Here is a 57,671-nt window from a genome sequence, read left to right on the forward strand (position 1 = left end):
ATACAGAATCTCTTATTGAATTAGCACTTTCTTTTGCTTTCTCAATTATTTGATTAGCTTTAATCTCTGCTTCTTTAATCATCAGTGCAGTTTGTTTTTTAGCAGAATCGATCGCTTTAGTTGTAGATTCAGTTGCACTTAAAAGAGCATTCTGTAAATTTTTTTCAATCCTTTTAAATTCTTTTAATTGTTCTTCTTTTTCTTCAATCTCTTTTAATAATTTTTCATTCTCTTGTTGCAAGCGTTCAAATTCATCTGCAAGTCTTTCAAGAAAAGCTTTAACCTCGTCGCGATCGTAACCACGGACGGATTTATTAAATTCTTGATTTTTTATTCCAAACGGGGTGAATTTCATTTTAAACCCCTAATTATTTTTTCTTTGACCAAATATTGCTGTTCCAATTCTAAGCATTGTCGAGCCTTCTTCAATTGCAATTTCAAAATCATTTGTCATGCCCATTGAAAGCTCGGTAAGATTAAAGCCAGAATTGTTCATTTTCTCTTTCAGTTTTCTTAACTGAACAAAAGACTTTCTTATTAATTCAGCATCATCTGTAAATGGAGCCATGGTCATTAATCCAATTAAATTAAGATTAGATGAATCTTTACAGTATTCTGCTAATTTAAAAATTTCTTCTTCATCAGATAAGCCATGTTTAGTTGCTTCGTTTGAAGTCTTAATTTCAAGTAAGATATCCTGTTTTTTCCCTATTTGTAATGCTTTTTTATTTATTTCTTCTGCTAATTTTATTGAGTCAACAGAGTGAATAACTTTTGCTGATTTTATAACATATTTTACTTTATTTGTTTGCAAATGTCCAATAAAATGCCAGTTTACATTATCATGCAAAATCTCTGCTTTATCTCGCAATTCCTGAGCTTTATTTTCTCCTAAATCTTTTAATCCAGTATCGATCACCTGTTTAATAATTTCAATGGGCTGGGTTTTTGTAACTGCAATTAAAGTTATTTCAGTTCTTCTTCTCCCAGCCAGTTCACATTTCTTTGATATTTGTTCTTCGAGTCTTTTAAGGTTATCAACTATCATTTAAAATTATCAAAAATCAATTACAAATTTAAGAATAAAAAAGTATTTGTTTTGATAGTAAATGTCAATGGATATATTTTGGTTATAAAATAAAAAAGGGGCATAAAGCCCCTTTTGGTATCTGAACAAATTTTAATTAACTACAACCTGTTGTAGCTCCACAAGTCATACATTTCAGGCATGTTCCATTTCTAACCATAGTCATGCTCTGGCATTCTGGACAAATATCGCCAGTGTAACCTCTTTCTCTTGCTTTCAGTACAAGATCGTTTGAAGTAATCATTTTAAATCGTTGATTCACAATTTTGTTTTCATCGGGCTTATCAAGTTCAATCATTCTTTCACTTACAATTTCTTCACCTTCAACATCACCTTCAATAAGAGAACGATATTCACCACTACTTGAATTACTTTTACTTGTTACTTCTTCTTCGTCAACATGAGCAAGATCATTTCTACCGAGATAAGTTACTGCAAGCTCTCTAAAGATATAATCAATAACAGAGGTTGCCATTTTAATTCTCTTGTGACCTGTTACAATTCCACTTGGTTCAAATCGAGTAAATACAAATGCATCAACGAATTCTTCGAGAGGAACGCCATGTTGTAAACCCAGAGAAATTGCAATTGCAAAACAGTTTAATAAACTTCTAAAAGCAGCTCCTTCTTTGTGCATATCAATAAAAATTTCGCCAAGCTGGCCATTTTCATATTCACCAGTTCTAAGATAAACTGATTGACCATTTATTTTAACTTTTTGAGTATAACCTGTTCTTCTATCAGGTAATCTTCTTCTTTTTGCTATATAACGGTGAATAATTCTTTCTGCTACTTTTACAATATCATTTTCTTCTTTCTTTTCAAGAATTTCTTCTACTTCTTCTTCGGTTAATGTATTAAGAGGTTGAGATAATTTTGAACCATCACGATAAAGTGCATTAGCTTTACAACCAAGTTTCCATGAAAGCATATATGCATTTTTTATATCATCAATATCAGCAGAATTTGGTAAGTTAATAGTTTTAGAAATTGCACCAGAAATAAAAGGTTGAGCAGCAGCCATCATATAAATATGTGCTTCATAACTAATAAACCGTGTTCCTTTTTTACCGCATTTATTAGCGCAATCAAAAACAGGATAGTGTTCATGTTTTAAGAAAGGTGCGCCTTCAATAGTCATTGTTCCACATACATAATCATTAGCAACAGCAATTTCTTCTTTTGTAAAGCCCAGTTCAGTTAGAAGGTCAAAGCCAAAGTCATTTATCTGTTCGTCTGTAAATCCTAATTTTTCTTTTAAGAACTTCTCACCAATGACATATTTATTAAAAGCAAAACTAAGATCGAATACTGTAGGAAGTGTAGATTCAATTTTTGCTAAGATTTCATCTGTAAATCCTTTTGCTTTAAGTGATTCATGATTTATGTAAGGACATCCTACAAGAGTACCAGCTCCTTTAGCATATTTTACAATTTCACGGATTTGATCTTCGTTATATCCTAATTTTTTAAGTGCAGGTGGAATTGATTGATTAATTATTTTAAAATAACCACCACCAGCTAATTTTTTGAATTTAACTAAAGCATAATCTGGTTCAATTCCAGTTGTATCACAATCCATAACAAGACCAATTGTGCCTGTAGGTGCAATAGCTGTAACCTGAGCATTTCTAAATCCATATTTTTCACCAAGTTCTAAAGCCAAATCTGCATCTTCTCTTGCTGCTTGAAGTAAATCCGAAGGACAATATTCAGGATTAATTCCCATTGGATAAATAGATAAGCCTTCATATTCTTTATTAGGAACATTATAAGCAGCGCGTCGATGATTTCTAATAACACGAAGCATTGGTTCTTTGTTTTCTTCATAGCGTGGGAATGGTCCTAATTCTTTTGCCATTTCTGCTGAAGTTGCATATGCATGCATATGCATAATTGCAGTTAATGCACCACAGATTGCAAATGCTTCTTTACTATCATATGGAATTCCCTGACGCATCAGTAACGATCCTAAATTTGAATATCCTAAACCAAGGGTTCTATAATCATAACTATTCTTCGCGATTTCTTTGCTTGGATATTGAGCCATAAGAACACTTATTTCAAGAACTATAGTCCATAATCTTACTGCATGTCGATATGCTTTTATATCAAAGATACCTTTTTCATCATCATAAAACTTAACTAGATTTAAAGATGCTAAATTACAAGCAGTATCATCTAAAAACATATATTCGCTGCATGGATTAGAAGCACGAATCCTACCACTATTGGGACATGTATGCCATTCATTGATTGTAGTATCAAACTGAAGTCCAGGATCTGCACATGACCAGGCAGCATATGCAATTTGATCCCATAAATCTTTTGCTTTTAGTACTTTTGATGGTTTTGGTTCTCTCCCTTCTTCTAATGCTTTTTTCTTTTCAGTTCTCCAATATAGTTTCCATTCACCATCATTTAAGACAGCATTCATAAATTCATTACTTACTCGAACAGAATTATTTGAATTTTGTCCGGATACTGTTGCATATGCTTCTGAATTCCAATCTGTATCATAAATTGGAAATTCAATAGATCTAAAACCAAGTTTTGCAAGTTTTATAACTCTATCAATATAATTCTCCGGTACATGAGCTTTACGTGCTTCAATTACTGCTTTTCTTAATTTCAGATTAGTCTTTTTATTAAATCTATCATTTTCAGGATGTTCTTCATAACAGGCTTTCATTATATTATTAAGATGATAGTTGCATATTTTAGAACCGGCGACCAATGCTGCAACTTTTTGTTCTTCAATTACTTTCCAGTTAATAAATTCTTCAATATCAGGATGATCAATATCAAGTGTAACCATTTTAGCAGCACGACGCGTAGTTCCACCAGATTTAATTGCACCAGCAGATCTATCACCAATTTTTAAGAATGACATTAAACCAGAAGACTTACCACCACCACTTAGTGGTTCATTTGCACCTCTAATATCGGAGAAGTTTGTACCTGTCCCCGAACCATATTTAAATAATCTTGCTTCACGAACCCATAAATCCATTATTCCACCTTCGTTCACAAGATCATCTTTAATAGATTGTATAAAGCAAGCATGTGGTTGTGGATGTGTATAAGCATCTTCAGATTTTTTTAATTCACCAGTTTGAAAATCAACATAATAATGACCTTGAGCTGGACCATTAATACCATATGCCCAGTTCAATCCTGTGTTAAACCATTGAGGAGAGTTTGGGGCTGCATATTGTTTGGCAAGCATATACATTAATTCATCATAGAAAGCTTTAGCATCTTCTTCGGTATCAAAATATTTTGCTTTCCATCCCCAGTAAGTCCATGTTCCAGCCATACGATGAAATACCTGGCGTGCATCTGTTTCAGATGTATATCTATCTTTTTCAGGAAGTTCTTCTAATTTACTATCTGCAACTGAAGGTTGCAGCCATTTAGGAACCCCTTCTTCTTTTACCTTTTTGAGTAATTTAGGCACGCCAGCTTTTCTAAAATATTTTTGCGCTATTATGTCTGTCGCAACCTGCGACCACTCTTTAGGGACGACTACTTCGTCCATCCTAAAAACTATAGATCCATCAGGATTCTTTATTTCTGATGTTCTTTTTACAAATTCAATTGATTCTAATGGATCTTTACCGGCTGTTGTAAAGAGACGATTAATTTTCATCTACAACTCCAATCTTTTATTTATTGTCTGCTTTATGCAGATATGAAAAAGAATTTTCCCATTAATGAAGTGTGGTACAACTTAAAAAAATTTTATCATTGAAGCAATTGCTTATAAATTTTTTCTTATAATTATTCAATTGTTTTATTAAATAAAATATAATAAAAAGAAGTTTTATAAAAAGATTGATTTTTAAAAATTATTTTTTACTAACAATATTTTTTGAATTAAGTTTTACTTTTTATAAAGTAATAATAATTTTAGATAAAATTAATTCATAATTTTAATTTTTTTATCAAAAGTAATTCTTGCTTTATTATTCTTTACTATTGATAAACATACTTAAAAAATAAAATAAGATAAATAATAAATTAGCCCACTAATAATTGAGCCTGCAAGTGTAAAACTCACATATAAAAAGAATACTTTTTTATTAGCAAGATTCCATACAGCAGCCATAGCGGGTATTGTTGTTGTAGGACCAGAAACAAGAAAAGCCAGAGCAGCTGCTGGACTCATACCTTGAATTAATAGACCTCCTACCAAACCTAAAGCAGCCATATTATTTGTGTAAATTGGGACACCCAATAATGCTGCATTTATAATTGATAAAAATTGATTTTCCTTCAACAACAATTTTATCAACTCAGATGGTACATACAATACTATTAATGCTTCAAGCAAATAAGCTAATACCATAAATTTTAAAACCATAATTGTAGCACTGTAAGCTTCTATACCCAATTTATTTAAGAATTTTTTTATGTCTAAATTTTTTTTACTACTACCCGAAAAGTATGTTACACAATCATTTTTTAAATCTCCGCAGCAATTCGATTCATATTTTGTACTTAATGCATTACTATCTTTTTCTGATTTATTGCAGCAGGTTACTTCCAAACTATTATAATTTGCTATAATTCTTACTTCAGATGAGTCATCAGAACATTTACAATCGTTATTGCCTATATTCGACAATAAATTATTTGCTTCAAATTTTGTATTGAAGTTACTCATGTTACCTTTAAATGATAAAGGCTTTGTTATCAAATTTTTACCATAAGAATAAATTTCTTTAATTATTTCTTTTATCGTTGTAAGATTACTTCTACTATTATAAAATCGAGCTTTTAAAGTATCTTCATTTTTAAGAAAGTTTTTCTTTATTAAATAATGGGTGATAAAACCCGCTAAAAGGCTCATCATAAATGTTGATGCCAATCTCCATATTGCTAAATTCCAGCCAAGTGTTGAAACACTTAAAAAAAATATTTCTGGATCCATTGAGGGTGAAGCAAGCCAGAAAGACATAACAGGAGCCAGAGGAACTCCGCTAATCAACAAAGATGCTATTATCGGTATTACCGAACACGAACAAAATGGACTGAATGCACCAACTAATGTTGCCAAAATGATTGAGATCGACGACCGTTTCTCAAATACTTTATTTATATATTTTGATGTACCTGTCATTCGTATTGAAACAGCTAATGGAATTGTAATAAGTAAATAAGGCCAAATTCTAACTATGTGTTCAATTATAAAATTGATAATTTTAAAAAATTCATTAATCATTGTAGAATCTCCTAATAATTTAGAATTCACAATCTATAGACGGAGATTTACTTTGAGGGATGCAAATTTTTTTGTTAGAATTTAGGACGGAGATGACAACAACAACACTTAATTTCGTGATAGTCTATAATCGTTCCATACTTATCAAAATTAAAATGGCAGCATTGCATTAAAAGTTCTTTTAAAATTTTTCTGCCTCTTTGAACACGAGATTTAGCATTAGCTAAAGAGATCCCAAGTTTTTCTGCTATTTGTTTTTGAGTTAATCCTTTATATTCTTTTAAAATAATTGCTTGTTTATAAATATCCGGTAATTGCTCAATAAACTCTTTCAAACCTTTTGCTATCTTCGTGTGAGGATTTTCTTCAATATATTTTAATATTGAATCTTCATTAACTTTATTATCATCCTCTTTTAAACTTATAGCTTCTACTTTTTTAGATCTATAAACATCAATTATAGTATTTCTAGCTATCTGATATACCCAACTTTCTAATCTTTCTGAATCTCTGAGTGTTCCAATATTATTATGAATTTTGATAAATACTTCATGAAGTATATCATCAATATCAAACCCATTACCAACTCTTTTACTAATAAACAATCTAAGCTTTTTGCTAAATCTTTTGTAAAGTTCTTCTGTAGACATTTCAATCAATTATATTAATCTATAATTGAGAAATAAACTTACCACAATTTTCTTGAAACCTGAGTATCCAATTATATAAATATTTAGGTTTATTTAAAAGTTTTATAATTCTATCTTGCTTTTCAAAAATTTTCTGAATACTTCAATTTTATTTATTGAGTAACTTTTCTATTTCATTTGTTAATTCTTTGCTTTCCGGATCAACTTTACTTCTGAACCTCGATATGATATTCCCTTCTTTATCGATCAAAAACTTTTCAAAATTCCATTTAACTTCTCCCTTTTCAACATTATCGCTGTTAGTAAGTCTTTTATATAACTCTGATTTATCGTTACCAAGTATTTTAATTTTATCAAATAATTTGAATGTTACATTATAATTTGTTGAACAAAATTCTTTTATTTCTTCATTAGTTCCCGGTTCTTGATTACCAAAATCATTACATGGAAATGCAAGTATTTCAAAACCTTTATCCCTATATTTTTCATAAATTTTTTGTAACCCTTCATATTGAGGAGTAAAACCACATTTACTTGCAACATTTACAATTAAAAGTACTTTGCCTTTAAATTCAGAAAGACTTACTTCTTTACCATCAATATCTTTAACAACAATATCATAAATAGAATTTTTCATTTTTTTATCCTCAGCAGAAATTTTTTCTGTTAATTGAATTATAAACAAAAAGTAAATTAAATAGCAAAAAAATCTTTTCATATTACTCCACTTTTACACTAAAACCTGATTTCATTCAGGAAAGTTCATTAAAAATTTCTATTGCTTCGGAAAATAAAAAGTAATTTTCACCTTATATTTTTCATTTTATTCTTAAATATATTATGCGATTCAATTATAAGATAAAAGACAGAAATAAGTGTGAGCAATACAGATGATGATATTAATAAATATAGATTATTATTCTTATATCTATCTATCAACCACAATATTTTATTAGCAAATTCTTTTGATAATAACTCGGTACTAAATGTTGATAATTCTTTCCCTGCAATACCAATCATTATTAAACACAAAGTAATTAATAAAATAATCAGTAAAGATATTGCAGATATCATAAAATTCTTTGTACTCTGTTTTATCTTATGAGTTTTAAGATTGATTAAGTACATTATTTTTTCTGTAATGTTCTCTGGAGCATTATATACTTCCATCTTTCTTAATACATCATCAACAAAACGAAGTGCTTCCAATTTTTTACGAATAAGCTCATCTGTTTTTAATCTTTCATTTAGTTCATTTATTTGCTCTGAGTTTAAGGTATTATCAATATATTCATTTAATAATTCATCTATTTTATCATTCATAAAATTTCCTCCTGATAATTATGCTTAAGTAATAAATCCCTAAGTGCATTTCTTGCTCTATGAAGTAACACTTTTGTATTTACAATTGAAGTATCTAAAACCTTACTAATTTCGCTAATCGATAGTTCATCTACATAAAATAATATAAGAACCAGAGCACTACGAACTGGTAATTTATCAATCATCTTAAGAATATATTCACGTGGATTTTCAGTAACAGAATAAATTTCGTTATCATAAATAGCAAGATCAACCGATTCATCAATGGATGTCATTTCCTGTTCAATTTTTCTTTTCTTTGAACTCAATTTTGTAATTGCTGTGTTGTATACAATTTTATATAGCCATGTTGAAAACTGGGATTCATATCTAAATGTATGAAGTGAGTTATAAACTTTTAAAAAGCTATCCTGAAGTGCCTCTTCAGCATCCATTTCATTTTTTAATAACCTTTTAAGAAGGTTAAATGCTTTATCTTTATATCTGTTAATAAGTATAGAAAAATCAGCAACATTTCCCTTCTTAATTGATTCTATAATTTCTATGTCACTTAACTTTATCATCACAAACTTTAGACTTATAATCTAACTTAATGGTTACATACACATATTATAAATATTATCTCCAAATAATTTTATATTACATTATAAGTTATAATTAAACCTAAGAAATTACTAATAAATGTTCTACAATTATTGTAACCATAAAAGGTAATAATAAGTCAAAAAGGATAGAGAAAATAATTTTAAGGAGAATAACATGGGAGAAGGACTTATTGCTTTATTTATACCAATCGTTGCCATAACAGTAACAGGCATTGTATTGGTTAGCTACTTTTACTTCCATTCTAAAGAAAAGCAATTAATGATAGAAAAAGGACTTTCATTCGAACAAATGATAGAAATACTAAGATCACGAAAAGATCCTTATGGACTTTTAAAGGTAGGTATTATTATCCTTTTCTTTGGAATTGGTTTAGGTACAGGAATTCTTATTCGAAGATTTACAGGGATTGACGAATTTGTCCCGCTTTTTATTTTTGCTATGTTTGGATTAGGATTTATAGTCGCTCATTTCGCATCGCAAAAGTTAGCTAATAAAGAAAAAAGGGAATAAAAAAAATAGAACACAGATAACACAGATTAGACTTGGTTACCACAAGATCTAAGGCGGTGATAATCTTGTCTAATCAGTGTTATCGGTATGCAAAAATTTATTATGCTAATTCATGTTCTTCGAGCCAGTGTTGTGCATCTAAAGCAGCCATGCAACCAGTACCAGCAGCAGTAATTGCCTGTCTATATTTTTTATCGGCAACATCACCTGCAGCAAATACTCCTTCCACACTTGTCCTGGTTGTTCCTGGTTGAACTATTATATAACCAGTCTCATCCATCTCAAGTTGTCCCTTAAATAAAGAAGTATTTGGTTGGTGACCAATAGCCAGAAAAATACCATCTGCCTGAACTTCCCAAGTTGAATTATCTTTAGTACTCTGGAGTATTGCACCTGTAACAAATTTTCTTCCATTTTCTTCTTTACCAAGAATTTCTTTGATAACAGCATTTGTAATAAATTTGATTTTGGGATTTTTCTTAGCTCTTTCAAGCATAATTTTAGAAGCTCTAAATTCATCTCTTCTATGAACAATAGTTACTTCTGAAGCAAACTTGGTAAGATAAGTTGCTTCTTCCATTGCAGTATCGCCGCCACCAACAACAAGAACTTTTAAGTTTTTAAAGAAAAAGCCATCACAAGTTGCACATGCAGATACTCCATAACCCATATATTTTTTCTCGCTTTCAAGACCCAAGAATTTTGCAGAAGCACCGGTAGCTATTATGACAGCATTTGCAGTATGAATTTCGTTATCCGCTTTTAATGTGAATGGTCGTTTAGAAAAATCTACTTCAGTTACACTTTTAAAGTAGCATTTAGCTCCAAACTTACAAGCCTGTTTTCTCATAATCTCCATTAATTCGGGTCCCTGAATTCCATTTTCAAAACCGGGATAATTTTCTACTTCTGTTGTAATTGTTAATTGTCCACCAGGTTGTAAACCTTCAAATACAACAGGATTCAAATTTGCGCGGGCTGTATAAATAGCTGCAGTTAATCCTGCTGGACCTGATCCAATTATAACTACTTTATGATGATTTTCATTCATAATATTAACTCCGCAATTTACATTAAAGATGAAATTAATTTACGGTTAGATGATTATTCAATCAAATCGATTCGTTTTAGGAAATTAAAAATTTTGCATTTCTTTTTAATCCATTAAGTTTGGCTCTACTTATTGGACTTGACTGAAATTTTACCTTAAACTCTTCTTCAGTCATTTCTAATATCTCATCAATTTTTAATTCTTTATTTTCAACTGAATTAAATTCGTGATTTTTATTTGGCTTAGAAAATTTTTTATTCCAGGGACATACTTCCTGACAAATATCGCAACCAAAAATCCAGTTATCGAATTTACCTTTAAAATTCTCTGGGATTTCGTTTTTGTTTTCTATAGTTAAAAATGAAATACATTTATTTGCATCAACAACATATTCTTCAACAATTGCATCAGTAGGACAAGCATCAATACATGCTCTACATGTACCGCAATAATCTGTTATAGGTTCATTATAATCAAATTCGTAATTAGTTATCATTTCTGCTAGAAATATCCAGCTACCAATTTCTCTTGTTATAACATTTGTATGTTTCCCCATCCAGCCAATACCTGCTTTTACTGCCCACACTTTATCCATAACTGGACCAGTATCGACATACGATTTAGAAATAAATTCTGGGTCAATATCTTTCAATTCATCTTCAAGCAGTTCTAATTTTTCCCAGATAATTAAATGATAATCTTTTCCCCATGCATAACGAGATATTTTTCCAAAACCATTTTTATTAATATGCTGATCTTTTTTATAATAGTTTATTGCCAGCGATATTACACTCTTTGCTTCGGGTAAAATATTTCTAACATCAAATCTTTTCTCAATATTTTTTTTCATGTAATCCATACTTGCATGATATCCATTCTCGAGCCATTGTTTTAATCTTTCTGTTTCTTTATTTAATTGTTCAACTTTTGCAAAACCAATCATATCAAAACCAAGTTCCTTTGCTTTTGCTATAACTATTTCATTTGTTAATCTTGCCATGTTTTAAATAAATTAATTGTTTACCTAACCATTAAAATAATATGATAAAGAGCTAAACTCTAATCATCAGATTTCAGATATAAGTGATCATCAAAAACAAATTTAATTGTATCGTTCTGTTAATATTAATTACCATATGAAATTTTTTTCTCTTACTTTCACATAAACATAATCATCATCAATTTTAACATCATAAACTTCTAAACCTTTCCTGCCCTTTGCAAGATTACCAGTTTGCAAATCAAATTCCCAACCATGAACTGGACATATAACCTTACCATCTTCAATAATTCCTTCGTGCATTAAGTGAGTTTTTTGATGTGGACATATATTACTCAGAGCATAAACTTTTCCATCAACTTTAAATAAGGCAATCTCAATATCTTTAACAAAAAATTGCTTACCTGTTTTTTCTTTTAAATCAGAATACTTACAAACTTTTATAAACTCGTTTTCCATAAAATTTAATTATAGTTCGGATAAACTCAAAAATTTTTCTTTTACCGAAAAACCTTTTTCGTTTTTTGTTATGGTTGCAGCAACAGTGAATGGATCATGCTCAAAAAATATTAACCATTCTTCATCGCAGGCTTTTTTTAAAATTTCTTTTTTTTCTTTTATGGTGACTAATGGCTGTAAATCATAACCTGTTATATATGGAATTGGTATATGAGAAGTGAAAGGGAACAAATCACCAGCAAATAAGAGTGTTTTTGAAGAATCAGAAATTTTTATTAATTGTTGAGAAAAGGTATGTCCATCAGAAATTAAGATTTGTATTTCATCATCAAAATTGTTTTCACCATCAATAAAATTAATCATTCCGTTTTCATATAAAGGAAGAAATCTATTAGTTACAAAACTTGCTTTGTCTTTTTCAGAAGGATTTAATGCCCAATCAAAATGTTTTTTCTGTACATAATATTTAGCATTGGGAAATGCAGGCATCCATTTTTCATTTTCAAGTATTGTTGAACCACCAGTATGATCAAAATGAAGATGTGTAAAAATTACATCTGTTATTTCTTCTGTTTTTATACCATTTGTTTGCAAAGATTTTATTAAATCAAATTCAGAATAATCTACATTATAAATTCTCATGAATTTTTCGTCCCAATTATTGCCAAGTCCAGTATCTATCAAAATTTTTTTGTTATTGCTTTTCAATAAAAGACACCTGGCATGGAGTGTAACCCTATTAAATTCATCTGGTTGATTAGAATTCTGCCATAACATTTTAGGTACAACGCCAAACATTGCACCACCATCCAATGCAAACTTACAGGTTTCTATTGGTATTAAATCGTATTTGCCAATTTTCATTTTTTATTTTTATGTTTAATTAAGAGTATTTTATGTACAAATAAATTTAATAAAAATACAGGAATTACTATGATTCACAAAAAACTAATAAACAACTTTCTAATATGTAAAATTTTAGTCTATTTTATTATTACATTTTCATTTCTAAGTTGTAGTTTAATTCAAAAGACAATTAACAACAATACAACAGAAATTAAGGTAATGACGTTCAACATTCGTTATGGAAGTGCAGATGATGGTGAAAATAGCTGGCAATACAGAAAAAATATTTTATTTGATGTTATACGTGATTACAATGCAGATATAATTGGAATGCAAGAAGTATTAAAATTCCAACTGGATGAATTATTAATTGAATTACAAAATTACAATTATGTAGGTGTAGGAAGAGATGATGGAAAAACTTCAGGTGAATATTCACCAATATTATTTTCGAAAGAAAGATTTATAGTAGACACAACAGAAACATTTTGGTTTTCTAACACTCCTAAAATTCCTGGTTCAAAAAGCTGGGGAAATAATATAACCAGAATCTGTACCTGGGCAAAATTATTTGATAAATTTTCTCGCAGAAATATTTATGTGTTTAATCTCCATCTTGATCATCAATCAAAAGAATCAAGAATCAAAAGTGCAAATGCAGTAATTGAAAAAATTAAAGAGTTGAAAATTACTCAACCAGTTATTCTTACAGGTGATTTCAACTGCGGAGAAGACGAAGAAACAATTAGAACAATTTTAAATTCTGGATTTATTGATTCTTATAGATATTTGCATACCAAAACAGCTAACGAAGGAACATTTAATGGTTTTAAAGGAGATGACACAGGTGAGAAAATTGATTTCATTTTTGTAACAAATAATTTCGAGATTCTCAATTCAAAAATTATTAAAACAAACATCAATGGAAGATATCCATCTGATCATTTCCCAGTAACAGCAATAATAAAATATTCAGAATAATAGATCACTAAAGCTAAATGCAGTAATTAAAAATTCAGTTTTATCTCAAATGTTTTTTAGTTCTTAAAAAGATAAAAAATCAGGTTTAAATTAAGATAGGTAATAAAATTAGAATTAAATAAGGCTCGATTACTCGAGCCTTTTATATTAAAGTTTATCTTCCAATACTATCGAGATATTCCTTCTTTTTTAATAAAGTTTCTTTATCTTCAACATGATTTGGATCAGGAACACAACAATCGACTGGACAAACAGCAGCACATTGTGGTTCATCATGGAAGCCTACGCATTCAGTACATTTATCGGGAACAATATAAAAACGATCTGCAGAAAAAAATCCTGTTGCACCAGATGGAGCTGGATCATTTTCTCCATAAGTTTTATCACCCAGTTTCCATTCAGCACCACCTTCATAAATTGCAGTATTTGGGCATTCTGGTTCGCAAGCACCACAATTGATGCATTCATCGGTTATCATTATAGCCATAATTTGTTCTCCTTGATTTATGAAAAATTTATTAGTTAACTACCTATAATTCCAAGGGAATGTAAAGAACTAAAGGCAGGAAGTCTTCGTTTAATGTAATATAACGAAGTAAGCCTGTCTACCATTAAAAATCATTAAACAAAATAAATCCATCGAAATTATAATAAAAGCCTCTTATAACTTCAAGAATAATTATGAAAAAATTACCAGCTACCACTTGCACCTCCGCCGCCAAAAGACCCACCCCCACCACTAAAACCACCAAAACCGCCACCACTGAATCCACCACCACCCCAGCCTCTACTTCTACCTCCACCCATTGATCCAATAATTAACCATGGTAATATACCACCGCTTCTTCTTCCACCACGAGATAGCAACAAAAATAATAATATCATTATTATATAAATAAATGGAAATTTAATATCGTCTTCTTCTTTATCTTTTTTGTCTCCTTTATATTCACCTTTAGTGGCAGAAATTATTGCATCTATACCTGCTTCTATTCCATGGAAATAATCACCTCTTTTAAAATATGGACGCACTTCATTTCTGAGAATTGAACTAGCAAGAGCATCGGGAAGTGCACCTTCGAGACCATATCCTACTTCTATTCTCATCTTTCTATCATCTTTTACAACCAAAAAAAGAACTCCATTATTATTTTTTGCAGTACCAATTTTATTCCGAGAAGCAACTTCATAAGCATACATTTCTATTGGATATCCATTTAGAGTTGAAATCATTAAAAAAACAATTTGATTTGATGTAGAATCGTCAAAGCTTTTTAACTTATTATTCAATAAAGAGATTTCGGATGTTTTCAAAGTAGCTGTATAATCATTAGCATAATTTTTAAGGATCGGGAATTCAACCTGAGCATTTAATGATAAAGTATAAAATAAAAAAATCAATACAAAATTTTTCATGATTAACTCATTAGAACTGAACTTTTGGAGCTTGAGAAGCTTCTGCAGTAGCTCTGAAATATTGTTTTTCTTTAAAGCCAGTCATATTTGCAATTATTGCCGCAGGGAATCTTTTAATCTGAGTATTATAATCCTGAACAACCTGATTAAATTTCATTCGTTCAACAGAAATTCTATTTTCTGTTCCTTCAAGTTGAGCTTGAAGCTGTAAGAAATTTTCATTTGCTTTAAGCTGTGGATAATTTTCTGCTACCACAAGTAAACGAGAAATGGCATTGCTTAATCCATCCTGTGCCTGTTGAAATTTCTGAAATGCATTTGGATCACTTAGTTGATCTGCAGTAATTCGTACTTGTCCTACTTTAGCACGAGCTTCAGTTACAGCTATATAGGTCTCTTTTTCAAAGTTAGCAACACCCTTTACAGTTTCTACAAGATTAGGAATTAAATCATATCTTCTTTGATATTGATTTTCTACCTGACTCCAGGCTTGATTTACACTTTCGTTCAAAGATACCAATCTATTATAAACTCCAACTCCCCAGCTAATTGTTAATAAAATTATAATTACAAAAAATGCTACTATACCAAGTGTAATAATTAAACCCTTTTTCATTTTACCTCCATATATTAATGGAAAGATCAGTTTGTAAGACTTCTCATTGGTGCTGGAATTCTTCCACCACGATGTATAAAACCTGAGCTATTTAATAATCTAACATTCATAACAGGAGCTTTACCAAGTAAACCACCATAATTAACAAAATCACCAACTTTTTTACCGTAAGCAGGAATAATTCGTACTGCAGTTGTTTTATCATTAATAACACCAATTGCTGCTTCGTCTGCAATAATACCTGCGATAGTAGAAGCAGGAGTATCTCCAGGAATTGCAATCATATCAAGACCAACAGAACAGACTGCAGTCATTGCTTCTAATTTTTCAATAGATAAATTTCCAGCCATTACAGCACGTATCATTCCTATATCTTCACTTACAGGAATAAAAGCACCACTTAAACCACCAACTGAAGAACTAGCCATCAATCCTGCTTTTTTAACTGAATCATTCAACATTGCAAGTGCAGCAGTAGTTCCTGGAGCACCTACATCTTCTAATCCCATTGCTTTCAATATATCAGCAATACTATCTCCTTCAGATGGTGTGGGTGCAAGTGAAATATCAACAATTCCAAAAGGAACACCATTTTTTTCCGCTACTTTTCTTCCAATTAATTCGCCTGCACGAGTAATTTTAAAAACTGTTTTTTTAATTATTTCAGAAAGTTGTTGCAAATCTACTTTTCCTGCTTCTCGAATTGCATCGAGTACAACACCTGGTCCACTTATCCCAACATTCAATGTAACTTCAGGTTCAGAAACTCCATGAAAAGCTCCTGCAACAAATGGATTATCTTCTACTGCATTTGCAAAGACTACAAGTTTTGCACAACCAATTGAATCATCTTCCTTAGTCAACTCTGCTGTTTGTTTTATAACTTCTGCCATCATGATGATTGCATCCATATTAATACCTGCTTTTGTAGATGCAACATTTACACTTGAACAAACTCTTCTGGTTTGTGAAAGTGCATATGGAATAGATTTAATAAGTTCTCTTTCACCATTTGTCATCCCTTTCTGAACCAATGCTGAATATCCTGCTATATAATCTATACCTATTTCTTCAGCAACTGAATCGAGAACTTTCGCAATTTCAATAAATTCTTCTGTTGTGCATGAATCGAATGGAATTGAGATGGGAGTAACAGAAATTCTTTTATTTGCAATGGAAATTCCAAATTGTGATTCTATCTCTTTTGCATTTTTTACATGATTTTTACCGTAACGAAAAATTTTATCATAAATTTTTTGTTTCGTAATCTCAATATTGCGATCATAACAATCTCTTAAACTTATTCCCATTGTAACAGTACGAATATCAAAATGCTCAATTTCGGTCATTCGTATAGTTTCTAATATTTCTTCAAAATCATATTGCATTTTATTTAGCTCGCTTCCCGTTTAATTATTAAATTACTTTTTATTCAATAATTTTAATGGAATAATCTTTTCTGGAAAAATACAACTTCTGGATGATAAGTCCGCACAGAATTTTTAAGAATATATTTATATTCTGTGCATATATCTAAAGACATCTTCATGCTGGAGATATATTTTTATTTTTAATTGGTCAGCAACTTTTGCCATTTCGTTTTGAATTTCTTTTAAATCCTTATTTGATGTTGAAATATCAATTATCATTATCATCGTAAAAAAATCACCCATGATTCTTTGACTTAAGTCCTGAATATCACAATTAGACTCTGCTAAGGCTTTTGTAACAGCTGCTACAATACCTGGCTTATTCAAACCAAAAGATGTTAAAATTACTCTTCCCGAAGAAACTTCACCGCTTTTTAATTTCAAATCATAATCTGACATTAATTCAATTTTCTTTTGAACAGCTTCTTTTATTTCAGAAGGTGTAGCATCTTTACCAAGTTCATTAATTGTTTCAAGGGTAATTTTTCTTATTTCTTCTTCCGTTAATTTCATGGTTTATCGCCTTTATATTCATACTGAAGATAATTTAGAACTTTATTAGAAATTGAAACATTTTTTTCAATGGCAAACTTTTCTGCATTTTGAATATTACCCCTATAAAATCTTAACCATAATAAACCACCGATTACAATTCCATCGAAAATTCTATCTTGTGAAAATGCTTTTGCAGTTAATAAGCCAAATAATATATTATAACCAAAGGACATAATGCCAGATAAATAATTTCCTGTATAAATTTGTCCTGCACCAGGTACAATATAAGAAAATACCTTTGCAAAAGTAACCGAATATTTTTCTTTTATTACTTTATCTGAAATTTTTGCTAATTCATGACCAGGTTGAAACTTTTCAAAATAATATTTTGCTCTTTCCCAATCATCACGAAAAATATATGCCCACCCACGCCAGTAGTTAAGAGAATCAAGTTTTTCATAATATTCATTCGAGTTTTCCATTTCATATAAAATTTGTAGTGCCCTTTCAGTGGTTCGGCGTAATAAGTTCGATTTAATTATTTCTATTTTGGCTTGGTACTTATCATCAGGATTTTTCGCAATTATATCAGCCATCGAAAAATATTTTATTGCATCATCAAATTTTCCACCTGCTTTATAGCACTTACCTATATTAAAATTACAAATAAATGCATAGGTTTTTGTGGTATCAAAAAACATAAGTCTTTTGTATTCAGTAATTGCATCAAAATATTGTTCAGCTTTAAATAATGAATCTGCAAATTTCTTTTGTATTGATAAATCCTGTGCAAATATTGTTAGAATATTCAAACTCACATATAGTAAAAAAATTCTTTTCATTGATTATCTCTCAATAAAATCAAAATGAGGCAAGAAGTAATTTCTTTGCTTAAAATAATTATTCATTTCATTAATAAAACTACTTTTGACTTTTGCATTATAAACTTTAGCTGCAGCAACCGAGCCATAAATATTTCCAGCATAAGTTAAAGCTGATAATCCTGCAAATAACCAGCCCCTAAATTGATGGTCATTATTAAAATTATTAACAGATAATATAGTCAGTAATCCTGTTGCTATGAACGCAGTTACTCCATCTCCAGTTTCCCCCAAGTAAATTTTACCCAGTCCAGGTAGAAATGCAGATAATATTCCTGCTGTTGTTTTACTTTTATATGGAGGATATTTTTTTAATAAATAGAATTTTTTAATAAATGTATAATTAGAATCATCAAAAGCAGAGAAAAACTTTGATGAATCTGGAAGAGGTGACTTATCAAACAAATAAGAAATAAATTTCAATCTATTAATGTATTTTGAAAATTTTTCGCTTTGATATATTTCTTTTTCAGCTATTTCTCTAAAATGAGCTAAATTATTGTTAGAGAGATTCAGGAGAAAATTTGCTCTATAAAAATTGAGTTTTGCTTCTTCTTCAAGTGTCGAATTGAAAAATAGGCTCTTAAAATTTTCTCCGCTTTCTTCAAATCTTTCAATTCTTAAAAGACATTCTGCATACTTAAACCGCACTGTATCATTATCATAAACTTTTAAATATTCTTTATATTCTTCCAGTGCTCTCAAATAATCTTTTTCGATAAAAAGTTGATTGGCAAATTTTAAACGATTCTCAGGTGAATTGAAAAAATTATTTAATCTCTGTCCATTGTTTATATCAAAACAAATGAGAAAGAAAAAAATTATATAGCTTATTTTTTTAAGAAAAAACAATAACATTTTAATTTATCAATGTGGGATTGGATGTGTAATTATTGATTAATTTAACTAAAAATAGTTTGTAACTGGATCATATAATTTCCCATTCATTAGTTTTGGATAACCATTAATTCTCTTAAATAAATTTAATTCTCTTGTGAATCTATCTACAAAAATCAGTGTCCCTTGCAAAATATCAGTCTTTCTAACAGCTTCAATAAAAAATTCTGAACATGAAGGATTAAATGGACAATTATCTCCATCCAGATCAGATATAAAAAAATTATAAATAGCTTTTGAAAAAGTTAACGCATCCTTCTCATTTTTTTGTGATGAATTGCTTTCATTATGGATTTTATAAGAAACAACTACCTTATCCCACTTAATCCAGTCAGATTGTGCTTTGCATAGTGTAATGGTAAATAAAAAAACACATAAAAAATATTTCATATATTTTTCTGTTATTTGAAAATTGATATAACAAAATAACAAAAAGAAACATATGGTTAAATAATTAATAAATTCATCTACTTACTTTAGTAATCAAATTTTTATGCACACTTTTTTACCTTCCCATTTTTTATATTTGAAACTATGATAAAAAAGAATAATAAAATACAGTTAAAAGATTTATCCTTATTAGAACTGAGAGATTTTTTTATCTCGATAGGAGAACCAAAATACCGAGCCGAACAGCTTTTTAACTGGTTATATAATCACATAGTTTTTGATGGAAATGAGATTAAAAATTTTCCAAAAGCCCTAAGAGAGAAAATTAATGAAGAGTGTGAATTAAAAACACTTGAACTTGTAAATCGACAAACATCTTCGATAACGAACACACAGAAATTTCTTTTTTCAACTAAAGACAATAAAAAAATCGAATCGGTTTTAATACCAGATAAAGATAGAAATACATTATGCATATCAACTCAGGTTGGTTGTCCTCTTGATTGCAAGTTTTGTGCTACTGGCGTAATGGGATTTAAACGAAATCTTACATCAGGTGAAATTGTAGATCAATATTTATTAACTGCAAAAGAAATCGGGAAAGAAAAAATTACAAATATTGTTTTCATGGGAATGGGCGAACCACTTTTAAATTTTGAAAATACAATAAGAGCTGTAGAGATCTTTACACATGAATTAACTAAAGGTTTAAGCCGAAAGAAAATTACTGTTTCAACCGCAGGTATTCCACACAAAATTATTGAACTTGCAGATAGAAATCTTAGAATAAAACTTGCCTTTTCACTTCATTCAGCATTCGAGGATATCAGAAGTAAAATTATGCCGATTAACAAAAAATATTCTCTTAAAGAAAATCTTGATGCCCTTAAATACTATGCTAAAAAAACTAAAACAAGAATTACATTTGAATATGTTATGTTAAAAGATATAAACGATAGACCAGATGACATCAAAGCATTAAAAAAATTGTGTTCTCAACTTCCATCCAAAATAAATGTAATTCCCTTCAATAGTATTAAACATATAAATCCCACAGGAATTTCTGCAGAACTTGATTCTACTCCTTACAATAAAATCAAGGATTTTGTAGAACATTTGAGAAAAGAAAACTTAACTGTTTTTATTAGAGATACTCAGGGCGACGACATCGCAGCTGCATGCGGGCAATTAGCAATTAAACATAATTCATAATTAAATTCAATAAAAATTGGATTGATATTCATAAAGTTATTGAGTAATATAAAGCTGTAATAAAAAACAATTAAAATGCTGAACCACAGCATAATATGTTTAGTATTTCTTTTTATTCAATTATCAAATCTTTTTAGCCAATCAGATTTACAACCTGCAAAAGCAAGCACTGTTTTAATAATGCCATTTATACAAAATGAAAAATATCCTTATGCTTCTGACGAAATTCGATTTTCTCTTATAACTGGTTTTTTACAAAAAGGTTATCATGTTATTGAAGATGATTCAACCTGGAGTAAATTACTAAAATTAAATTATAACCTGGCTAATATATCAACAGAAATAGCAGATACGATTTCAAATTATGTAAATTCAGATTTAATTGTATTTGGTAATGCAGAAAATATAATTAATCTACGTGAATCCAGTCCTTCAAACAGACAATTAATTTATAAACCAGTATTAATTAAAGTATTTGATACACGGAGTAAGTCCATTATTTATTATGAAAGATTAAACTTAGTAGAATACTGGGGATTGTTCAAAAATATTACTCAATTAAGTGAACTTGGTTTAAGAATAGCTACGACATTAAGAAATAGAGGTTATTAAGTAAAATAGATATAAACATGAATAAAAAAGTATTTTTATTATTGATAATTCTAATTACTAATTGCAAAGAAAGTAGTGTTACACCAGAAATAGGAGCAAAAATTTATCAACTCGATGGTTGTAGACCTATAAATAAGTTATTCAAAATGGATTTAAGTGATTCATGTTTTAGTTATAATTTTTCTGATAAATTAACAATCGACTTCTGTGTTAGTGCAAATTGCTGTCCCGATAAAAACAGATTCTTAATTAGAAATAAAATTATAAAAGATACTATTACAATCACCATAACTGATACTGCTGCAAACTTATGTCGCTGTATCTGTAATTACATAATTCATGGAGAATTTGAATCGTTGCAAAACGATAGTTATTATATAAAATGCATAAGGACTGACTCTGGGGATGAAAAGCTTTTATACTTTAGAAAAATTATAAGAGCAAATAAATACAAAATTTTTTCATTTTGACTGTACCGATTCAAAATAATCTTGAATTAACTTAATACTTTCTTTTGCAGCTAAACTAAGGTATTCAGCTGTTCTTCCCATTGATTCTCTATCTGTAGCATCCATTTGCATTAAACGAAGTCCCAATTGTGTTTGATAACTATTTAAAGCTATTACAACCTGACTCATATCTCCCATAATTTTATGTATCCTTTCAATCGGTTTGAAAAAAAACAAAGTAATTAAATCAACAATACCAAATCCACCTGCTATCAATGCCTTATATTCTTCAATGTTAGTATTATAAGCTGCTTTGAAAGGGATACTTAAAAGAATAATTCCTATACCAAACATTATGACGGACAATAAGATAATAATCCAGTAAGTAACAGCAAGTTTTCTTCTTAAATTTTTCAAATCAACTTTACCATCGATCATCGAAGCCTGCAGATGTCGAATAATAAATTCATTAGCTTTTCTGCGTTGTTCTGCATCAATTGTAAATATTTCTTCTTTTACATCATTCATAAAACCCCCTATTCCTTTATAATAGACATTTAACAATTAAAAATTTTCTTTACAAAATAATTCAGAATATTTTATGAAAAGATCAAATGGGAGAATTAGTAAAGCCTATAGCCAATAAATAAATTAATATGAGACAAATTAAGGAGTATTTTTCCCGTCTGGAAAATAAGTTAAATAGTAATAAATTTATAATCAACAAAATTTATTTACTATTATTTAATACAAAAATTTTTTTCTTTATTATAAAATGAAGTAATTTTGTTCTATGATGAATATATAATTAAAATAAATCCAGGGGAATAAAAGTGGCATATAATTTAATCAAAAAATCTGAATTTGATCGTCTTATAGCTTTCGATGGTAATTGGGAATTGAAAATGAAACTATTTGCAGAAATGTGTCGCTTTAACACTTTTGTTGCTGTTAAAAAAGCAGGTTCTGGTCATCTCGGTTCATCCTTTAGCTCAATGGATATTATAACTTACCTATATTTAAATGAACTTAATGTACTAAATGTTGGATTAGATAATGAAGAAAGAGATATTTATTTTTCTTCAAAAGGACATGATGTGCCTGCTCTTTATTCTCTCTTTTATGCTGTAGGAATTCTTCCAGAAGAAAAATTATTGATGTTGCGAAGATTGAATGGATTGGATGGACATCCTGATGTAAGAATACCAGGAATAGAAGCTTGTACTGGTTCTCTTGGTATGGGAATATCAAAAGCAAAAGGAATGGCATGGGCAAAAAAGTATCAGAAAAAAAATGGAAATGTATTTGTGTTAACAGGTGATGGAGAATTTCAAGAAGGACAGATCTGGGAATCAATTCAAGCAGCTGCACATCAAAAAATTTCAAATCTTACTGTAATTATGGATCACAATAAATATCAAACAGATATGCTGGTCGAAGATGTAAATAACATAGAAGATATTGTAACAAAAGTTAGTTCATTTGGCTGGCATGTTGTAAGAATTAATGGGCACGACTTTAATGAACTCAAAGAAACTTTCACAAATTTGAAATATGTAATTGATAAACCCAAAATGATCATAGCAGACACTATAAAAGGAAAAGGAATTTCTTTTATGGAAAAACCTTTTACCGAAACAATATCAGGTAAAACATATTATCGCTGGCATAGTGGAGCTCCTGATGACGAAAATTTCTTGAAAGGATTAGATGAACTAATTAATTCAATTAATAATCTTGCTAAAGAATTAGGAATTGAAAAAATAGAAATTCCAGAAAATAAAATAGAAAGCAAAGCATCAACAAAATTAGATAAAGAATTTGTAGTTGAAGCATTTGGCGATGCTCTCGTTGAACTTGCAAAAACAAATGATAAAATTATTGTGCTTGATGGAGATTTAGCAGCCGATTGCAGATTGAGAAAATTTGAATATGAATTCCCAGATAGATTTATAGAAAATGGGATTGCAGAACAGGATATGGTTTCTATGGCTGGTGGATTAGCAAGAATGGGCTTATTACCTGTTGTTAATTCCTTTGCAAGCTTTTTAGCAGCCAGAGCCAATGAACAAATTTATAACAATGCCTGTGAAAAAACTAAAATAATTTATGTATGTCACTTTGCAGGTATTATTCCAGCTGGTCCTGGAAAATCACATCAAAGTGTTCGTGATATTTCTTTATTTGGAGCTATACCCAATGTTACTATAATACAACCGTGTAATTCACTTGAGACAAAAAAGGCACTTGAATATTGTGTTAATCAATCAAAAGAAAATTGTGTTCTAAGATTAGCTATTGGTCCTTCTCCAGAAAAAATTGAATTACCAGAAGATTATGAATTTACTATTGGAATAGGCACTGAATTAACAGATGGTAAAGATGCAATTATATTTTCTTATGGACCTGTAATGTTACACGAAGCTTTAAATGCACATAGAATTCTGAAAAATGCAAACTACGGTTTAAAAGTTGTAAATATGCCCTGGTTGAATAAAATTGATTTAGATTGGATAGATAGTATAACTAAGAATTACAAAAATATTTATGTCCTTGAAGACCATTCAATAATTGGTGGATTAGGCGAAAGAATTTTAAATGCTCTTGCAGATGTTCATCATCTCCAGGCAAAAAAATTTGATATAATTGGACTTGATGATTATCCAGAATGTGGTACTCCATTAGAAGTTTTAGAGTATCATGGATTAGATGGAATGTCGCTTGCTAAGAGAATCTCCGGAATTGAGAATTTAGAAACTATAATAGAAAAATCACAGGCAAATATTTATAGTGATTCTGCACCACAATAATAAAATAAATTAGATGCTCACCAGTAAATCCAGAATTTAATAATAAAATTCTATAACCCATAAATTTATTTCTCATAATTGCAAACATTGTATATGACTTTTTCAGTTCTGGAAAAAACCAGGTTGCAAAAGAAATCACAATTTAATTTTTATAACTGGCAAGTTATTTGCAATAATTATGTGAATTTTAATTAAAACTGGAGTAAAAAATGGTAATAACTGATGATTGTATAAGTTGTTCTGCCTGTATTGATGAATGTGAAAATAATGCTATATACAATGCAGGCGAAGAATATACTGTAAATGGTGAAACTCGTCCCCCTATATCAGAGGATCACACATTTATTGCACCCGAATTATGTAATAATTGTAAATCTTGTGTAGAGGTTTGTGCAGTAGATGCAATTGTTGAACAATAAATAAACACTTTAAAAAAACCCGATCCAGCATCGAATCGGGTTTTTTATTTATTAATTGATATTGTCTATATAAGGTTTAATCTTAGAGACCAGATGATATTTGGGAACTGCACCTATAACAGCATCGACTAATTTTCCATTTTTAAATATTCCAAGAGTAGGAATGCTCATAATTCCATATTGAGTAGCTACACCAAAGTTTTCATCTGTATTTAATTTTACAACTTTTAATTTCCCAGCATATTCATTTGCAATTTCTTCTACAATTGGTGCAACCATTCTACACGGGCCACACCATGGTGCCCAGAAATCTACAAGTACAGGAAGATTGGATTCTAATACTTCTTTTTGAAAATTGAAATCTGTTCCTTCTATAATATTGCTCATTTAAAAACTCCTATTTTTTTGTCACTAATATGATGCAACTATAATTATAAAGATTCATAATCTATAAAAAAGTGGATTTATTTTTGAATTTCAAAAGTTTATTTAAAAGCATTTTAATCCATTATTAAAAGTGTAGACCTATTTTTTATATAAGATATAATTACTTTCGTAAGTTTTTCTACTTCTTTTGATTGAGAATTTTAATGACTTCATCATGAATTGTCCCACCAGTTGCTACAATGCTATTTCCTTTCAAAGGATTATTTCCAAAATAATCAGTTATCTTTCCACCTGCGCCATTTATAACAGGAATTAAAGCCATTAAATCCCATGGACTCATTATTGGATCTATCATAATATCTGCATAGCCAGTAGCAACTAAATAATATCCATAACAATCACCCCAGCTACGAAATAATTTTACTTTTCTTATAAGATTATTCAATGCATTTAAATTTCTATATTTTTCAAAATTCATGTAATCAGTAATTAATAAAACTGCAGATGAAATCATTTCACATTTTCTCACACTAACTTTTATATCATTTAAAAATGTCGAGTTGTTATCACCAATCAAAAATTCTTTAAGTACTGGCAAATTAATAGCTCCTAAAATTGGTTCATCATTTTTTAATAAAGCTATCAGAGTTCCAAATAGTGGGGTTCCACAGATAAAACTTTTTGTACCATCAATTGGATCAAGCACCCATTTATATTCTGCATCTGGATTTATATCATCAAATTCTTCACCTATTATTCCATGTTCTGGAAACTCACGCATTATAAGTTCACGCATTTTTTCTTCTGATTTTTTGTCTGCAATTGTAACAGGTGTAAGGTCTGTTTTAGTTTCAATACTTATTTCCTTTCTAAAAAAATCCATAATAATTTTCTCACTTTCATGTGCTAAAAGTTTTATAAATTTTTTTAGATACTCAATATCATCCATTTAAATATCTCCTTTTGATAATTAATCAATTTACCTTTCAAATTAATAGAATTATCAATCTAAACCAAAACTTATTATTTTTAGAATAACAAATAAAAGATTATATGAGTATTATAAAAGCCAATAGCGATTCAATAGCACAGGCAGCAGAAATTATTAAAAAGGGTGGATTGGTTGCATTTCCAACCGAAACAGTTTATGGCCTCGGTGCAGATGGTTTAAATCCAATTGCAGTTGCAAAAATTTTTGAAGTAAAAAAAAGACCATCTTTTAATCCTCTTATTTTGCACATATCACAAAAAGACTGGATTAAAAAACTCACAATCTATGACGATGAAAGAATTGATTTATTAATAGAAAAATTCTGGCCAGGACCTTTAACATTAGTTCTGCAAAAAACTGACTTAGTTCCTGATATAGTAACTTCTGGAAACCCAACAGTTGCTATTCGAATGCCAAATCATAAAGTTGCACTTGAACTTATTGAAAAAAGTGAAACGCCTATTGCCGCTCCAAGTGCAAATAGATTTGGACATTTAAGTCCAACACTTGCAGAGCATGTTAAAAAAAGTCTTGGCGACAAAGTTGATTTAATTCTTGATGGAGGTAAAAGTAATATAGGTGTAGAATCTACAATTGTTCAATTTAGCGAGGGAAATTTTTACTTACTTCGACCTGGTGGATTATCAAAAGAAGAAATAGAAAAAATTATTGACACTCAGTTATCATTAAAAATAAATACAACTAATCCAGAATCCCCTGGACAATTACCATATCATTACTCACCTTCTGTGCCACTTTTATTCTTGAACGAAAAAAATCTTAAAAAAAACTCAGACAGAAAAATTGGCGTGCTATTCTTTAAAGAAAAAAATATTGACTTTAATTTTGCATCAATAAAAATTCTTTCTCCATCTGGGGATATAAAAGAAGCTGCAGCAAATTTATTTAAATACCTCCATGAGTTTGAATCTGAAAATCTGGATTTAATTTTAGTTGAACCAATTAAAGAAGAAGGTTTGGGTTTAGCAATTATGGATAGATTAAAAAAAGCCTCTAAAAAATATGATTGATGTATTTAGAAAATATTGTATATTTAAACAAAAATATTTTAACTCTTACCGGGTGCAAATTTATAATGAATTATAATTCTACCAATAAAAAAGCAAATTCAAACAAAACTTTTGCAAGTTCTTTTTTTATTACAAAGAAAAATATCAAACTTTTAATTCATGCAATTAATTCAGTTCATGAATGCATAAGTATAACAGATTTAAATCATAACATTATCTTCGTTAATCAAACCTTTCTTAATACTTACGGATACACACTTGATGAAATTATAGGAAAAAATACAAGTATTTTAAGATCTCCTAAAAACGACCCTGAAATTCTTAAACGTATACACGAAGAAACTCAAAAAGGTGGGTGGAATGGTCGCTTAATAAATGTAAAAAAAGACGGAAGCGAATTTATAATTGAATTAAGCACTTCAATTGTGAAAGACGAAAAAGGCGAACCAATAGCATACGTCGGTCTAAGTAAAGATATAAGTGATCTTGTTCAAACTGAAGAGAAGTTGATAGAGGCAGAAAAAAAATATCACGAATTGTTTATGGAATTAAAAGATGTAGTGTACGAAAGCACAATCGATGGCAAATTTATAGAACTTAATCCTTCGGGTATGGAGTTCTTTGGAATAAATTCAATAGATGAATTAAATAATATTAACATAGTAAATGATATTTATTTAAACCCGGACGACAGAGAAAGATTCAAAAACGAATTAATAAAAAATGGTTTTGTAAAGGATTTTGAAATTGATATAAAAAAATTAAATGGTGAAATTGTAACAGTAAGAGAAACATCTGTAGCGGTTAAAGATAAAAATGGGAAGATAATTGGCTATCGTGGAATATTAAGAGATGTTACAGAAAGAAAAAAGCACGAAGCACAATTAAAAGAATTAGTAAAAGAACTTGAGATACTGAATCAAGAATTAAAAAATTCTAATGCTTCAAAGGATAAATTCTTTTCTATAATTGCTCACGACCTGCGAAGTCCATTTAGTTCTCTTTTAAGTTTTTCTGAGTTTCTTTATCAGGATATAGATGAATTAAGCAAAGATGAAATAAAATCTTTTGCACAAAATATTAATGATGCTGCAAAAACAGTATTTAATTTACTTGAAAATTTATTACAATGGTCACGCATTCAAACAGGCACCATATCATTCAAGCCAAGAAAATTCAATATTTATGATGTATCTACCAAAGTAATAAATCTTCTATTAAATAATGCTCTTATTAAAAAAATTGAGTTAATAAACAACATTAATAAGGATGAAATTGTTTTTGCAGATGAAGACATGATTTTTTCTGTTATTCAAAACTTGTTATCGAACGCAATTAAATTCACTTATGAAAATGGAAAAATAATACTTAGTTCTAAAGAGAAAGATAATATGGTCGAAATTTCTATAAGCGACAATGGTATCGGGATGGATGATAAAGATATTGAAAAGCTATTCCGAATTGACATCCCCTTCACAAAGAGTGGAACAAGAGATGAAAAAGGAAGTGGACTTGGATTAATTCTTTGCAAAGAAATGATCGAGAAAAATAAAGGCAAAATCTGGGTCAGCAGCAAATTAAATGAAGGGACTACATTTACATTTACACTACACAAAAATGAATTTCCAATTACTTAGATATTTTAATCTGCCTTATAAATTCCATACTATATATAATAATTTTTTATTAGAAAAAGGGGAATAAAATGCAAAAAGAATTAATACTCGAAAAGATTGAACAAGCAGCAAAAATATTATCCGAAAAAGATATTGATATGTGGCTTATTTATGTAAGAGAAACAGGAAATATTAAAGATCCTATGATGGATATGCTTGTAGGAACCAATGCTACCTGGCAATCGGCTTTTATAATTACAAAAGATGGAAATACTCATGCCATCATTGGCTCACTCGAATATGAAAACATGAAAACAATTGGGACATATAAAAATATTCATCCTTACCTCAAATCCATAAAGGAAAAATTTCTTGATGTAATCGAACAAATTAAACCAAATAAAATAGCAATTAATTATTCAAGAAATTCCAGTCTTGCAGATGGACTTACACATGGTCTCTACCTTGAATTACTTGACCACTTAAAAGATACTGATTACATAAACAGATTTATTTCTTCTGAAGAAATTGTTTCTACACTAAGAGGAAGAAAATCCCCAAAGGAATTAGAACTTATTAAAAAGGCTATTAAAGAAACATTAAACATTTTCGATGAAGTTACCAATTACATGAAACCAGGAATGACAGAAAAACAAATAGCCAGCTTTGTGCATAATCTTGTTAAAGAAAGAGGTTATGAACTTGCATGGGATAAGGAATACTGTCCTTCTGTTTTTACTGGACCTGATACTGCTGGTGCTCACTCCGGTCCAACTGATAGAATAATTGAACCTGGACATGTAGTTAATTTAGATTTCGGATTAAAGATTGATGGTTATTGTTCCGATTTACAAAGAACTTGGTATATATTAAAACCAAATGAAGATACTCCCCCAGATGAAGTTCAGAAAGGTTTTAATGTAATTCACGAAGCAATCACAAAAGCTGCAAATGAATTAAGAGCCGGAAAAAAAGGGTGGGAAATAGATGAGGTTGCAAGAAATTATATTCAGATTAATGGTTATAGTGAGTTTCCACATGGACTTGGACACCAGGTTGGTCGCTCTGTGCATGATGGTGGTGCACTTTTAGGACCAAAATGGGAACGCTATGGCAATCTGCCTTTTCTTGAAATAGAAGAAGGAAATGTATTCACACTTGAACCCAGATTAACAATTGACAATTATGGAATTGCAACTATCGAAGAGATGGTTCTTGTAACAAATAATGGTTGTGAATTTTTATCAGAAAGACAAAAGGAATTGTATTTGATTAAATAGAAGTATACAATAATTCTGTTTAGAAAAGGAATTTTTAAACGATACTAAAAATTCAAGATTTAGTTCATTATTTATTATTGGATTAAATGTTGATATGATTTCATTACAATATAACAGCAGGTATATTTTCGACAAGGATATTTCTAATAAAGGAAGATTAGAACAATCACTTGTATTAGGTTTTTCTATTAATTTTTAATCATTAAATAAAGCGATTTTTTATTTCATTAAAACAATAACAATATCAAACATTTTATAATATAATCTGAATAACGGCAATAAAAAGAAATCATCTTCATTTAAAAATCAAAAAAATATTTTCAGCATCATCTTTTATAGATGATGCTGATACTACAATTAGATCAGCCCCATCTTAATGATTCTTCGGGTACTGGACTTGAGAGTATATATTTTCTTAATTCGCTAAGTTTTGCAGTTGCAAGAGCAATACAAGTATCTGCTGCTCCATAATATAATCTCACTTCATCATCATTAACAATCCATCCACAAGGGAAAACAACATCATCAACATCTCCTTCTCTTTCATAGTATTCGCGAGGACCAAAAATCCATTCATCACTTCTTCGTAATACTTTTGTAGGATCTTTCAAATCAAGAAGAACCAGACCAAGTCGATAAATAGCTCCACCAGCTGTTTTCTTTACTCCATGATATAAAACCAACCAGCCCTCTGGAATTTGAATTGGGGGCGGTGATAATCCTATTTTGTTTGCATCCCACCATGCTCCTTCTCGTGCTCTAATTAAAATTCTATGTTCTCCCCAATGAATTAAATCAGGCGAAAAAGAAATCCAGATATGAGCAGCAGAATATGGAGTAGAAATTATTGGACGATGAAGCATTGCCCAACGATTTCCAAATCGAACAGGAAAAAGAGCAGCATCTTTATCTTCTGGGGGTAATATTGCTCCATATCTCTCAAAATTTTTAAAATCTTCCGTCATTGCAAGTGAAACTAATGGACCACCATGTGAATATGCTGTATAAGTAATTGCATATTTTTTTAATTCATCAAGGTAAGTTATTCTTGGATCTTCAATTCCCCAAATTTCTTCAGGATAATTTATTGGATCTGGTAATAATGTAGGTTTTGAATCTATTTGCCAGTTTTTTATTCCATCTTTACTACGTGCAACTGTTAAATGTGAAATACCTCTTAAATCTTCAACACGCAGTAATAAAATTGTTTCATCATTAATTGATACTGCTCCACAATTAAAAACTGAATTTGCTGGATAAGGAATATCTTCAATTGTAATAATTGGATTATTAGAATATCGTTTAAATAATTCATGAGAAGAGTTACTCATAAATTCCTCCCGAGTGATTTTTCCTCACATAAAATTTTCGAATTTTTAATCATAACTTTTTACATGTTCATAAGATTTAATAAGGTTTTCAATCCTGTGCATTTCAGCAAGTGATAATAAAAAAGATAAAGTTGATTCAGCTCCTTCATTAAGATTAACTCTATCTACATGAAGAGCATCATAGCAACCACCAGTAATTGGATCATATAAAGCCAGTCCCAGATCATTTCTGCCTAAAAACCATTCGAAAGCTATGCGTGCTTTATTATACCAGTAATAATCTTCTGTTACCTTAAATGCATCAATACAAGCAGACACGGTTTCATATGCTGCTATTGGTTGTTGATCAAAATCTGCTTTACTTCCATTACGATTATACCAGCCGTCAGAACCTATAGGTCTAAAATAACCTGTTTCAGAAGTTTGAAGTTCAACTATCCACTTAAGGGATTCAATTCCTATTTCAAATGCTTTTTGATTTTGAGAAGAATTTCCAGTAATTAAAAGTGCTTGCGATAACCGAGCATTATCATATACAAGATAATTTTCAAACCACTTCCACTCATCTGAAGAGTTATTTTCATAGAGTTCTATCAACCTTTGACTTAATGTTTCTTGAATTTGTATTGCAACTCTATCACCACTCATTTTTTGCAGATATTCATGAATACCAAGTAATCCAAAAGCCCATGCACGAGGTGAAGTTAATTCTAATAATAATGGTAATGTTCTATTAAATAATTGAGTAGCCCACATCTGTAAATCTCGCTTCTTTGATCTATTAACACATGTTCCTAAAGCCCACAATGCTCTTCCCTGAGAATCATCTGAACCAATATCTTCTTTCCATTTACGATTAAAGTCCATGAAATTTCTAAATCTGTTTTTCTTTTCATTAAATGCATATTGAATAAATGCAGCATATCTTTTTGCTAATAATTCTATTTGTTCATCCATCAAGCCAATTTCTTCAAGTAAAATTGTTAATAAAAATGCTCGTGCATTATCATCAAGGCAATAACCTTCAATTAGATGTGGTATCGTAAATCTTGCATGTTGAATTATTCCTGTTGAATCAGTTAAATTAATTAAGTGATTGAATTTAAATGTTGGTAATTCCATACTTTGTTCATTCAGTGTTTTAACAGAAGAAATATTATTGAGAATTTCTATCCTTTGAATTCTTGCTTTCTGAAAAGTTTCTACATAAAGATGTGCAACATTATTCCAGACCATTTCACGACCAAGCATATAAGCTTTTTTTCTCATAGAATGTCGTCTTGTTTCATCTTTCAATAAATTAATAATTTCTTCTGCAATTGCATCCGAATCAGCAAATGGTACAATAACACCACGGCTATCGGAAAGTAACTCTTCTGCATGCCAGTATGGTGTAGATATAACTGCTTTACCGCATCCAAATGAATATGATAATGTACCTGAAGTGATTTGAGCTTTGTTTAAGTAAGGCGTTATATATATATCAGCAGCTCCAATAAATTCTTTTAATTCTTCTGCATCTACAAATCTATTATAAAAAATCACATTCTTTTTTATACCTAAATCATGTGCTAATCTTTCCAGACTCATTCTATACGATTCACCGTATTCTTTAAAAATATTTGGGTGTGTTGCACCAAGAACAATATAAACTAAATCAGGGAATTCAGAGATTACTTTAGGTAGTGCTTTTAATACATATTCAATGCCTTTATTTGGTGATAATAAACCAAAAGTTAATATTACATATTTACCTTCAACATTAAATCTATCTTTATAAAAATTTGGATCAACAAAAGGCATATCAGGGATACCATGAGGAATAACATCAATTTTTTCTTCGGTTGCATTATAAATCTCTTTCAAAAAGATTTTTCCTTTTTCTGTCATTGCAATCAATCTGGTAGAATAAGAAATTAATTCTCTCATTACTCTTTTTTGATCGGGATTGGGTTCATTTAATATTGTATGAAGTGTAGTAACTATGGGCATTCTTAAATTTCTTAGAAATGCCAAAATATGACTTCCTTCTTTTCCCCCAAATATTCCGTATTCATGTTGTAAACAAACAATATCGAAATTATTAAAATTGAGGAAATCAGCTGCTTTTTGATAAGTATTAATGTCCTGTTTATTAATTACAAAACGTACTTCTGATGGATATTCAAAATCCTGATCTTTATCGTTTAATGCTAAAACAATGCATTCAGTTTGAGGATACTGGTTTTTAACAGCATTTCTTAAATCATAAGTGAAAGTTGCAATTCCACACTTACGTGGAGGATAATTACCAACAAACGCTATTTTTTTAAGCTTTTGTAGTTCTGCCATAAAACATTTCCTCCTTGGTATAGTTTAAAGAAATGAAATTTTTAGAAATGAAATAAAATTATCAGTACTTTTTAAATTTTTATCTAATTTTATGTTCCATAAAATTTTTAAGTAGAAATAAATTTTTTATTCTTTCTATCGATAATAATCTGTGTAAATTCAAATAAAATATCAAAATGGAAGGGAAATATTTAAAGTTTTCACTGAACAATGAACACTATGGAATTGAAATACTAAAAATTATCGAAATAATTAAAATGATCAATATTACCCCTGTTCCTAACACACCAAGATATGTAAAGGGTGTAATTAATCTAAGAGGTAATATAGTTCCTGTTGTCGATTTAAGATTAAAACTCAATATGCCAGAAAAAGAATATGATAGTAAAACAAGAATTATAATTGTAGAAGATAAAATTAATGGATTGAATATTAGAGTGGGTTTAATAGTCGACGAGGTTGAAGCTGTTTACGATGTTAAATCAACTGAAATTGAAGAAACTCCAGATTTTGGTACAGGCAACAAAGATGAATATATATTAGCACTGGCAAAAACAGAAACTGCAATTTTTATTTTATTGAATCTCTCAATTATTTTAAAACCTGAAAACAGAAGTCAAAATAATTATTAAGTACAATTTTTTATCTCATCTCCATTATTTAAAATTTTTCTGTATAATTGAACATCCAATTAAAATTACTTTATGCATCCTTTACTACATGTCTTTATTGGTAGTTTTTTATTAAGTATAGCTCATGCACTTATACCAAGTCACTGGCTTCCGCTGGTTGCTATTGGTAGAACAGAGAAATGGCATCAGAAAGAACTACTAACTGTTACTTTTATTACAAGTCTATCTCATGTTTCGAGCACTGTAATTATTGGAATTACAGTAGGATTTTTAGGATATAAATTATCTGAATCATTTTACTTTATCAGTAGAATTATTGCACCAGCTATATTAATATTGTTGAGTTTTATTTACTTTTATCTGGAATACAAACATAAGCATACTCATCATAATCATCAGCATCATAATATTGACATTAACGACATAATCCAAAAAAAAAGAAATAAGCATTCCATCATTTTAACTCTCGTAGTAGCAATGTTCTTCTCCCCATGCCTCGAAATTGAGATTTATTATTTAACTGCAAGTCAATTAGGCTGGAGTGGAATATTTGTAGTATCAGCAACTTATTTATTGGTTACAGTTTGTTGTATATTATTACTTGTTTATATTGCTGCAAAGGGAATCAGTAAATTAAAGTGGTATTTCTTAGAACATCATGAAAAATTAATTAGTGGATTAATTTTGCTTATTGTAGGATTACTGGCATTTTTTATTGAATATTAGCCTTTTAAACTGTTTAATTCATTTTTCTAATTCGAATTTCACAATCTTTTTTATCCTTAAGCAACTCAATTAATTCTTTTACATTTGTATTTCCATAATGATAAGGATAAAGAACTTTAGGATTAATCATATTTACTGCATCAGCAACCATTTCAGGTGTCATTGTATAAGGCAAATTCATTGGTAAAAAGGCAATATCAATATTTTTTAAATCTTTCATTTCTGGTATATTCTCTGTATCTCCAGCTATATAAATTCTTTTATCACCAAATGTAATTACATATCCATTGCATTGACCTTTTAAATGAAAAGGATTTCCATTATTATTTTTGTGAACAATATTATAAGCTGGAACTGCTTCTATATTAATATCATAAACTTTTTGTATATCACCATTCTTCATTATAGTTCCAGTCTTTAATTGTGCATAACACAATTCAGTACATATAATTTTTGTATTCTCTTTTTTTAATGTATCAATAGCTTTCAAATCAAGATGGTCTCCATGATGATGTGTAATCAAAATAATATCTGCTTTCGGAAGTTTTGAATAATCTGCATATCTATAGACAGGATCAATATGGATAACCAGATTATTAAAATTCATCATTAATGTACCATGTCCAATAAAACTAATTACTAACTTCCCTTGCGATGTTGCGATAGTATCGATCTCAAAATTTAATTGGGCATTCGATATTACTTGCAAACATAGAAAAATCATAGTGAATAAAATATTTTTTATCATTATACCCTCGCTATTAAATAATTTAATTTGCATTAAATTTAATTGGGATTTGTATTGTAAAAATAGTACCCAGTGCATCATTAGATACAAAAGTTACTTTTCCTTTAAGATATTGTTCAACAATTAATTTTACACTGTAAAGACCCAAGCCTCTCCCTTTCGTACTTTTTGTACTGAAAGATCTTTGAAATAATTGTAACTGAATATTTTCTGGGATAACTTTATTATTATAAACATTGAAATAGACATACTCGTGGTTGCAATATGAATATATTTTAATAATATCATCTTTTTCATCAGAAGCTTCTAATGCATTTTTTATTAAGTTACCAAGTGAGCGTAAGAGCAATGTTCTATCACACTCAAATTCATTACATTCCGAAGGATATTCTACAATTAAATTTTTATTTTTTGCCAGTTCATGATTTTTATACACTTCTTCAACTGCTTTTAAGAAATCTATTGTGGAAATAATTTTTATATCTACATTCAATTTCCCATCTTCAGCATTCCTTAAATCACGCTGAGATATTATTTCATTTAATAACTGATTCGAAGCCTCGTTCAATGCTCTTATTAGTTCATTACTTTCTTCTTCATTGTCTACTTTACTTAATAATTTTGCAATTCCTTCTATCGCACTCGCAGTATTTAATATATCATGGAAAAAAATTCTTTCTAATGCTTCTTTTCTTTTTTGACTTGAGATATCTTTCACGGTAAAAAGTATAAACTCGGAATCCTTAAACTTGATTGGTTGTGTATTTACCAAAAATTCATAATAAAATTCTTTCCCATTAAGATTTGCAATTATTTTAGATTCTTCTACAGTATTTATTTTATTATCATCTGTAAACTTAATGGCTTTTGCTGCTCCACATTCACAACAATATTTAGATGTACCACACCCTGCTTCCATTTCTTTACTATAAATACAATTTAAAGCCTCTCCAATTCTATTACCCAGTAATTTTTCGGTCTCAGAAATATGAAAAACTTCTGCAGCTTTTTTATTAAAAGCTACTATTTGCCTGTTTTTATTTATTATTACTGCTAATTCAGGTATACCTTCAAGAATTTGAGTAATAATGGGATTTAGATGAAAAAGCAAATAATCTCTTATAATTTCTTCTGCACTTGAGCGTTCTGGAGTATCGAAGTAAGTTTTTAATTCTAAGTTATCCATTATTTTAAATAATACCTGGCTCCAATTGCTAAATCCAGATTTAGTGCAGTAGCAGGAAAAATATTAAACACAGGAACAAATTCAACAAAAACATCAAGTGGTAAATTATCACTTAACCATACAAGACCAATAACACCACGAGCACCAAGAGAATTTTCTTCGTTCTCAATAAATCTCAATCTTGCACCAAAACCATAATAAACTGGTATGCGATAATTAGATTTGATTAAACTATAATTATGATATAAATAATCAATATGAAGTGATACAGCACTATTTTTTCTAACAAATGAATAAGCTAATCCACCATCAAATGCATTAGTATTATTTACCCAATATTTTGCACTGAAACCTGTAGGCTCACCAATCATAACACCTATTCCAAAACCATTTACCTGTGCAAACAAATTGCAGGTTACAAAAAGAATGAGAATTATCAAGTATCTTTTATTCATTTTCCCCAAACAAATTTTTTTTATTATTAGAATTAATAAAAATCCAATTAAAATGGAAGAGTAAATTAATTTTTAGTCCGAGATTAATCACAATTTTTACAGGTTTATTATCAAAGAATAACTATTATTGCTAAATTTACAAAGAATAAAAATTTTATAGAGGCACCAATGAATAACTCAGAAAACATCTATGAGTTAATTAAAAATTATTCGGACATTTTTGATTATAATAAAAAAGAAACTGCAATAATACTTGCAGCAGGTCATGGCAAAAGAATAAAATCACAAACTTCGAAAATGTTACATAAAATATGGGAAATACCAACTGTTGAAAGAGTATTCAATGCATGTGCTAAAGGTTTAAGTGATGCAAATATTATAATTGTTGTTGGCATCAAAGCTAAAGAAGTAATAGAAACTATAGGAAGAAAAGAATCTTTAATTTATGCCTATCAAGAAGTTCAAAAAGGAACAGGTCATGCAGTTCAAATAGCTCTCGAAAAAATTGATCCTTCGAAATACGATGGAACTATTTATGTTTTTCCAGGAGATATGGGATTAATTGATGCTGATACTGTAAGATTCTTTAAAAATGAATTTATATCATCAAATTCAGATATGATTGTATTGACTGGTATTTATGAAGGAAATATTCAAAATAATTACTACGGTAGAATAATTAGAGTAAAAGATAAAGATGCTCGAGGGAATAAAGTTGTTAAGAACAAAGGCAAAGTAATTGAAATACTCGAATATAAAGATATTCTAAATCTGGATGATAAAAAGAAATATAAAACAAAATATAAAGGGAAAGAATTTTCATATTCAAAAAAAGAATTACTTGAAAATCGTGAATTTAATAGTGGTGTTTATGCTTTTAAGTTCAAACCCTTAGTAGAATTAATACCAAAATTAGAAAGCAACAATGTCCAAAATGAAATTTATTTAACAGATTTAATTGGTTTGTTTAATAAAAACAATTATACAGTCTCTGCTATAAGTCCAAAGCAACAATATGTATTAATGGGCTTCAATAATAAATCAGTACTTAAAGAAATGGATTCTATTGCAAGAAAACTTGCATATGAAAAATTAAAAGACATAATATTAATTGATGACCCAGAAGATTTCTTTATAGACGATGATGTAATTGATGATATAATTAAAATGGATAAACTTGGTGAACCACTTGATATTAAAATAGGAAAGGGAGTTTATATTGGAAAAGGAGCTAAGTTAAATTACAATCTTAATTTAATGAAAAATGTTTTTTTAAATGGCGACATCAGGTTCGGGAAGAATGTAACGATCCGAGAAAATGCTCATCTTTCATGCTATCCAGATCAAATTTTACAAATTGGCAATAATGTAGAAATTTTCTGGGGCGATGTTATTAAAGGAAATGTTACAATTGGCGATAATTGCTCAATTGAATCTGGAGTTAGAATTACTGGCAGTAATGAATTCCCTGTAAAAATTAATAACAATGTTACAATTAAAGGTGTAACTTATATTTTTGGTTCTATTATAGATGATAACATCTTTATAGAACACTCTGTATTAATTAAGAAATTAATTAAGAAACCAGAAGGATTTACTGGAAACCAGTACAAAATTAGATTTTATTTGCCCGAGCCAGAAGGGAAAGAAGCTATCCATGATTTATTATAAAGCAGCCCTGTAAAGAGCTGCAATAGTTTAATAAAAAATCAATTTGTAGCTGTTAATAGACTGTTAAGATATTTTGCTAAAGCAGATTTTTTTCTTGCAGCATTATTTTTATGGATTCTACCTTTAGCTGCCTGCTTATCAAGTGTAGACACAGCTTCTTTGAAATATTTTTCTGCTAATACTTTATCTTTTGTATTGTAGACTTTCTTAATTAGAGTTTTAATTTTAGATAAAGCAGCTTTGTTTCTTTGTGTTCTTTTGATCGTTTGTCTAATTCTTTTTTCTGCTGACTTATGATGAGCCATTAATTTTCCTAAATTTTATTAAAAACACCTGTAAATATAATTTGAACTTGATTTGAAATCAAACTTTTCTGGAAATTTATAATTCTTTAATCTGTTAACCATTATTCTTATCTTGTATTAAAAAAATACCAGAAGTATGCTAAAAGTTAATGAAATATTTTATTCTATTCAGGGAGAAAGCTCAAAAGCTGGTCTTCCATGTGTTTTTGTTAGACTAACTTATTGCAATTTAAGATGCACTTATTGCGATACTGCTTATGCTTTTTACGAAGGAAGTGATTATTCAATAGATGATATAATTAAAAAAATTGATGAATATAAATGTAAACTGGTTGAAATTACTGGAGGAGAACCTTTATTCCAGAAAGAATCTCTTGAGCTAATGAAACGTCTATGTGATAAAGGATATGAAGTAATGCTCGAAACAGGAGGAAGCTTACCAATTCAGGATGTTGACAAACGTGTTAAGATAATAATGGATCTAAAATGTCCATCGAGTGGAATGATGAAAAAAAATCTTTATGAGAATATAAATTATATTAAATCCACTGATGAAATAAAATTTGTAATTGGTACAAGAGAAGATTATGATTGGGCAAAAGAAATAATTTCAAAATATGATTTATTAAATAAATGCACAGTTCTCTTTTCGGTAGTCTTCAATCAGCTTGAACCAATTCAACTTGCTAATTGGATACTGGAAGATAAACTAAATGTTCGTTTTCAGCTTCAATTACATAAATACATCTGGCATCCAGAAACAAGGGGAGTATAATGAAAATCGCAAAAGAATTTAGATGGGAAATGGGTCATAGATTAACTTTTCATAAAGGTAAATGTAAAAACCTTCACGGACATTCATATAAATGTTTGATTGAAGTTACAGGTGAAATAGATAAAAATGGAATGGTGATTGACTATTATGATTTATCAACAATTATAAATCCTGTAATTGAAGAATTAGACCATTCGATTATGGTTTACAGAGAAGACAAAGAATTATTATCAGCACTTGAAATATTGAATTCAAAAAAAGTTGTTGTAAACTTTGAATCTACAGCCGAAAATATTTGTCTTTATTTAATTGAGAAAATTAAACCTAATCTTCCTTCTCACATAAAATTTATAAAAGTAAAAGTTTTTGAAACAGAGAATACATATGCCGAAGAAGAAGCTTCGTTGTAAAATTGACTAAAGATTTTTCACAAACAATTATTAACTTTTTATTTTTTTCACTTCTTCCAGAATTTGGGGAAGAACTTCGCCTGCTTTCCCAAATATTGAATAATCAGCATACCTTGTTAATTCTGTAGGTTCAATATTTATTTCAACTATGTAAGAACCAGCTTGTTTTGCACTCATTGGAATATAAGCAGCTGGATAGACTACAGCAGAAGTTCCAACTACAAAACAGATATCACTATATTCTGCAGCTGCTTCAGCTCCATTAAATTGATCCTGGGGAAGTACTTCTCCAAACCATACAACATCTGGTCTTATCAGACCACCACACTTTTTACATTTAGGGACACCACTGGTTATTTCAAGTTCTGGTGAATTATAAAATGTTCGACAATTTATGCAATAGTTTCTTTCAATATTTCCATGAAGTTCAAAAATTTTTGTAGAACCAGCTCTCCTGTGTAAATTATCAATATTTTGTGTAACAACAGTAACATCATAATATTTTTCAAATTCTGCTATAGCATAATGACCTGCATTAGGTTTTGTATTATTAATAATATTTCGACGATGTTGATACCATTCCCATACAAGATCAGGATTACGCATAAAAGCATCAAAACTGGCAAGTTCTTCTGGTTTCATTTTTTTCCAGATGCCATCTGCACCACGAAAAGTAGGGATTCCACTCTCTGCTGAAATTCCAGCACCAGTAAAGAATACAATTTTTTTTGCTTCATTTAATTTTTCCAAAAACTTTTTATCGAACATTAATTTTATTTACCTTCAATTTCTTTTAATAACTTTTTTGCTTCTTCTTTACGAATTGAATCATCTTCGTCTTCTATTGGACTTTCCAGAGCTTTATGGAGCATTGTTCTGGCTGTTTTATAGTCATCTTCACGTATTAATGAGATAGCATAATCAACATAAAACATTACATAATTGGGTTTCAAGTCAATTGCCTTTTTATATTCTTTTAATGCAATTTGATTATCTGCCCAACCTAAACCAAGTACAGAACGAGCTGGTTTCCACTTTTCACTGGTTTTGGCATGAGTTCTAGCTAAAACATAATGTGCAACTGCTTGAATATCATTACCTCCATTATTTAATTGTATTGCCTTCTCAAGATCAGCTTTAACCGAATTAACTACTCCCGCAACAGAAAATACACCTTTAAATAAAGCAATTCTTCCATTAGCAATTGCTCTTCGCAAATAAGTAACAGATTTATCTGGAGCCGCTTTAATTCCTCTTTCAGCATAATCAAGCGCTTTCTGATATGTTGAAAGTTGAGCATCCTTTTGTTCGGAAGTGCTCGAAGGCATATGTTCACCAATATCAACGTAAGCTCTGCTAATTCTCCACAGTATTTCATAATTATTTGGTTCTAATTTTTCAGCTTTTTTATATAGTTCCAGAGCTTTCTCGTTATCAAATTTTTCGTAAAAGCTATCACCTTCTTTAATTAATTGCGAAGCAGACTGAGCAGATAAAGAAACAAAAAACACAAAAGTTAGAATGCTGGTTGTAATAATATTTTTCATATACTATCCTCTTCAAATGAATTATTAAATTCGTTATTTACATCAGGGATATAAAGAGAAGTATCAGCCAGTTTTATAAATTTTGTCCAGCGACCATTTTTATTCATTTCTGATTTTATTGCATATTTATATGCATTTGATTTCGAACTAAGCTCGTCTGCATGATAAAGTACAATTGCTTCAAGTGTTTTTGGAATAACTGGTGATGCATATTCTAGTTTTCCTTGGTGACTCAAAATCAAATGAATTAATTGATTCTTCAAATCTTCGGGAAAATTTTCAACTTTTAAAATTGCTTTTTCTACTTCGAGAGCACATATCGTAATATGCCCGATTAATTTACCTTTGTCAGTATAATTAAAAGATGCATCGTAATTTAATTCCTGAGTTTTTCCAAAATCATGAAGTAAAGCTCCAGTTATAAGTAAATCTCTATTTATTTCTGGATGTATTTCGCACATTAATTCACATATTTTTACAACTTCAAGAGTATGTTCAAGCAAGCCATGAAGATAAGCATGATGCCAGTTTGAACCAGCAGGAACATTAAAGAAGTCATTTAATCTTTTACCTGAAAAAATTTCTTCTAACAATTTTCTCAAATATTGATTATGAATAGAATTAACAACATCATTAAATTCTTGAATCATTATTTCCAGTACTCTTTGCGATACAGGTAGAAAATCTTCTACGCTAACTTTATCTTCGTCTGTTGCCACTCTTATTCTTTTTATTTTAATTTGTGGAAGACCATTAAAATCCTGTAAAACTCCATTTACCTTAACTATTTTATTCTGTTCAATATCCTTTAATAAACCTTCATAATTTTCCCAGTAATAAGCGGAAATTACCGATGATTTATCTCTGAGCTCGAGACTTAAATAAGAACTTCCTGTTTTACTAGTTTTTGTTTCATATTTATTAATTAACAGAAAAAGAGTAAACTCTTCATCTTTATTTATTTCACTAAGTAATTTTTGATTTAACATGTGTACTTCTTTTTATATTCTACAATAATTTAATTACACTTTCTAAAGGAAGTTTTACAAGCACTGAGCGCTGAAGCAAATCAATTGAAACAGCAAGCCATTTTTCTTTACAGACTAATTTCACCTTACCTACAATGCCTTTGAAAGGACCATCAATAATTTTCACAGATTCCCCACATTCAACCTGATTGGTTATAAATACTTCTGGCTTCTCATTAAGCATAATTTTTAAGTTTTCTATCTGATAATCTGGTATAATAGATGGTTTACCATTAAAACATATTGTTTTTACAATTGCAGATTGTTGCAGAGCTATTAATCTTTCTTTTTCATCGCCATAAACAAATATATAGCCTCTAAAGAGTGGCTCAATTATTTTTTTCTTTCGATCTTTCCATTGTCTCACTCTCTCGATCGTGGGTAAATAATGGCTAATTGATAATGCTTCGAATTGTTGTTGAGCTTTAAACTCATGACGTGGTTTTGTATAAAAAGCAAACCAATGTTTAAGCTCAATATTATTTGTACACATTTGCCCTCACCTATTTTTAATATTGAAATAAAGATTCCTTAATTGTATTTATCAGTTCTTGTGTATTTATTGGTTTTGAAACAATCTTATTTACTCCCAGTTTAGCATAGGTTTTAATAATATCATCATCTAATTTTGCAGAGATAACAATAATTGGTATAGATCTATTAACATCTCGTTTGTAAACTGCTTCAACAAATTGAGTCCCATTCATCAATGGCATATCGTGGTCTGTAATAATGATAGTAGGCATAATATTCTTTAAGAGTGTAATAGCATCATATCCATTAGCAGCTGTTTTAATTTCAAAGAAAGGTAAATTGTTTTCAACTAATTTTTTATAAAGTGAAATTACAGATTCATCGTCTTCAACTATAAGCAAAATATTTTTTGCCTCTGGAACAGTAATATGAAATTCACTTCCTTCACCTACTTTTGAATAAAACCATATATCGCCACCATGTTTATTAATTATTTCTTTAACAAGTGTTAATCCAAGACCACTGCCTTTATCTCCTTCAGTACTTGGTGTAATAAATTTTTGATCTATCCTGAACAATTTATCCTGTCCTTCCTCAGAAATTCCAGTTCCCTGATCAACTATAACAATTTCAATCATTCCTTCTTTAAATCTCTGAGAATGTATATTAACTTCTTTTCCTGGATGTGAAAATCTTACAGCATTACTAACTAAATTTAATATGGCTTGACCTATCAATCTTTCATCTGCATACATAAACAGATTGGGTTGAATATCAATTTTTATTTCTATGTTTTTTCTAACAGATATTGGTGTTAATGATATAATTGCATTTGCTACTGTAGTTTTTACATTTAGACGTGTTGGTTCAACTTTTATTTTTCCAGTTTGTAAACGCGACCAATCCAGCAGGCAATTTATCAAGTTTAATTCAGTTTTTGAAGCTTCATAAATATATTTCAAATACTCATTTCTTTCTTCTTCTGATAATTCTTTTTCGTTTAGTAAAATTTCTGTAAAGCCCAGCAATGTTGTAAAAGGAGCTCTTAAATCGTGGGAAACTATCGATATAAATTTATCTTTTGTTGCATTTAATTCTTTTAAGGCTTCGTTTTCTTTTTCTAATTCAAATTCTCTTTCTTTTAATGAAGTAATATTAAACAAAACACTATGCTTTTCTAATATATTACCTTCGTTATCGCGAACAACTTTTAGAAATTCTCTCAACCAGATTGTACTATCATTTTTAGGTTTAATTCTATATTCAAGTGTTACATAATTAAGATGTGTATTCGATTCTAATTCTACTAATATATCTCTAATTTTATTGTAGTCTCTTGAATCAACTAAAGAATGAATTTTATCTGGTAATTTATCAAGTTCTTCAGGGGAATAACCAATTATCTTTTTAATATTCTCGGAATAATAATTTTGTTTTTCATTATCTACAAAATCAATTATAAAAAATATATCGTTCAAGCCCTCGCTAAAATAAGAAAGTGTGTTTATGTCAAGTAAATTATCCATACAACATAATTAAGTGTAAGACTTTTCAAATATAAAAAAAACTAATTAATGTAACACCAGTTAGTACAATGTAAAATAATTAAAATATCACGATTATTAACTTTTTATAAAATTTTATTTTAGCAAACAAAATTATTTATTCATCTTCTTTTGGGGGTTTTGTAGGAATATTCAATTCATCCATTTTTCTGTAAAGGGATGACAGCCCAATTTCAAGTGCTCTGGCAACTTCTTCTTTGTTATAATTATATTTTTTCATTGTCTTGATTATATGTTCTCTTTCGAAATTATGAAGTGCATCTTTAAGAGAGTCTGGGTAATCATGAACAGTAACATCTCTCTTAATATAATCAGCAAGGTCATCTACAGTTAGCATATCTTTATTGCAGAAAATAATTGATCTTTCAATTACATTTTCGAGTTCACGTACACCACCTCGCCAATCATGATTCATCAATATTTTCATGGTCTCATTATCAACACCAATTATTTTTTTCCCCATTTCTTTACAATATTTTTCTATAAAATGATTAACTAATAGTGGAATATCTTCTTTTCTTTCATTAAGAGTTGGTAAATTAATTTCAACTACATTTAATCGATAATATAAGTCTTCTCTAAATTCTCCAGTTTTTGTTTTTTCAAAAAGATTTTGATTTGTTGCTGCAATAATTCTAACATCTGTACTAACAGGTTTAGTACCACCAACAGGAATAAATTCTTTATCTTCAATAGCACGAAGTAATTTTACCTGAAGATTAAGTGGAATTTCTCCAATTTCGTCAAGAAATAAAGTGCCACCATCGGCAACTTTAAATAGACCTAACTTATCTTCTGTAGCACCTGTAAAAGCACCTTTCTTATGTCCAAAAAGTTCGCTTTCAATTAAGTTCTCTGCAATTGCACCACAATTAACAGGAAGAAATATTTTATCTCTTCTTTTACTATTATAATGAATTGCTTTAGCAACTAATTCTTTTCCAGTTCCACTTTTACCTGTTATTAAGACATTACTATTTGTGGGTGCAACCTGAGCAATGACAGAAAAAACTTTCTTCATTGCATCACTTTTACCAATTAGATTTGCATAACTGTAATCTGTAGAAATTCTCTGCCTAAGTATTTTATTTTCAAGAGCAAGTTTTTTGTAATCAAGTAATCTTTTTATACGAATAATTAAATCATCAAATTCAATAGGCTTAATTAAATAATCATAAGCACCATGTCTTAATGCTTCGATTGCAGTATTCACAGAAGCATAGGCAGTTATTATAATAAAAAAAGTTTCTGGTGAAATTCTGGAAGCAGTTTCAAGAAGTTGTATGCCATCAATTTTAGGCATTTTAATATCTGTAATAACAATATCAAAATACTCATTTCCCTGTGTATTCTGAATTTTTTGTAAAGCTTCTTCGCCATCTGCTACTGTTTCTATTTTATATCCTTCTTCTTCAAGTATCATTTTTAAAGAATCGCGAATAGGTTTTTCATCATCAGCAATTAATATGTTAACTGACATTTCTCTCCTCAACTATTTAGTTTTATAGGTATTTTAACAGTAAATTTACTTCCTTCATTAAGTTTACTTTTAACAAGTATTTCACCATTATATTGTTTTATAATTCCATAGCTTACAGATAATCCCAGACCTGTACCTTTTCCAACTTCCTTTGTTGTAAAGAATGGATCAAAAATTTTTTCCATAGTTTTTTCGTCCATACCACAGCCATCATCAATAATATCAATGTAAATATATTCATCATCATAATTGGATTTGACTGTAATTGTTCCATTACCTTCAATAGCATCAAGAGCATTTATAAGAATATTTACAAATACCTGTAATAATTGGTCAGCAGCAATATTAATTTTTGGTAAGCTATTTTTCAAATCTGTTACAAACTTAACATTACGAACACGTTTATCATATTTTACTATACCGAGTGCAGTTTTAATAACATCGGTAATATCATGCATTGCACGTTCGTAACTTGGTGGTCTTGAAAAGTCTACAAGTTCTCTAACAATTTTTGAAATTCTGTCTATATTTTCTTTAATATATGATAATTGTTCACTAAAAAATGGATCCTGACTTTTTCTTTGCAGTATTTGAACTAAAGAAGATATTGAAGCCAGTGGATTACCAATTTCGTGAGCCACTCCTGCTGCAAGCTGTCCTATTACTGCTAACTTTTCAGATTGATCAATTTGTGCTTGTAGCTTTTTATATTCAGTAAAATCTTTTATTACTATCGACCTCCCTGAATAACTACCATTACTGGCTGGTAATCTTGATACACTTAATCTAACACTTAGAATTCTTCCATCTTTCGTTTTTCTCTCTGTTTCTAAAATTTTTGTTACTCCCTTTTTAACTTCTTCTTGAATTTGTCGTAATTCTTCTTGATATTTTTCTCCCTCAGGTAAAAGAAAAGACGAAGGTTTTCCAATTATTTCTTTTTCAGTATATCCAAATATCCTTTCAGCACCCTTATTCCATGCTATAAATTTTTCGTTCTCATCAACCATCATTATTGCAGAATCTGATGTATGCAATATATTTTTCAAATATTGCTGATTAAGTTCGAGTTTAAAAGCCAAACGATCTCTTTCATATTTCAATTCTTTCATCTTCGCTTCTTGATGTAACATTGCATATCGAACCAAAACCTGTTCTATTATTTCATCAATAAAACCTAACAAAATTACAGGGTCTGTTGGACTCGCAATTTCTTTTTCAATAATGTTAAGAACTGCATATCTCCCCTGTCCAAACATTTGACTTACTTCTAACAAATTTAAATTCGCACGTGCAAAAAGTGTATATATATCAATTAAGTACTGATCTGCAATTTTATAATCACCTTCTTCTAAAACTTCAATAAATGTTGTAATACTGCTTTCAACAAATGTTCTTATTTGTGCCTCAAATAGTTTATCTTTAAAAATCTGATAAAGTTTTTCACTCCAATTTTCAACCACTTGGTTAAAGTGTTCTTTAAGAAATTCTATTAATAATTTTTTCATTTATTTGAATAATTAATGGCAGATTGTTTATTAATTTAGAAGTATCTTAATTGTAGAGTATTTCTAAAATTAATAAGTAAAATTAAAGAAAGCATATCTCTTTTGAAAGGTTAGTTAATTTTATAAAATTTTAAGAGGGAACTGGCATTATAATTTCAGGTATAAGAAATAAGTTTTTCGGGAGGTAATATGAAACATTTAGCTTTATTAATCCTTATTTTTTTATCTACACAGGTAAATGCTTCAAAAGAACAGTTTATTAAAGCAAATTTAAAAAAAGTAAAAGTATTTCTTAAAGGAGCAGAAATTACTCATTCAGCACAAGTAAAACTTGAAAATGGTAATACCGACATTATTTTTTATGGAATTGCACAAAATATTAATCCAAATAGTATTAACATTTCTGTAAATAGAAATTTAAATATTCTATCTGTAGAACAAAAAGTTGATTACTTAAAATCACCCGAAAAAAATTCTCGCATTAAAGTTCTCGAAGATTCACTGAAAATATTTAAAAAATATCTTTCTATTAAACAGAATAACCTTGATGTATTAAATGCAGAAATTGAACTTCTTTTTGCCAATAAAATTATTGGTGGAAAAGATAAAGGCACTTCTATTAATGAACTTCAGAAATTTTCAGATTACTTCAGGAAAAAGCTTACAGAATTAAAATATGATATATCTGATCTTTCTCAAGAAATAAAAGATTTACAAAATAATATTGATAGAATAACAAAACAGCTGAATGAATTAAATGCTAATTTAAATAAACCTGTCAATGAAATAGTAGTTACAGTAAATTCTAAAGAAAAATTAGAAGCAAATTTTACTATATCATATTTAATTGACGATGCATCCTGGTCTCCTGCTTACGATATTCGTGTAGATAACATAAATTCGCCAGCAAATTTAAAATACAAAGCCATCATCAAACAAAATAGTGGTATAGATTGGGAAAATGTTGAAGTGATTTTAACAACCAGAAATACTGCTATCAGTAATAACAAACCAGAATTATTTCCATGGTTTATAGATTTTGAAAAACAATTTCTAATGAAAGATGCTGGAGTTTCTGCTAAAAGAATTTTTGCACCACAAACTTTAATTTCGGAAGAAAGTTTAGAAAATGCAGCAATTGAAAATTTTGACATAATTCAAACTCAACTTACTACAGAATTTATTCCTGATATAAACTATTCAATTACATCAGATAATAAACCACATGTCGTTGAATTAAAAAATATAACAATTAATACCAATTACGAATATTATGCTGTACCTAAATTAGATAACAATGCATTTCTTGTTGCATATTTGAGTAAATGGAATGAATATAGTCTTCTTCCTGGCGAAGCAAATATTTATTTTGAAAATTCATATGTGGGAAAAACTTATCTAAATCCATATATTTCGAAAGACACCATGACCATATCACTTGGAAGAGATCAAAACATTACTCTTTCCAAACAAGTCATCAAAGATTTCACTGAAAATAAATTTTTGAGTAATGACATTGAAAGAACTTTTGCCTACGAAATAAAAATAAAAAATAACAAAACAATTCCTGTTAATTTAATAGTAGAAGATCAAATCCCTATTTCAAAAAATGAAGATATTAAAGTTAAACTCATTGATTACGATAATGGAACTTATTATGAAAATGATGGCAGAATCAGATGGGCTATTTCGCTTAAAGAATCTGAATCTACAACAAGAAAATTAATTTATTCTGTTCGTCATCCAAAAGATAAAATTATTTCTAATTTATAACTTGAGTATTATCAGTAATAAAAATTTTGGATAGAAGTTTATTATTATTTTTTCTAAATGGTCTGAATACATATAAAAATTGCATAAAGTAATTTTTGGGAAAGAAAGTTTTTAAACCATACTCATTAGCTTTTTCTTGTGGAAGATAAGCTGTATTAAAAAGCCAATCCCATATAGCTAATTTTGTTGCAAAATTTCGATTACGACCTTTACCTGTTGTGTGATGCCATCTATGCATTTCAGGACCGTTAATGATATACTTAAGTTTTCCTGTTTTAAAACTGATATTTGAATGAATATACATTCCCCAGACAGCACTAATTACACCTTTATAAGCTATAACTTCTGGTGGAGAACCAAGAAGTACAATCGGGAGAAATTCTACAGTTTGATTAATTAATATTTCAAAAGCATGTGAACGTGAACCTGCAAGCCAATCAACTTTTTTTGATGAATGATGTGCTTCGTGCAGACGCCATAAATATTTATTACTATGCTGCCAGCGATGCATCCAGTAAATATATAAATCATGAGTAATCAAGAAGAAAATTAGTTGTAACCAGATAGGTACATTCTCAAATAATTTTAATCGCGATAATCCAGTTAAGTAATCAAATGAATTAATAATGTAAGTAAAAATGAAAATTCCAAGAATATAACTTTGAGCAATTGTATATAAAACGAAGTCATCAAAAAAACCTTCTCGAAATAATTTTTGCCCTCTGTTATAAGAAAAAATTCTTTCTAATATTAGAAATAATAATGCGGAAAAAGTAATTATCAGGTATGATATCAATTCATAACTTTCGAGATGCATATGTCAATATACGTTTTCACATTAAAACAAACCCTCAATAAAATAAGTTTAATTCACACTTATTATTCCAGAACTGCTACCCATCCTCCACCTGGTGACATGTGAATTTCTAATTTATCGTTTTTTGTAATTGTCTTTTTTATCATTTTAAAATCATTCGCATTTCGATCTGCATTTATGCCATCCTGATAAATTGTAGCTTTATATTCACGTCCATCATCGAGAAATGAAAAATCAATATTTAAATTTCTTGGTTGCCAGTTTGTCATTGCACCAACATACCATTTATCACCACTTTTTCTTGCAAGTAAAACATATTTAGAAATTTTTGCATCGAGCACTTTAGTATAATCCCATACAACAGGCACTTTAGAAAGAAATTCCATACATTCTGGTTCTTTCAAGTAATTTGTTGGAGAATCTGCAAGCATTTGTAATGGGCTTTCATAAACAACATACATAGCAAGTTGACGACAGCGAGTACCCTGACTCATTGGTTCTGTAAATATAATTCTAAAATTTTCTTTAGTAGCATTTCTCATAGCTCCCGGTGTAAAATCCATAGGACCAGCAAGCATTCTTATAAATGGAATTGTTAATGTATGTTCAGGTGTAACATTTTCACTCCATTTATTATGTTCTGCACCAAGCACACCTTCACTTGTAATTACATTAGGATAAGTTCTATATAAACCGGTCGGTTTATAAGCTCCATGAAAATCAACAAGGAATTTTCTTTTAGCAGCTTCTCGTGCTACTTTATAATAGAAATTAACCATTTTAGCATCATCTCTTTGCATAAAATCCACTTTAATTCCTTTGATACCCCATTTTTCAAATTGATTCATTGCTTCTTCGAATTGATCATCTAAGGTTTTCCAGATTGCCCAGAGAATTATTCCCACATTTTTCTGCTTACCATAATTTACAATTTCTTCAACATCAATCTCAGGATTAACTTCCAACAAATTTCCTAATTTGTACCAGCCTTCATCGAGAATTACATATTCAATCCCATATTTAGAAGCAAAGTCAATATAGTACTTATATGTTTGTGTATTAATGCCCGCACGAAAATCTACACCATAAATATTATTTGCATTCCACCAATCCCATGCAACTTTACCAGGTTTAACCCACGAAAAATCAAGATTTTCATCGTGTGGTTTTGCAAGTTTATAGATAATTGTACTTTCGATCAATTGAGCATCGTTTTCTGTAACAACAAAAACACGCCATGGGAAATTGCGATTACCAATTGTTTTAACCAAATAATCGGTTCGTTCGACCACATAAATATCTCTATCATTTTTTGCTTCTTCTTTTGAAGGATAATTGGGAAAAAGTCCAGCAAGTTTGAATTTCGATTCATTATTCCCCTGCAAATACATACCAGGATAATCTTCAAGATCTGCTTCTGTAATTGCACATTTAATATTATTATCAATTTCAATCAGTGCTGGTAAAGAACAAAATCTATTTGATGTTATTTCACTTACATTTATATATTTATACAATCTTTCGGAATGCGACATAAAACTTTCTTCTTCAGGGAAATAAATTTTATAATCATCTGGAAAGTTTGCTTCAAATTGTTCTGAGTAGACTGTAATACTATCTTTGAATTTTGTTACAAATCTATAAGCTACACCATCATTATAAACTCTGAAAATGATTGAATAATTATTTTTGAAGTCAAGAGTAAGTTCGTTGTAATTATCAATTATAGTATCAAATTTTTGTTTTACAACAGGTTTAATAATTTGATTAATTGTTCTTTTTTTAGAATTAATTAAAATTGGCTTTTGACCAAGAATTAAATTATCAGATAATTTCATTGAGATTTGAGAAGGGGATATAATTTGAAGAGTATCTTTGAAAATTGAATAAGTAATATTACTTGAAATAGTGATATTAGCTTTTAATTTTTTATCTGGTGAATAAATTGTAAAATCTTTCCCATGAATTTGAGAAAGAAGAATTAAAGCAAACAAAAGAAAAATTAATTTTTTCATTTTATCTCCGTTGAATAAATAATCTCGTTATAAAATCTTCTCAATTTTTTCATGTTGCTTAATTCACTATCATAAACTTTTTTAATTCCATCGCCAAGAGCTTTTTCAATATCTCTAATATCTTTAACTAATCGAAACATGCCGCCAATTTCAACTGAAGCTGCCTGGTCAGTTCCCCACATTGCTCTATCGAGCGTAATATGTCTTTCTACAAATGTAGCTCCCAGTGCTACAGCAGCAAGTGTTGGTGCTAATCCAGTTTCATGACCAGAATAACCAATCGGTACTCCAGGAAATTTCTTTTTATAAGTTTGTATTACTCTCAAATTTAATTCTTCAAGACGACATGGATAGGTTGAAGTACTCTGTGCTATCAATAAATTATTTCTTCCAAGTAATTCTACTGCTCTTTCTATTTCATCGAGTGTTGACATACCAGTAGAAAGCATAATGGGTCTTTTCGTTGATTTAATTTTTCTTAACAATTTTTCATCTGTTAAAGAAGCTGATGCAACTTTATACATAATGGGATCAAATTCTTCCAGAAAATCTACTGCTTCTTCGTCCCATGCAGAAGCAAACCAATCAATTCCTTTTTGTTTGCAATATTCATCAATTTCTTTATACTCATTGTAACCAAATTCTATTTTACGTCGATACTCGATATAAGAAATTCTACCCCATGGTGTATCTCTTTCGATATCCCATTGATCTTTTGGTACACACAGCTCTGGTGTTCTTTTCTGAAATTTGACTGCATTGCAACCTGCAAAAATTGCTCCATCAATTAATTTTTTTGCAAGTTCTATTGAGCCATTGTGATTAATACCAATTTCTGCAATAATATACACTGGCTCGCCTTCGCCAATGTAGTGTTTTCCAACTTTAATTTTATTTGTGTTCATATTTTTCTCTTATTTAGTTTTGATTCAATTATAAATTCTGCAAAATCGCGAAATGCACCATATCCACCATTATTTTTAGTTATAATATGAGCAATTCGTTTTGCAAATTCAGTTGCATCGTTTGGACATGCACACAATCCAACTCGTTTCATAATTTCAATATCATTTGTATCATCACCGATGTATGCAACTTCATCAATAGATAAATTTTTTCTATTCAGAATTTCATCAAGTATAACTTCTTTATCAATTATGCCAAGATGCAACTCGTTGATTTTTAATTTTCTTGCACGACTTTTTATTATATCAGTATCTTCTCGTGTAATAATACCAGTTTCTACATTTACAAGTTTTCTTAATCTTTCCACTCCCATTCCATCTCGTATAGAAAATCTTTTCATCTCTTCACCTTTTGCAGAATAATAAACTCCAGTATCGGTAAGAACACCATCAACATCAGTCAAAAGCAATTTGATTTTAGATGCTTTTTTAATCAATTCTTTTTTTGAATATTTTTTTTTAGCCATTATTAATCCAGAAATTTGTTAATAAATTTCACCAAGCTGTCCAGCCCCCATCAACAATAAGATTTGCACCTGTCATATAAGCAGAAGCATCACTGGCAAGAAAAATCAATGCACCTTTGTAGTCAGTTGGTTTTGCCATCCTTTTGAGCATAGTTCTTTTTGAATATTGCTCTATAAAAAATTCATCCTGAAAATTTTCAACACCACCTGGAGTTAATGTATTAACTCTTACTCCACTGTTTCCCCAATATGCAGCTAAATATTTTGTAAACATTATTATTGCTCCTTTAGTAGCTGAATAAGCAGGGGGCTTATAAAAAATTTGTTTTCCATCTTTGTCTTGATATAATGATTGATCTGGTGCTACAATTCCATATGTTGATGCAATATTAATTATACTTCCAGATTTTTGTTTTGCCATTACAGAGCCAATAATTTGCGAACAAAGAAAGACTCCAGTTAAATTAACATCAACAGATTTTTGCCATAGTTCGAGCGGATAATTTTCAAATTTGGATTGTTCCAAAGCAGCTTTAGGATTTTCAAACATATCATTAATAGCAGCATTATTAACAAGAACATCAATACGACCAAATTTTTCAATAACCTTATCGCGTAAATTTTTTATTGATTCTGGATTAGTTACATCTGCATAAATTCCCATTGATTCGGTTGGAAGTGATTTTGCAAATTCTTTACATTCTTCTTCGTTTAGATCTACAACAATTACATTTGCACCAGCTTCGCTTAATGCTTTACAATGTTCTTTTCCAAGTAAACCAATAGCACCTGTAACTATAGCAACTTTATTTTTCAGAGAAAATATTTCCATAAATTCCGAAATTATTTTTTAGGTTTTATATTAAAGTTATCAACTTTTCTGAATACAGGTTGAACAGGTTCTCCCTTTAAAGTCTCTCTTAAATTATTTTTTTCTACTGCCTTTTTAAGAATTGACATTGATTCTTCCAGAGCTGCAAGTGTATAATCAATATCTTCATCAGTATGAGAAAAAGAGATATTATGAAATCCCTGCCATAAAACACCACGTTTAATCATTTCCTGTTGCATTAGAGATTTTTGTAAAAGTGGGTCACCAGCTTTTTCATCAAATGTAGCCATTGAACGCCAGTTGTAACCAATTGCTTTTGTAAAATTTATTCCAAGTTTACTTGCAATTTCATTATATCCATCTTTTAATTTTTTTCCAACTTTATTTAAATATTCAGGAACATTTTTTTCTTTAAGTTCTTCAATAGTTGCTTTAGCTGCTGCGAGAGAAAGAGCTTCGCCACCAAAAGTTGTATAAAAGAATACATCATCGTCTAACAGTTCCATAATCTCTTTTCGACCAGTAAGAATTGCGATTGGCATTCCATTAGCAACTGCTTTTGAATAAGTTGCCAGGTCAGGAGTTATTCCAAAGAATTCCTGAGCACCACCTAATGCCATTCTAAAACCAGTCCACATTTCATCAAAAATCAAAACAATACCATTTTCTTTACAAAGGTCTGCAAGTTTATGCAAAAAGTTATCTTTAGGTTCATGAAACACTACTGGTTCAAGAATTACAGCTGCAGTATCATCATCAATAGAATTTTTTACAGAATCAATGTCATTATAATTAAATGTGTAAGTTAAAGATTGGACTTCTTTTGGTATCCCATTATTTCTTGCTGTAACAGAAATATACCAATCGTGCCATCCATGATATCCACAACATAATATTTTGTTTTTACCAGTAAAAGCTCTTGCAAGACGAATTGCTGCACTTGTAACATCAGCACCAGTTTTACTGTATCGCACAGATTCAGCATTTGGAATAATTGAATGAATCATTTCGGCAACTTCAACTTCGAGAGGGTGCATCATCGAAAAAGTAATTCCATCTTCAAGTTGTTTTTTTATTGCTTCGTCTACACGTGGATAAGCATAACCAAGAGAGAGTGGACCAACAGCCATCATAAAATCGATATATTCATTTCCATCAACATCCCACACATGAGAACCTTTTCCTTTAACTAAATATTTTGGAGCAACTCCATTAATCCATTGAGTTGGACCTTTAGCAAGAGTTTGAGTAACAGAAGGAATTAATTTTAGTGCACGGTTATAATATTCATTTGATTTTGTAATTTCAGGATAATCATTAGATAAACTTATTTTGTTTGCCATGACGTTCTATTTCAATTGTTATTGAATTCTAATTTCCCTTTTATTTTATTTTTATAATCATCTATATTTTTTAATTCATCAAGATGATTTTCATACCAGTATTTTCCAATATACTTTTTATTTATTTCATAAATTTCTGGTTTTTGCTTCAACAAGTTGATAATATCATAAAGACCAAAAGGATAATCCTGTTCATATAATTCTTCATAAACTCTTTTTATAAATTGATAATCTTCATCAAAATCAATTGTCCAGCGATGTGTTGTTGAATAGTCAAAACCTGTTTCCCAGACAACATTTCCAATTCTAAATTTATCTGGATTCTCCCAGATGTATGGGGTTGTATGTTCACGTTCAAAATCTTTTTGTGCTTCTTTCCATGCACATTCAAGAGCTTTGAAAGAAATTACTTCAACATCATTACCATCTGGATAAGTAGCAGGATGCAAATTACTCACGTAATCATACTTATCGGAATTAGCAATATAATATTTAATTACATCATCAATTACATGTGGGTCAATCAGTGGGCAATCAGAAGGAATTTTAACAACTGCATCTGCATTATAAAATTTTCCAACCTGATAATGTCTGTCCAATAAATCTGTCAAATGG

At 29.6% G+C, this 57,671-nt stretch carries 59 protein-coding genes (2 of these 59 only partly in view); 16 read left to right on the top strand and 43 right to left on the bottom strand.

Annotation, left to right across the window (positions count from 1 at the left end):
• From VJY38_RS11110 to VJY38_RS11145, 8 genes are all read right to left on the bottom strand, one after another.
• A protein-coding gene (locus tag VJY38_RS11110; RefSeq protein ID WP_353680778.1) for a DivIVA domain-containing protein crosses the window boundary here: on the bottom strand, positions 1-355 show its 5' portion. 185 nt of this gene lie to the left of the window's left edge; the window shows 355 of its 540 coding nt (coding positions 1-355); it begins with the start codon at positions 353-355; its stop codon lies beyond the left edge, outside the window.
• Positions 356-364: 9 nt separating this feature from the next.
• Positions 365-1,048 (bottom strand): YggS family pyridoxal phosphate-dependent enzyme, encoded by a 684-nt coding sequence (locus tag VJY38_RS11115; RefSeq protein ID WP_353680779.1) that lies wholly within the window; start codon positions 1,046-1,048, stop codon positions 365-367.
• 136 nt (positions 1,049-1,184) lie between these two features.
• Positions 1,185-4,739 (bottom strand): vitamin B12-dependent ribonucleotide reductase, encoded by a 3,555-nt coding sequence (locus VJY38_RS11120; RefSeq protein WP_353680780.1) that lies wholly within the window; start codon positions 4,737-4,739, stop codon positions 1,185-1,187.
• A gap of 342 nt (positions 4,740-5,081) precedes the next feature.
• A complete protein-coding gene (locus VJY38_RS11125; RefSeq protein ID WP_353680781.1) occupies positions 5,082-6,314 on the bottom strand; it encodes a permease in 1,233 nt (410 codons plus the stop codon).
• A gap of 74 nt (positions 6,315-6,388) precedes the next feature.
• Entirely contained in the window at positions 6,389-6,964 is a 576-nt protein-coding gene (gene sigZ, locus VJY38_RS11130) for an RNA polymerase sigma factor SigZ (RefSeq protein ID WP_353680782.1), read from the bottom strand.
• A 148-nt stretch (positions 6,965-7,112) separates the two neighbouring features.
• Positions 7,113-7,682: a glutathione peroxidase gene (locus tag VJY38_RS11135; protein WP_353680783.1), complete on the bottom strand. Its 570-nt coding sequence runs from the start codon at positions 7,680-7,682 to the stop codon at positions 7,113-7,115.
• Positions 7,683-7,768: 86 nt separating this feature from the next.
• Complete coding sequence (locus tag VJY38_RS11140) at positions 7,769-8,287, bottom strand: anti-sigma factor family protein (RefSeq protein WP_353680784.1); 519 nt, start codon at positions 8,285-8,287, stop codon at positions 7,769-7,771.
• Complete coding sequence (locus VJY38_RS11145) at positions 8,284-8,850, bottom strand: RNA polymerase sigma factor (protein ID WP_353680785.1); 567 nt, start codon at positions 8,848-8,850, stop codon at positions 8,284-8,286. The genes VJY38_RS11140 and VJY38_RS11145 overlap by 4 nt, the downstream gene beginning before the upstream one ends.
• A gap of 196 nt (positions 8,851-9,046) precedes the next feature.
• Here VJY38_RS11145 and VJY38_RS11150 point away from each other — a divergent pair, with 196 nt between their 5' ends.
• Entirely contained in the window at positions 9,047-9,403 is a 357-nt protein-coding gene (locus tag VJY38_RS11150; protein WP_353680786.1) for a DUF6249 domain-containing protein, read from the top strand.
• Between the two features lie 100 nt (positions 9,404-9,503).
• Here the strand turns inward: VJY38_RS11150 and trxB are convergent, their stop codons facing one another.
• The 4 genes from trxB to VJY38_RS11170 form a co-directional block, all read right to left on the bottom strand.
• Positions 9,504-10,454, bottom strand: a complete 951-nt coding sequence (trxB, locus tag VJY38_RS11155) for a thioredoxin-disulfide reductase (protein ID WP_353680787.1) — start codon at positions 10,452-10,454, stop codon at positions 9,504-9,506.
• A gap of 76 nt (positions 10,455-10,530) precedes the next feature.
• The gene (gene queG, locus VJY38_RS11160) at positions 10,531-11,454 is read right to left on the bottom strand and encodes a tRNA epoxyqueuosine(34) reductase QueG (protein WP_353680788.1); all 924 of its coding nucleotides are present in this window, start codon (positions 11,452-11,454) and stop codon (positions 10,531-10,533) included.
• A gap of 129 nt (positions 11,455-11,583) precedes the next feature.
• Complete coding sequence (gene nirD, locus VJY38_RS11165; RefSeq protein ID WP_353680789.1) at positions 11,584-11,913, bottom strand: nitrite reductase small subunit NirD; 330 nt, start codon at positions 11,911-11,913, stop codon at positions 11,584-11,586.
• A 9-nt stretch (positions 11,914-11,922) separates the two neighbouring features.
• Complete coding sequence (locus VJY38_RS11170) at positions 11,923-12,777, bottom strand: MBL fold metallo-hydrolase (RefSeq protein ID WP_353680790.1); 855 nt, start codon at positions 12,775-12,777, stop codon at positions 11,923-11,925.
• A 201-nt stretch (positions 12,778-12,978) separates the two neighbouring features.
• Here VJY38_RS11170 and VJY38_RS11175 point away from each other — a divergent pair, with 201 nt between their 5' ends.
• Positions 12,979-13,740 (top strand): endonuclease/exonuclease/phosphatase family protein, encoded by a 762-nt coding sequence (locus tag VJY38_RS11175; protein ID WP_353680791.1) that lies wholly within the window; start codon positions 12,979-12,981, stop codon positions 13,738-13,740.
• A gap of 154 nt (positions 13,741-13,894) precedes the next feature.
• Here the strand turns inward: VJY38_RS11175 and VJY38_RS11180 are convergent, their stop codons facing one another.
• The 8 genes from VJY38_RS11180 to yidD form a co-directional block, all read right to left on the bottom strand.
• Positions 13,895-14,227: a 4Fe-4S dicluster domain-containing protein gene (locus tag VJY38_RS11180; protein WP_353680792.1), complete on the bottom strand. Its 333-nt coding sequence runs from the start codon at positions 14,225-14,227 to the stop codon at positions 13,895-13,897.
• A gap of 203 nt (positions 14,228-14,430) precedes the next feature.
• The gene (locus VJY38_RS11185; RefSeq protein ID WP_353680793.1) at positions 14,431-15,156 is read right to left on the bottom strand and encodes a TPM domain-containing protein; all 726 of its coding nucleotides are present in this window, start codon (positions 15,154-15,156) and stop codon (positions 14,431-14,433) included.
• Between the two features lie 10 nt (positions 15,157-15,166).
• Positions 15,167-15,772 (bottom strand): LemA family protein, encoded by a 606-nt coding sequence (locus tag VJY38_RS11190; RefSeq protein WP_353680794.1) that lies wholly within the window; start codon positions 15,770-15,772, stop codon positions 15,167-15,169.
• Positions 15,773-15,798: 26 nt separating this feature from the next.
• On the bottom strand, positions 15,799-17,160 hold the full coding sequence (locus tag VJY38_RS11195) for a PFL family protein (RefSeq protein WP_353680795.1): 1,362 nt from the start codon (positions 17,158-17,160) through the stop codon (positions 15,799-15,801).
• Between the two features lie 126 nt (positions 17,161-17,286).
• On the bottom strand, positions 17,287-17,715 hold the full coding sequence (locus VJY38_RS11200; protein ID WP_353680796.1) for an ACT domain-containing protein: 429 nt from the start codon (positions 17,713-17,715) through the stop codon (positions 17,287-17,289).
• Positions 17,712-18,539, bottom strand: a complete 828-nt coding sequence (locus tag VJY38_RS11205) for a tetratricopeptide repeat protein (RefSeq protein ID WP_353680797.1) — start codon at positions 18,537-18,539, stop codon at positions 17,712-17,714. Before VJY38_RS11205 ends, VJY38_RS11200 begins: the two co-directional genes overlap by 4 nt.
• Before the next feature lie 3 nt (positions 18,540-18,542).
• The gene (locus tag VJY38_RS11210) at positions 18,543-19,436 is read right to left on the bottom strand and encodes a hypothetical protein (protein WP_353680798.1); all 894 of its coding nucleotides are present in this window, start codon (positions 19,434-19,436) and stop codon (positions 18,543-18,545) included.
• A 48-nt stretch (positions 19,437-19,484) separates the two neighbouring features.
• Complete coding sequence (gene yidD, locus VJY38_RS11215; protein ID WP_353680799.1) at positions 19,485-19,865, bottom strand: membrane protein insertion efficiency factor YidD; 381 nt, start codon at positions 19,863-19,865, stop codon at positions 19,485-19,487.
• 144 nt (positions 19,866-20,009) lie between these two features.
• On the opposite strand from yidD, the gene rlmN reads away from it, so the two are divergent.
• The 3 genes from rlmN (at position 20,010) to VJY38_RS11230 (ending at position 22,159) form a co-directional block, all read left to right on the top strand.
• Positions 20,010-21,077, top strand: a complete 1,068-nt coding sequence (rlmN, locus tag VJY38_RS11220; protein ID WP_353680800.1) for a dual-specificity RNA methyltransferase RlmN — start codon at positions 20,010-20,012, stop codon at positions 21,075-21,077.
• A gap of 75 nt (positions 21,078-21,152) precedes the next feature.
• Entirely contained in the window at positions 21,153-21,689 is a 537-nt protein-coding gene (locus tag VJY38_RS11225; protein ID WP_353680801.1) for a hypothetical protein, read from the top strand.
• Positions 21,690-21,706: 17 nt separating this feature from the next.
• Positions 21,707-22,159 (top strand): hypothetical protein, encoded by a 453-nt coding sequence (locus tag VJY38_RS11230; RefSeq protein WP_353680802.1) that lies wholly within the window; start codon positions 21,707-21,709, stop codon positions 22,157-22,159.
• On the opposite strand, the gene VJY38_RS11235 is transcribed toward VJY38_RS11230, so the two are convergent.
• A complete protein-coding gene (locus VJY38_RS11235) occupies positions 22,151-22,666 on the bottom strand; it encodes a hypothetical protein (protein WP_353680803.1) in 516 nt (171 codons plus the stop codon). The genes VJY38_RS11230 and VJY38_RS11235 overlap by 9 nt on opposite strands.
• A gap of 305 nt (positions 22,667-22,971) precedes the next feature.
• Between VJY38_RS11235 and VJY38_RS11240 the strand changes: the two genes are divergently transcribed.
• Complete coding sequence (locus VJY38_RS11240; RefSeq protein ID WP_353680804.1) at positions 22,972-24,948, top strand: thiamine pyrophosphate-binding protein; 1,977 nt, start codon at positions 22,972-22,974, stop codon at positions 24,946-24,948.
• A gap of 209 nt (positions 24,949-25,157) precedes the next feature.
• Positions 25,158-25,367, top strand: a complete 210-nt coding sequence (locus tag VJY38_RS11245; protein WP_353680805.1) for a 4Fe-4S binding protein — start codon at positions 25,158-25,160, stop codon at positions 25,365-25,367.
• A 51-nt stretch (positions 25,368-25,418) separates the two neighbouring features.
• Here the strand turns inward: VJY38_RS11245 and trxA are convergent, their stop codons facing one another.
• Positions 25,419-25,754, bottom strand: a complete 336-nt coding sequence (gene trxA / locus VJY38_RS11250) for a thioredoxin (RefSeq protein WP_353680806.1) — start codon at positions 25,752-25,754, stop codon at positions 25,419-25,421.
• A gap of 178 nt (positions 25,755-25,932) precedes the next feature.
• Complete coding sequence (hisN, locus tag VJY38_RS11255) at positions 25,933-26,703, bottom strand: histidinol-phosphatase (RefSeq protein WP_353680807.1); 771 nt, start codon at positions 26,701-26,703, stop codon at positions 25,933-25,935.
• A 104-nt stretch (positions 26,704-26,807) separates the two neighbouring features.
• On the opposite strand from hisN, the gene VJY38_RS11260 reads away from it, so the two are divergent.
• The 3 genes from VJY38_RS11260 (at position 26,808) to VJY38_RS11270 (ending at position 30,672) form a co-directional block, all read left to right on the top strand.
• Entirely contained in the window at positions 26,808-27,776 is a 969-nt protein-coding gene (locus tag VJY38_RS11260) for an L-threonylcarbamoyladenylate synthase (RefSeq protein WP_353680808.1), read from the top strand.
• A gap of 65 nt (positions 27,777-27,841) precedes the next feature.
• Complete coding sequence (locus tag VJY38_RS11265; protein ID WP_353680809.1) at positions 27,842-29,413, top strand: sensor histidine kinase; 1,572 nt, start codon at positions 27,842-27,844, stop codon at positions 29,411-29,413.
• A gap of 68 nt (positions 29,414-29,481) precedes the next feature.
• Positions 29,482-30,672, top strand: a complete 1,191-nt coding sequence (locus tag VJY38_RS11270; RefSeq protein ID WP_353680810.1) for a M24 family metallopeptidase — start codon at positions 29,482-29,484, stop codon at positions 30,670-30,672.
• Between the two features lie 362 nt (positions 30,673-31,034).
• Here VJY38_RS11270 and VJY38_RS11275 read toward each other — a convergent pair whose 3' ends face one another.
• Positions 31,035-32,003 carry a glycoside hydrolase family 130 protein gene (locus VJY38_RS11275; protein WP_353680811.1) on the bottom strand — a complete coding sequence of 323 codons (969 nt, stop codon included), beginning with the start codon at positions 32,001-32,003 and terminating at the stop codon, positions 31,035-31,037.
• 45 nt (positions 32,004-32,048) lie between these two features.
• Positions 32,049-34,334 carry a glycosyltransferase family 4 protein gene (locus VJY38_RS11280; protein ID WP_353680812.1) on the bottom strand — a complete coding sequence of 762 codons (2,286 nt, stop codon included), beginning with the start codon at positions 34,332-34,334 and terminating at the stop codon, positions 32,049-32,051.
• Positions 34,335-34,510: 176 nt separating this feature from the next.
• Here VJY38_RS11280 and VJY38_RS11285 point away from each other — a divergent pair, with 176 nt between their 5' ends.
• Positions 34,511-34,966 (top strand): chemotaxis protein CheW, encoded by a 456-nt coding sequence (locus VJY38_RS11285; RefSeq protein WP_353680813.1) that lies wholly within the window; start codon positions 34,511-34,513, stop codon positions 34,964-34,966.
• Between the two features lie 72 nt (positions 34,967-35,038).
• A complete protein-coding gene (locus VJY38_RS11290) occupies positions 35,039-35,692 on the top strand; it encodes a hypothetical protein (RefSeq protein ID WP_353680814.1) in 654 nt (217 codons plus the stop codon).
• Positions 35,693-35,705: 13 nt separating this feature from the next.
• Here the strand turns inward: VJY38_RS11290 and VJY38_RS11295 are convergent, their stop codons facing one another.
• Genes VJY38_RS11295 through VJY38_RS11305 form a run of 3 tightly spaced genes read right to left on the bottom strand, consistent with a single transcriptional unit; the run spans position 35,706 to position 38,081 of the window.
• Positions 35,706-36,440, bottom strand: a complete 735-nt coding sequence (locus VJY38_RS11295) for an MBL fold metallo-hydrolase (protein WP_353680815.1) — start codon at positions 36,438-36,440, stop codon at positions 35,706-35,708.
• A gap of 22 nt (positions 36,441-36,462) precedes the next feature.
• Positions 36,463-37,626, bottom strand: a complete 1,164-nt coding sequence (locus tag VJY38_RS11300) for an ATP-binding protein (protein ID WP_353680816.1) — start codon at positions 37,624-37,626, stop codon at positions 36,463-36,465.
• Complete coding sequence (locus VJY38_RS11305) at positions 37,626-38,081, bottom strand: hypothetical protein (RefSeq protein ID WP_353680817.1); 456 nt, start codon at positions 38,079-38,081, stop codon at positions 37,626-37,628. Before VJY38_RS11305 ends, VJY38_RS11300 begins: the two co-directional genes overlap by 1 nt.
• 168 nt (positions 38,082-38,249) lie before the next feature.
• Between VJY38_RS11305 and VJY38_RS11310 the strand changes: the two genes are divergently transcribed.
• Positions 38,250-39,752, top strand: coding sequence for an NTP transferase domain-containing protein (locus tag VJY38_RS11310; protein ID WP_353680818.1), 1,503 nt, complete (start codon positions 38,250-38,252; stop codon positions 39,750-39,752).
• 38 nt (positions 39,753-39,790) lie between these two features.
• Here the strand turns inward: VJY38_RS11310 and rpsT are convergent, their stop codons facing one another.
• A complete protein-coding gene (rpsT, locus tag VJY38_RS11315; protein WP_353680819.1) occupies positions 39,791-40,057 on the bottom strand; it encodes a 30S ribosomal protein S20 in 267 nt (88 codons plus the stop codon).
• 136 nt (positions 40,058-40,193) lie between these two features.
• Between rpsT and queE the strand changes: the two genes are divergently transcribed.
• Positions 40,194-40,832 carry a 7-carboxy-7-deazaguanine synthase QueE gene (queE, locus tag VJY38_RS11320; RefSeq protein ID WP_353680820.1) on the top strand — a complete coding sequence of 213 codons (639 nt, stop codon included), beginning with the start codon at positions 40,194-40,196 and terminating at the stop codon, positions 40,830-40,832.
• Complete coding sequence (locus VJY38_RS11325; RefSeq protein ID WP_353680821.1) at positions 40,832-41,242, top strand: 6-pyruvoyl trahydropterin synthase family protein; 411 nt, start codon at positions 40,832-40,834, stop codon at positions 41,240-41,242. Before queE ends, VJY38_RS11325 begins: the two co-directional genes overlap by 1 nt.
• 30 nt (positions 41,243-41,272) lie before the next feature.
• On the opposite strand, the gene VJY38_RS11330 is transcribed toward VJY38_RS11325, so the two are convergent.
• The 7 genes from VJY38_RS11330 to VJY38_RS11360 all read right to left on the bottom strand — a co-directional run bounded on the left by VJY38_RS11330 (position 41,273) and on the right by VJY38_RS11360 (position 48,844).
• Positions 41,273-42,010, bottom strand: coding sequence for an SIR2 family NAD-dependent protein deacylase (locus VJY38_RS11330; protein ID WP_353680822.1), 738 nt, complete (start codon positions 42,008-42,010; stop codon positions 41,273-41,275).
• A 5-nt stretch (positions 42,011-42,015) separates the two neighbouring features.
• Entirely contained in the window at positions 42,016-42,789 is a 774-nt protein-coding gene (locus VJY38_RS11335; protein WP_353680823.1) for a tetratricopeptide repeat protein, read from the bottom strand.
• A complete protein-coding gene (locus tag VJY38_RS11340) occupies positions 42,786-43,778 on the bottom strand; it encodes a 3'-5' exoribonuclease YhaM family protein (RefSeq protein WP_353680824.1) in 993 nt (330 codons plus the stop codon). The genes VJY38_RS11335 and VJY38_RS11340 overlap by 4 nt, the downstream gene beginning before the upstream one ends.
• Positions 43,779-43,797: 19 nt before the next feature.
• Entirely contained in the window at positions 43,798-44,310 is a 513-nt protein-coding gene (locus VJY38_RS11345; protein ID WP_353680825.1) for a UpxY family transcription antiterminator, read from the bottom strand.
• Between the two features lie 16 nt (positions 44,311-44,326).
• Positions 44,327-45,817, bottom strand: coding sequence for a hybrid sensor histidine kinase/response regulator (locus VJY38_RS11350; RefSeq protein ID WP_353680826.1), 1,491 nt, complete (start codon positions 45,815-45,817; stop codon positions 44,327-44,329).
• Positions 45,818-45,953: 136 nt separating this feature from the next.
• The gene (locus VJY38_RS11355) at positions 45,954-47,336 is read right to left on the bottom strand and encodes a sigma-54-dependent transcriptional regulator (RefSeq protein ID WP_353680827.1); all 1,383 of its coding nucleotides are present in this window, start codon (positions 47,334-47,336) and stop codon (positions 45,954-45,956) included.
• 8 nt (positions 47,337-47,344) lie between these two features.
• Entirely contained in the window at positions 47,345-48,844 is a 1,500-nt protein-coding gene (locus tag VJY38_RS11360) for a two-component system sensor histidine kinase NtrB (protein WP_353680828.1), read from the bottom strand.
• A 189-nt stretch (positions 48,845-49,033) separates the two neighbouring features.
• On the opposite strand from VJY38_RS11360, the gene VJY38_RS11365 reads away from it, so the two are divergent.
• Positions 49,034-50,617, top strand: coding sequence for a DUF4139 domain-containing protein (locus VJY38_RS11365; protein WP_353680829.1), 1,584 nt, complete (start codon positions 49,034-49,036; stop codon positions 50,615-50,617).
• Here VJY38_RS11365 and VJY38_RS11370 read toward each other — a convergent pair.
• From VJY38_RS11370 to VJY38_RS11400, 7 genes are all read right to left on the bottom strand, one after another.
• A complete protein-coding gene (locus tag VJY38_RS11370; protein ID WP_353680830.1) occupies positions 50,607-51,434 on the bottom strand; it encodes a sterol desaturase family protein in 828 nt (275 codons plus the stop codon). The two genes, VJY38_RS11365 and VJY38_RS11370, sit on opposite strands and share 11 nt — an antisense overlap.
• 62 nt (positions 51,435-51,496) lie before the next feature.
• Entirely contained in the window at positions 51,497-53,449 is a 1,953-nt protein-coding gene (locus VJY38_RS11375; RefSeq protein WP_353680831.1) for a retaining alpha-galactosidase, read from the bottom strand.
• Positions 53,446-54,354: an N-acetylneuraminate synthase family protein gene (locus VJY38_RS11380; protein ID WP_353680832.1), complete on the bottom strand. Its 909-nt coding sequence runs from the start codon at positions 54,352-54,354 to the stop codon at positions 53,446-53,448. The genes VJY38_RS11375 and VJY38_RS11380 overlap by 4 nt, the downstream gene beginning before the upstream one ends.
• Complete coding sequence (locus tag VJY38_RS11385; RefSeq protein ID WP_353680833.1) at positions 54,351-54,881, bottom strand: KdsC family phosphatase; 531 nt, start codon at positions 54,879-54,881, stop codon at positions 54,351-54,353. The genes VJY38_RS11380 and VJY38_RS11385 overlap by 4 nt, the downstream gene beginning before the upstream one ends.
• Before the next feature lie 28 nt (positions 54,882-54,909).
• The gene (locus VJY38_RS11390) at positions 54,910-55,713 is read right to left on the bottom strand and encodes an SDR family oxidoreductase (protein ID WP_353680834.1); all 804 of its coding nucleotides are present in this window, start codon (positions 55,711-55,713) and stop codon (positions 54,910-54,912) included.
• Between the two features lie 11 nt (positions 55,714-55,724).
• Complete coding sequence (locus VJY38_RS11395; RefSeq protein WP_353680835.1) at positions 55,725-57,056, bottom strand: aminotransferase class III-fold pyridoxal phosphate-dependent enzyme; 1,332 nt, start codon at positions 57,054-57,056, stop codon at positions 55,725-55,727.
• An 11-nt stretch (positions 57,057-57,067) separates the two neighbouring features.
• Positions 57,068-57,671, bottom strand: the 3' portion of a protein-coding gene (locus tag VJY38_RS11400) for a cytidylyltransferase domain-containing protein (RefSeq protein WP_353680836.1). The gene runs 218 nt beyond the window's last position; only the last 604 of its 822 coding nucleotides appear in the window; the start codon falls outside the window, past its right edge; the stop codon is at positions 57,068-57,070.

This window comes from Rosettibacter firmus, assembly GCF_036860695.1.
Taxonomy (GTDB): Bacteria; Bacteroidota; Ignavibacteria; order Ignavibacteriales; family Melioribacteraceae; genus Rosettibacter; species Rosettibacter firmus.

Excerpts from the sequence above, each read along its gene's own strand:
- VJY38_RS11210 (WP_353680798.1), bottom strand. The coding sequence starts at position 19,436 with ATGTTATTGTTTTTTCTTAAAAAAATAAGCTATATAATTTTTTTCTTT.
- VJY38_RS11365 (WP_353680829.1), top strand. The coding sequence starts at position 49,034 with ATGAAACATTTAGCTTTATTAATCCTTATTTTTTTATCTACACAGGTA.
- VJY38_RS11120 (WP_353680780.1), bottom strand. The coding sequence starts at position 4,739 with ATGAAAATTAATCGTCTCTTTACAACAGCCGGTAAAGATCCATTAGAA.
- VJY38_RS11335 (WP_353680823.1), bottom strand. The coding sequence starts at position 42,789 with ATGAAAAATATTATTACAACCAGCATTCTAACTTTTGTGTTTTTTGTT.
- VJY38_RS11265 (WP_353680809.1), top strand. The coding sequence starts at position 27,842 with ATGAATTATAATTCTACCAATAAAAAAGCAAATTCAAACAAAACTTTT.
- VJY38_RS11345 (WP_353680825.1), bottom strand. The coding sequence starts at position 44,310 with ATGTGTACAAATAATATTGAGCTTAAACATTGGTTTGCTTTTTATACA.
- VJY38_RS11270 (WP_353680810.1), top strand. The coding sequence starts at position 29,482 with ATGCAAAAAGAATTAATACTCGAAAAGATTGAACAAGCAGCAAAAATA.
- yidD (WP_353680799.1), bottom strand. The coding sequence starts at position 19,865 with ATGAAATATTTTTTATGTGTTTTTTTATTTACCATTACACTATGCAAA.
- VJY38_RS11390 (WP_353680834.1), bottom strand. The coding sequence starts at position 55,713 with ATGGAAATATTTTCTCTGAAAAATAAAGTTGCTATAGTTACAGGTGCT.
- trxA (WP_353680806.1), bottom strand. The coding sequence starts at position 25,754 with ATGAGCAATATTATAGAAGGAACAGATTTCAATTTTCAAAAAGAAGTA.
- VJY38_RS11205 (WP_353680797.1), bottom strand. The coding sequence starts at position 18,539 with ATGAAAAGAATTTTTTTACTATATGTGAGTTTGAATATTCTAACAATA.
- VJY38_RS11295 (WP_353680815.1), bottom strand. The coding sequence starts at position 36,440 with ATGATAAAAAATATTTTATTCACTATGATTTTTCTATGTTTGCAAGTA.
- VJY38_RS11230 (WP_353680802.1), top strand. The coding sequence starts at position 21,707 with ATGAATAAAAAAGTATTTTTATTATTGATAATTCTAATTACTAATTGC.
- VJY38_RS11140 (WP_353680784.1), bottom strand. The coding sequence starts at position 8,287 with ATGAATGATAAAATAGATGAATTATTAAATGAATATATTGATAATACC.
- nirD (WP_353680789.1), bottom strand. The coding sequence starts at position 11,913 with ATGGAAAACGAGTTTATAAAAGTTTGTAAGTATTCTGATTTAAAAGAA.
- hisN (WP_353680807.1), bottom strand. The coding sequence starts at position 26,703 with ATGGATGATATTGAGTATCTAAAAAAATTTATAAAACTTTTAGCACAT.
- rlmN (WP_353680800.1), top strand. The coding sequence starts at position 20,010 with ATGATAAAAAAGAATAATAAAATACAGTTAAAAGATTTATCCTTATTA.
- rpsT (WP_353680819.1), bottom strand. The coding sequence starts at position 40,057 with ATGGCTCATCATAAGTCAGCAGAAAAAAGAATTAGACAAACGATCAAA.
- VJY38_RS11125 (WP_353680781.1), bottom strand. The coding sequence starts at position 6,314 with ATGATTAATGAATTTTTTAAAATTATCAATTTTATAATTGAACACATA.
- VJY38_RS11280 (WP_353680812.1), bottom strand. The coding sequence starts at position 34,334 with ATGGCAGAACTACAAAAGCTTAAAAAAATAGCGTTTGTTGGTAATTAT.
- VJY38_RS11200 (WP_353680796.1), bottom strand. The coding sequence starts at position 17,715 with ATGAAATTAACGGAAGAAGAAATAAGAAAAATTACCCTTGAAACAATT.
- VJY38_RS11395 (WP_353680835.1), bottom strand. The coding sequence starts at position 57,056 with ATGGCAAACAAAATAAGTTTATCTAATGATTATCCTGAAATTACAAAA.
- VJY38_RS11225 (WP_353680801.1), top strand. The coding sequence starts at position 21,153 with ATGCTGAACCACAGCATAATATGTTTAGTATTTCTTTTTATTCAATTA.
- VJY38_RS11260 (WP_353680808.1), top strand. The coding sequence starts at position 26,808 with ATGAGTATTATAAAAGCCAATAGCGATTCAATAGCACAGGCAGCAGAA.
- VJY38_RS11350 (WP_353680826.1), bottom strand. The coding sequence starts at position 45,817 with ATGGATAATTTACTTGACATAAACACACTTTCTTATTTTAGCGAGGGC.
- VJY38_RS11370 (WP_353680830.1), bottom strand. The coding sequence starts at position 51,434 with ATGCATCTCGAAAGTTATGAATTGATATCATACCTGATAATTACTTTT.
- VJY38_RS11285 (WP_353680813.1), top strand. The coding sequence starts at position 34,511 with ATGGAAGGGAAATATTTAAAGTTTTCACTGAACAATGAACACTATGGA.
- VJY38_RS11385 (WP_353680833.1), bottom strand. The coding sequence starts at position 54,881 with ATGGCTAAAAAAAAATATTCAAAAAAAGAATTGATTAAAAAAGCATCT.
- VJY38_RS11180 (WP_353680792.1), bottom strand. The coding sequence starts at position 14,227 with ATGGCTATAATGATAACCGATGAATGCATCAATTGTGGTGCTTGCGAA.
- queG (WP_353680788.1), bottom strand. The coding sequence starts at position 11,454 with ATGGCAAGATTAACAAATGAAATAGTTATAGCAAAAGCAAAGGAACTT.
- VJY38_RS11195 (WP_353680795.1), bottom strand. The coding sequence starts at position 17,160 with ATGCAATATGATTTTGAAGAAATATTAGAAACTATACGAATGACCGAA.
- VJY38_RS11300 (WP_353680816.1), bottom strand. The coding sequence starts at position 37,626 with ATGGATAACTTAGAATTAAAAACTTACTTCGATACTCCAGAACGCTCA.
- VJY38_RS11340 (WP_353680824.1), bottom strand. The coding sequence starts at position 43,778 with ATGTTAAATCAAAAATTACTTAGTGAAATAAATAAAGATGAAGAGTTT.
- VJY38_RS11380 (WP_353680832.1), bottom strand. The coding sequence starts at position 54,354 with ATGAACACAAATAAAATTAAAGTTGGAAAACACTACATTGGCGAAGGC.
- VJY38_RS11190 (WP_353680794.1), bottom strand. The coding sequence starts at position 15,772 with ATGAAAAAGGGTTTAATTATTACACTTGGTATAGTAGCATTTTTTGTA.
- VJY38_RS11185 (WP_353680793.1), bottom strand. The coding sequence starts at position 15,156 with ATGAAAAATTTTGTATTGATTTTTTTATTTTATACTTTATCATTAAAT.
- VJY38_RS11355 (WP_353680827.1), bottom strand. The coding sequence starts at position 47,336 with ATGTCAGTTAACATATTAATTGCTGATGATGAAAAACCTATTCGCGAT.
- VJY38_RS11375 (WP_353680831.1), bottom strand. The coding sequence starts at position 53,449 with ATGAAAAAATTAATTTTTCTTTTGTTTGCTTTAATTCTTCTTTCTCAA.
- VJY38_RS11325 (WP_353680821.1), top strand. The coding sequence starts at position 40,832 with ATGAAAATCGCAAAAGAATTTAGATGGGAAATGGGTCATAGATTAACT.
- VJY38_RS11330 (WP_353680822.1), bottom strand. The coding sequence starts at position 42,010 with ATGTTCGATAAAAAGTTTTTGGAAAAATTAAATGAAGCAAAAAAAATT.
- VJY38_RS11145 (WP_353680785.1), bottom strand. The coding sequence starts at position 8,850 with ATGATAAAGTTAAGTGACATAGAAATTATAGAATCAATTAAGAAGGGA.
- VJY38_RS11235 (WP_353680803.1), bottom strand. The coding sequence starts at position 22,666 with ATGAATGATGTAAAAGAAGAAATATTTACAATTGATGCAGAACAACGC.
- VJY38_RS11170 (WP_353680790.1), bottom strand. The coding sequence starts at position 12,777 with ATGAAAATTGGCAAATACGATTTAATACCAATAGAAACCTGTAAGTTT.
- VJY38_RS11135 (WP_353680783.1), bottom strand. The coding sequence starts at position 7,682 with ATGAAAAGATTTTTTTGCTATTTAATTTACTTTTTGTTTATAATTCAA.
- VJY38_RS11290 (WP_353680814.1), top strand. The coding sequence starts at position 35,039 with ATGCATCCTTTACTACATGTCTTTATTGGTAGTTTTTTATTAAGTATA.
- VJY38_RS11360 (WP_353680828.1), bottom strand. The coding sequence starts at position 48,844 with ATGAAAAAATTATTAATAGAATTTCTTAAAGAACACTTTAACCAAGTG.
- VJY38_RS11150 (WP_353680786.1), top strand. The coding sequence starts at position 9,047 with ATGGGAGAAGGACTTATTGCTTTATTTATACCAATCGTTGCCATAACA.
- queE (WP_353680820.1), top strand. The coding sequence starts at position 40,194 with ATGCTAAAAGTTAATGAAATATTTTATTCTATTCAGGGAGAAAGCTCA.
- sigZ (WP_353680782.1), bottom strand. The coding sequence starts at position 6,964 with ATGTCTACAGAAGAACTTTACAAAAGATTTAGCAAAAAGCTTAGATTG.
- VJY38_RS11115 (WP_353680779.1), bottom strand. The coding sequence starts at position 1,048 with ATGATAGTTGATAACCTTAAAAGACTCGAAGAACAAATATCAAAGAAA.
- VJY38_RS11305 (WP_353680817.1), bottom strand. The coding sequence starts at position 38,081 with ATGAATAAAAGATACTTGATAATTCTCATTCTTTTTGTAACCTGCAAT.
- trxB (WP_353680787.1), bottom strand. The coding sequence starts at position 10,454 with ATGAATGAAAATCATCATAAAGTAGTTATAATTGGATCAGGTCCAGCA.
- VJY38_RS11275 (WP_353680811.1), bottom strand. The coding sequence starts at position 32,003 with ATGAGTAACTCTTCTCATGAATTATTTAAACGATATTCTAATAATCCA.
- VJY38_RS11175 (WP_353680791.1), top strand. The coding sequence starts at position 12,979 with ATGACGTTCAACATTCGTTATGGAAGTGCAGATGATGGTGAAAATAGC.
- VJY38_RS11310 (WP_353680818.1), top strand. The coding sequence starts at position 38,250 with ATGAATAACTCAGAAAACATCTATGAGTTAATTAAAAATTATTCGGAC.
- VJY38_RS11245 (WP_353680805.1), top strand. The coding sequence starts at position 25,158 with ATGGTAATAACTGATGATTGTATAAGTTGTTCTGCCTGTATTGATGAA.